Source organism: Serratia sp. NA_13 (genome assembly GCF_052691735.1).
Genome location: NZ_JBQZFV010000002.1, coordinates 284,343 through 342,013, shown reverse-complemented (window position 1 = coordinate 342,013; position 57,671 = coordinate 284,343). Strand labels below are relative to the sequence as shown.

The window sequence follows — 57,671 nt, the reverse complement described above, 5'->3', positions numbered from 1 at the left end:
CCTTTTTTGCGCCAGTTCGCTCAGCGAATGTACCTGCAAGCGATGATTGCCCGCATCATACTCCCCCAGGTAGCCGCCTTTTATCACCTGTACGGGGAGGAAATACGCATCCCTTGCCAACTGCTGCGCGTCCCAAACCCATAACATGCCGACCCAGTCATTTGTCTCGGCGCTAGCCACCGCCTGCTGCGCGTCGCCCCACTGAGAGATAACCTCTCTGGCGTCGTCAGGTATGGCGCCCCCCAACCAGATACGGTGCAGCCGTTTTTCACTCGCAGCCAGTGGGCGAGTAGGCACACAAAATAGTGAAGAACAGCAGGCGGCATCGAATAAATCCCCATGCGCTGCCAGCCACTCACGCAGTTGCGCGACCCCACGCTGATAGCTTTCCAGCCGTGCCGGTGAAGTCTGGCGCTGATATTTAACGAACTCAAACTTCAGGTCGCTGATCCGCGCTTCGTATTCTGCCCGGAACAGATCATCCTGCATAACCCCCAAATGTCCGTCGTTAAGCTTCATCGGCCAGCATCCTTATCGATGACAGCGGCACCGAAGAGCCATAACCCTGCGGATTTTTGCTCTGCCATGACCAGGCATCGCACACCATTTTTTCCAGACTGCGTTTGGCTTGCCAGCCCAGCTTTTCTGCCGCCAGTGACGGGTCGGACCAACACTCGGCAATGTCTCCCGCACGCCGGGGATTAAATTGGTAGGCGATTTTGAAGCCACAGGCGCGTTCAAACGCCCGAATAATCTCCAGCACCGAGTAGCCTTTACCGGTGCCCAGGTTATAGACGTTAAAACCTGGCTGCAGATTATCCAGCGCTTTTAAATGCCCTTCGGCCAAATCCATAACGTGAATGTAATCACGTACCCCAGTACCATCGCTGGTAGGGTAGTCGTTGCCATACACCGGCAACACCGCGAGTTTGCCAATAGCCACCTGCGCCAGATAAGCCAGAAGATTATTGGGAATGCCGGCGGGATCCTCACCAATCAAGCCGGACTCGTGCGCCCCGGCCGGATTAAAGTAACGCAGCGCGGTGATTGCCATCTGCGGTGCCGTGGAAGCGAACTCCGCCAGGATCTGCTCGACAATCAGCTTTGAGGTTCCGTAAGGATTGGTGGTCTGCCCAACACGGCAGCTTTCCGTCAGTGGGGTATATTCTGCCGGCCCATAGACGGTGGCTGAAGAGCTGAAAATAAATTGCTTAACACCGGCATGGCGCATTCTGTCCAGTACGATCAATGAGCCGGAAATATTATTTTGATAATACTTCAGTGGCTCTTCGGTAGATTCTCTCACCGACTTCAAACCCGCAAGATGAATAACCGCATGAACATCATGCTGGCGGAAAATATGATCCAGCAAATGATGTTGCTGGATATCTCCCTGATAAAAAATCACTTTTTTACCGGTTAATCGCTCCACCCGAAACAAAGACTCTGGCGAGCTGTTCGACAGGTTGTCCAGTACAACAACTTCCTCCCCCCTTTCCAACAGTGCCAATACCGTATGCGAACCGATATAACCGGCACCGCCCGTCACCAATATAGCCATCGTATATCCTTGTTTGTGTTTAAAAATAAACGACTCACTCAGAAACCACCTAAACTTCCCGGGTTTTAAAACCGACAGGTAAAGCAATACAAAGCAGTAATATGGCTAACAGATAAACGGAGGAATGCGGCCCGTACTCGGTCAGGATCCCTTGTAATATTCCGGCCAGGATCACACCGGTGGAAATACTGTTGGTGAATAAAGTGGTGGCCATGCCCGCCCGCTCCGGCATCAAATCCTGGAAATACAACATGCCGACGGTGGCGATAATGCCGATAAATATCGCGTTAAACAGCTGCCAGACCAGCAACCCGGCGGCCGAGGTAAACCACAGCATCCCGGCATAAAACAGTATGCCGGCCACCATCGCCCCCGCCATCATCAGGCGCTTGCCCACCCGGTTTACATAACGCCCTACCAGGATCATGATGGGGATTTCGATCGCGGCGGCGATGCCCATCATCCAACCGGTCAGACTTTGCGGCAAACCCAACTCGGCCGCGATATACAGCGGCACATCAATCAGATACATGGCGCTGCAGGTCCACATCAATACCGAGGCAAAAAATAACCGGCTAATGTCTTTATCGAAGACCGTTTTTTGCGGTATGGCGATTTCATTACCCACAGACGGGCGAGCCACCTCGGGTAATATCCACCAGGCCAGCAGCGTGACCAGCAGGAATATGCCGGCAGCAAACATAAACATCGCCGTGAAGCCATAATTCACCACCAGCATAAAAGCCAATGGCGGGCCAAAAACCCAGGCCAGAGAGAGTTGGGCGCGCATGATGGCGCTGAACAACGCCACGTTTTGCGATGACCTCTCTCCGTATTCCCGCGCCAGGGCGAATAATTGTGGTATCGCCGTATTGGCGATGGCGGTTAACAGCACACCTGCGGTAATTAACGTCAGGTAATTGCGATTAAAAGCAAATAACAGACAGTTTCCCGCCGCCAATAAATAACAGATTAAAATCAAATGGCGCCGGTCACGCTGGCGATCTGATTTTTTCGCCAGCAAAAAGCTGACAATGATGCCGACCCCGGCATTAACCGCATAAAAAAAACCGACCCATAATGAAGTCACCCGAACCTCGGTGGTGAGGAACAGGCTCAGGGTCGGTATTTGCAGTGCCCCGGCAATGCCAGAAAAAAAAGCAACGACCATAAAGGTCAGCCGTATCGAATTCATCGCTGATTACCGCCGGTCGCTGCTGTTAACCATCAATAACGGCCCGCCGGCGAACAGACGGGCCGTGGTTCAGGAGTTACACTTTCTCGGTGCGGCTATAACGCTTGCCGTCCGGGCTGACCGCACGGATCAGCACCTCACCGCTGACCGCTGGCTTGGCCCTGGCATCGTAACGCTGCCATTGCTTGCCGCCATCGGTGGAATACTCAATGCCCAGACCCGGCAACGAGATATTAGCCTCCAGCTTGCCACCGGCTACGCGGGCACCCGGCACCGGCAGCCGATAACTCACGCCACCCTTGTCCAGTTTTGCCAATTCACGCTGGCCAAGAATATTGGCAAAGCGCAACCAGTCGCGGTTCAGTTTTTTGCTGTCGATAAAGTGGGTTTCACCACCTTTATATTCACGCCCCGCCTTATAATTCTGCTCCCAACCCGCCCGGTGCCATGCGCGCTCGGCCACCGACAGTGAACGCGGGAAGATCATATATTCCATTTGATCGTCAGTGCGCTGAGTTTCGCTCCACATCTGGGCAGAAATACCGTAAGCGCCCGGCCATGGCTTGTCGCTCTTGGCGGTAAAGTGATTGCCATCGCGATCAACCGAGGTTTCGGCGTTCTGCGGCAGGTTGTTCGGGGCAAAGCTGAACATTTTCTGCTCGTCGCTGAAACGGGTACCCCAGTAATAACCACGCTCGTCCGGGTTCACCTCATAGGGGAAATCCATATAGAGGTAATCCGGGTTGGAAAGGATCACTTCATAGCCTTTGTTGGCCCAGTCGTTGGCGCTATCAAAACCGCCCCAATACAGCGTATCCCAGAAGTTCACCCCAACACGTGGAGTGGCGAAAGCCTTGGCGTTTTTCGCATCTTTCAGGCCGTCCTGCCAGGCCTGCATCCTGTCGATGCCCTGCGCCTTCACCAGTTGACTGACTTCCACGCCAAAGTAGCTTGGCAGATGTTCCATATCGGCGACTTTGCCGTCTTTGATCATCTTTTGGCACACCTGGGATTTCGCCCAAGGCTTGTCTTCTTTGCTCTGATCGATGATGCCTTTTCCTGCTTCCGGCTTGGTCTGGTCGGTATAGCCAGCCCCCAGGCGAATGTTTTTCGCTTCGTCGCCGCCAAAGTGCCAGGTGCGCAGCGGCTGCCCGGCCTCTTTGTGCATCTGGGCAATCTCACCCATCACCTTGTCAACAAAGCGCCTGGACGAATCCAGACAAGGGTTAAGGTAACTTTGACGATTGAAGTACTGCACCGAGGTGGTATTGGAAGTATCGGTCGGATCCACCAGGCGGAACTCATTGGCCTGCTGTTCTTTACCGGCGGCATGCAGCTTTTTATAGCGCGCCTCCATCGAAACCACGGCGGCACGGGCATGTGCCGGCATATCGATTTCCGGGATCACTTCAATCTGGCGCGCCTGGGCGTATTTAATGATCTCGATATAGTCCTGACGCGAGAAGAAGCCGCCATACACCTCTGGCCCCTGCCCGTACTGTGGCAGCAGGCAGGTAGTTTCGCTCAGGTCATGGCAACGCCGCCCCCCGACTTCAGTCAGTTCAGGCAAGCCTGGGATGGCAATGCGCCAGCCTTCGTCATCGCTCAGATGGAAGTGGAATTTATTGAGCTTATAAGCTGCCATCTGATCGAGCAGGCGCAGTACCGCATCTTTCTGATGGAAGTTGCGCGCCACGTCGAGGAATATGCCGCGGTACTGGAAACGTGGTGCATCCTTGGCGTCGAGGGTGGCGATTTTAGCGCTGCCGTCGGTCGGAACCAGCGACAGAATAGATTGCAGGCCATAGAACACCCCTGCCTGATCGAAGCCAATCACCCGCGCTTCCTTATTGCCAATTTTCAGCTCATAGGCTCCCGACACTGCCAGTTCACCTTTAAATTTACCCGGCTGAATATCGGTTTTGATCGGGTAGCCCGCCGCGTTATGGGTGATGCCCAACAGTGCAAAACGTTGGGTGGCTGCGTCCGCGGCCGGTTTGGCCAGCGCACTCAACTCCAGCGCCACACCGTTGCTCAGACTCACATCTTGTGGATGCACTTTCACTTGTAACGGCGTCGGCACGATCTGCCCGCGCAAAGAGGCGGCAGGCAAGGTTTTCAACTCGGCGTTTTTGGTAAAGCGGGAGGTCGGAGTCATCAGGATATTGTTGTCGCCCTCGATGCGCTTCCATTGATCGCCACTAAAGGGGGTCACAAACTGACTGAGATCTTCGGTATCGGTATTAAGCAGAATTTTTGGCTTGGCATCGCCCGAGGTGGCGTACCAACGTGGTACGAAGTCGGTTTTAAACAGTTGCCAATATTCGGCAATAATCGGGATCTCAACCGTTTTACCTGCCGGGAAGCCGGTAAATTTATCGGTAGGCTCCAGTTTGTACAGATCACCGGTCAGGTGGGTTATTTTAAATTGATCGTTGTCCACCCTCATGGTCTGACGGGCGCTGTGGAAATAAATCGCCCAGTCGTGGCCGTTGATCTCCTGATGATCGTTGGTCAGGCTGATCAATACCTTATTGCAGGCCGCCCAATCGGCTCCCAGTTTTCCGCAATCCAGGCCGCTGTCGGCAGCCCGGTTATCCACCATTTTCAAATTCAATTTTAACTGGCTCAGTTGATCCACCAGCGGCTGATTGGCCAGCGCATTCCCCACGCTGCCAAATAATCCAACGGTTGCCGTTAATGCGGCAAGCGTACTCAATTTGAATTTGTTCATTTTTAACATCATCCTTAATTATTGTTATCGCGGATCTCTTGCCAAATTTTGCCGCACTTGGCGTCATAAGCCTGGCCGTTACCACTGTGAACCGCCTGAATGCAGTTTTGATAATCCATCACCCGCACCGTTTCTTTTTCGGCAAACTGCTGGTGCTGCTTCTCTTTTTTCAGCACGTTCAATACCGCCTGGCACGACTGCAGTTTTTCCGGTGAGCCTTCAGCGGTATTAATGCAGGCGCTGTAGGCCTGTTTCAGTTTGGCGTCTTCCGGCGGTGCGGCCGGCGGCACACAGGCACTCAGCGTGACCACGGCGGCTAACATCAGCATGATTTTTTTCATCAAAACTTTCCCGTTAAGTGTCAAAAACGCTGTCCCCGGCGTTGCCGCCGGGGAACGCATCAGAAGATGGTGAATGGTGCGATAACCATGAATTTGACGTCTTTCTCATCCTGGAAGATGTTGCCGTAACCGCCACCCCAGCTTGGGATATTGGTGTGATTGTCATACTGGGTGTAGTGCAGTTTCAGCAAGGTGCCTTTGGCGCGACCTTCCTGAATGGTGTACAGCGCGTCCAGGCTCCAGGCGCTCTCTTTGAGACGCTGGCTCTGGTCATACATTGGGTTGGTGCTTGGCTTGGCATCCCAGGCATAAACATAAGAACCGCCCACTGCCATACCCGGCAGGTTCCAGTTGCTGAGATCGTACATCACCCCGGCGTAAACCGCTTTTTCGCCGTTGGCGTTGAAGTCGGAACGGTTATCCCACCAGACGTCGAGACGACCGTTAGAGGAGGCGTAGGTTGGGGTCATGCGTTGCAGGAAGTACCCCTGGTTACCCTCAGCCTTGACCATGGTACCTTCCAGACGCCAGTTGAACTGACCGGTGGTGTAGCCGAAGGTCAACGCCTGCAGCCAAGCCAGGCCGTCGTAAATGCTGTTCGGGTCGTTCTTGTCGCTGATACGGTCTTCGGTACCGTAGAATTGATAGCTGGTAGTCAGCGGGTTGCCCACCAGATCAAACTTGTAAGATGCCTTGGTGAAGTACTGGTTCACATAGCCCTGGGCCTGACCGAAGGCCGCTTCCAGTACCAAATCATTTTTGAAGTCATACTTGGCACCCAAAGAGTGCAGATAGGAGACGCCGGTTTTTTTGTCATTCTGGCGGAAGTCATCCATCTCGATATGCCATGGAGCCTTGTACTTATTGGTCCACATGTAGGAGAAGCTCAACGCACCGGCATCACCGTAGTCAAACTTGGCACCTGCCTCCGCCCCCTGATAGGTGCCAGGCATAAAGCTCCAGTGTGGCGCCAGCAGCGTTTGCCCGCTTGGTTGGATGTAACCGGCGCGAGCCCAGACGGGGCCATATTTGAATTTACCGGCGGCTTTGTACAGGCTGATGCCACCTTTATCGCCGGAATAGTCTTCATCATAGGTACGGTTTTTGGAGGAGAACGCGATTTCATTCGGGTGGCCGCTGGCGCTGGATTCGGCCAGCTCAATGGCGGTAAAGGCCCCCACATCCACACCGAACATGTCCCAGGCATAGCCCGAGGCGAAATCCAGACTCAGGTTGGCGGTCGAATGTGACAGGTTGGTGGTGTATTTGTTGTAATCGTCACTGGTCGGATTAAGATCTTTACGGTCACGTTCACGCTGCCAGTAATACACGCCGCCGGTCATCGTGGAATCATCGATAAATCCTGCGGCTTTCGCCTCAGGGGCCATGGCAAACCCTGTTCCCAACAGCGCACCCGCGACTGCGAGCGCCAGCGTTTTACGCTGAGCACCGTGCGTACCCATAATGAAATTCCTCTTTGACTTAACTTTAAAAGTTGCAGTCGCCCGTGTTCACCACTGCCCTGCACGACCGCTAATAAAAACCCAATCGGGTAAAAAATGTTGCTGACGGGTTAAAATCCCACAGCACTTATTGCTACAGACAGACTATTTTTCGCGACGCGAATTATCAAATGAATTATGAGAGAGATTTGTCAAAGTATGACAAAGAGCACATATCGATGAGATTATGTTACGTGGCTATGCAAAGAGGGTGTCGAATAAAAAATTCAATTAAATCAGAATAAATTCCAATACCAGGTCAATCAGAGACGATTAATGGTTTCAGCCCAAGCAAAAAAGTCAGCCAAAAGAAAAAACATGAGAGCGCTCTCTAAATGACATTAATTCGCATCACGAATATATAAGGTAATGTTATATGACTGCTGATTTTTATCAAGAAATTGCTGATACAACCACCAGATTAAAATTTAAAAATAGATTGGGGAATTAAAAGTAGTCGCGGGGAGAAAACGAGGCTGACAGGCATAAAAAAAGCGCAACCGAAGTTGCGCCTTATCACATTAGCTTTTGATCAGCACTCAGGCGCCAATTTTAGCCCAGGTATCGCGCAGGCCCACGGTGCGGTTAAACACCAGGTGCTCGGCCGAAGAGTCACGGCTGTCAGCGCAGAAATAACCTTCACGTTCGAACTGGAAGGCTTTTTCAGGCTGCGCGGCCGCCAGGCTCGGCTCAACAAAGCCGTGCTTGATAACCAGTGACTCCGGGTTAATGGTGGTGAGGAAGTCCTCTGCCGCCGCCGGGTTTGGCACGCTGAACAGACGGTCATACACGCGAATTTCCGCCGGCAACGCATGCTCGGCAGACACCCAGTGGATCACGCCTTTCACCTTGCGGCCATCGGCAGGATCCTTGCTCAAGGTCTCTGGATCGTAGCTGCAGAAAATAGTGGTGATTTCACCTTCAGCGTCTTTCTCAATGCGTTCCGCCTTGATCACGTAGGCATTGCGCAAGCGAACTTCTTTACCCAGCACCAGGCGTTTGTACTGCTTGTTGGCTTCTTCACGGAAATCAGCGCGATCAATATAAATATCACGGCTGAATGGCACTTCACGGCTGCCCATTTCCGGCTTGCTCGGGTGGTTAGGCATGCTTACCATTTCCACGCCGGTGGTCAGGTTTTCAATGACCACCTTCACCGGATCCAGCACCGCCATCGCACGCGGTGCGTTCTCGTTCAACTCTTCACGAATACAGGCCTCAAGCGCCATCATTTCGACGTTGTTATCCTGCTTGGTCACGCCGATACGCTGGCAGAATTCGCGGATTGACGCAGCGGTATAACCACGGCGACGCAGACCGGAAACGGTCGGCATACGCGGATCATCCCAGCCCTCAACGATTTTCTCGGTCACCAACAGGTTCAGCTTGCGCTTCGACATGATGGCGTACTCAAGATTCAGACGCGAGAACTCATACTGACGCGGATGACAAGGGATGGTGATGTTATCCAGCACCCAGTCATACAGACGGCGGTTGTCCTGGAACTCCAGCGTACACAGCGAATGGGTGATCCCTTCCAGCGCATCGGAAATGCAGTGGGTGAAATCGTACATCGGGTAGATGCACCATTTGTTGCCGGTCTGGTGATGTTCTGCAAATTTGATACGGTACAACACCGGATCGCGCATCACGATAAACGAGGAAGCCATGTCAATCTTGGCACGCAGGCAAGCGGTCCCTTCGGCGAATTCGCCGTTGCGCATTTTTTCAAACAGCGCCAGGTTCTCTTCCACGCTGCGGCCACGGTACGGGCTGTCTTTACCCGGTGCAGTCAGGCTACCGCGATATTCACGGATTTGCTCAGGCGACAGTTCGTCGACGTAAGCCAGGCCCTTGTTGATCAGCTCCACCGCATAGTTGTGCAGTTGATCGAAGTAATCAGAGGAGTAACGAACGTTGCCGCTCCACTCAAAGCCCAGCCACTCGACGTCATGTTTGATTGATTCAACGAACTCGATGTCTTCTTTCACCGGGTTGGTGTCATCAAAACGCAGGTTGCATTGGCCCTGGTAATCTCGAGCGATGCCGAAATTCAGGCAGATGGATTTCGCATGGCCGATATGCAGATAGCCATTTGGCTCCGGCGGAAAACGGGTATGGACTGACTTGTGTTTCCCGGACGCCAGATCTTCATCAACGATCTGACGGATAAAATTGGTTGGGCGGGCTTCAGCCTCACTCATTTCACTATTCCTCAATGCAAAGCGCTACTCATAACCGCCTATGTTCCAACAAGCCACGCCCGGAAACAACCGTTTGTTTCACGAAAAATGCGGAGCATCGCACCACAACAGGTCAAGGCCCCCTTACCGGACAACCGCTGCCCATAAAAAAGCGGGAAGAGATTGCTCTCTTCCCGCCAAAGGTAGGGTGCGTTCCGTCATGACTCGTTAAACACCCTGGGTACTACTCAGGTAAAACGGTTTATTTCTGGATCTCGAACAGTTTGGTCTGGCCGGCGACCACAGAACCGGTCGCCAGCGCCGTCAGACCGGCGTAATCGTCAGAGTTGCTGACCACTACCGGGCTTATCATCGAGCGGGCATTGGCGTTCAGGAACTCCAGATCCAATTCAAGGATTGGCTGGCCGGCTTTCACCTCAGCACCCTCTTCTACCAAGCGTTTGAAGCCCTGGCCTTCCAGTGCAACGGTGTCGATCCCCATGTGCACCACAATCTCCGCGCCCTTGTCGGTTTCCAGACAGAAAGCATGGTTGGTGTTGAAGATTTTCACGATGGTGCCATCTGCCGGCGCTACTACGGTTTTGTCGGTCGGGCGGATCGCCAGGCCGTCGCCTACCGCTTTGCTGGCAAAGGCTTCGTCAGGAACCTGATCCAGGGCCACGACTTCACCGGTCACCGGGGCCACCAGCGACTCGAAGGCCACCTTCGGCGCATTAGGCACTGCCTGCGATTTAACTGTAGTCACACCAGGAGCCGGCGCCATTTCTGCCGCAGGCACCGGGCCGGTAGCAATCACCGCACGCATGCCGTCAGCAATGGCTTCGGCTTTGGAACCCACGATAACCTGAACGGTTTGTTTGTTCAGTTTCACCACGCCTGATGCACCCAGGCGTTTACAGCTGGCATCCAGCACTTTGGAAGAATCTTTAACGGTCAGACGCAAACGGGTGATACAGGCATCAATGCCAGTCAGGTTGTCAGAACCCCCGATGGCACCAATATAGCTGCGAGACAGTGCACGCAGGCCTTCATCAGTATTGCTGTTGGCTTCCGGTGCGACGACATCGTCGGACGCATCTTCACGACCCGGGGTTTTCAGGTTGAATGCGCGGATAATGATAGAGAACAGGACGAAGTACACCGCGAAGGCGACCAGGCCCATCAGAACAAGCATCCAGACATTCTTGCTGGCAGCCGGCAAGTTGTACATCAACACATAGTCGATGGCACCTGCAGAGAAGGAGAACCCGGCGTGAATGCCCAGCAAGGTGGCTACAAACAGGCTGATACCGGTCAAAATGGCATGGACCAGATACAGCAGCGGAGCCAGGAACATGAACAGGAATTCAAGCGGCTCGGTCACACCGGTCAGGAATGCGGTCAGGGCAACGGACAGCAGCATACCGCCAACCATTGGGCGACGTTCTTTCGGCGCAGCGAAGTACATCGCTAATGCCGCACCCGGCAAACCGAACATCATGATCGGGAAGAAGCCGGACATGAACATCCCGGCAGTACCGTCACCCGCATAAAAGCGGTTGATGTCGCCGTGGAAGATGGTACCGGCAGCGTTGGTAAACTCACCAATCTGGAACCAGGCAATGGTGTTCAGAACCTGATGCAGACCGGTCGGGATCAGCAGACGGTTAACGAAGCCGAAAATACCGGAACCGATAGCGCCCATCGAAACAATCCATTCACCGCCTGCGTGGATCGCATTTTGTACCGGTGGCCAGATATAACCAAAGATGGCAGCAAGGATTAAACAGAAAAAGCCAGTAGCGATAGGGACAAAACGCTTACCGCCGAAGAAGGAGAGGAACTCGGGCAGCTTGATGCCGGACCAGCGGTTATAGACCGCACCGCCCACCAGGCCGGTAATGATACCCGCCAGCACACCCATATTGATCGCCGGGTTAATGGTGACCATCGCCTTGGTCAGGATGAAGTAACCCACCGCGCCCGCCAATGCGGCTGAACCGGCATTGTCTTTCGACCAGGTTGCCGCCACACCGATAGCAAAGATTAACGCCAGGTTATCGAAGATTGATCCACCGGCCTGCGCGATGAATGAAATATTCAATAAGTCAGGCTGACCGAAGCGTAGCAAAAGCGCCGCAACGGGCAGTACTGCGATTGGCAGTTGCAACGACCTGCCCAATCTTTGGAAAAAGCCGAGTATGTTCACCTTAATATTCCCCCTAATGCCCTTTTATGAGCTTTATCATATTTTACGCAAGCGCCATCACACACTGCGATTAACTCTGGACGAACGACAACACGTGGAGTGTAAAAAAATTATTTCGTATCGCAAATTAAAACCTCCTTTTTTGTGATTTAAATCACCAAAAAGCAGTCTTAAGCTGCCACATTGCTAGCCATCACACAAAACTTATTTTATCATTAAAAAAATCATTGAACCTGAAGCATCACGTGAGAATCATAAAGCTGGGTTAGGCTTAAGACTCTCGTTCAGGCTCGAATCAGTATAGCTTTAGTTTACTTACCCCAAGAGGTGTTAGATGAGACTTATCCCACTGAAAGATACTGCACAAGTCGGCAAATGGGCCGCCCGCCATATCGTCCAGCGCATCAACGCATTCAAGCCTACTGCGGAGCGTCCGTTTGTGCTCGGCCTGCCTACCGGCGGTACCCCGCTGGAAGCCTACAAACATCTGATTGCGATGCACAAAGCAGGTGAAGTAAGCTTTAAGCATGTGGTGACTTTCAACATGGACGAATACGTTGGCCTGCCGCAGGAACACCCGGAAAGCTATCATACCTTCATGTACCGTAATTTCTTTGATCACGTTGATATCCCAAGTGAAAATATCAACCTGCTGAATGGTAATGCACCGGACGTTGACGCCGAGTGCCGCCAGTACGAAGCGAAAATCAAATCCTACGGCAAAATCAACCTGTTCATGGGTGGCGTTGGCATCGACGGTCATATCGCGTTTAACGAACCGGCTTCATCGCTGGCATCCCGTACTCGCATCAAGACCCTGACCGAAGATACCCGCATCGCCAACTCCCGCTTCTTCGGCGGTGATGTCAGCCTTGTGCCTAAATTTGCCCTGACCGTGGGCGTGGGCACGCTGCTTGACGCAGAAGAAGTGATGATTCTGGTGACCGGCCATGCCAAGGCACAGGCGCTGGAAGCCGCAGTGGAAGGCAATATCAACCACATGTGGACCATCAGTTGCCTGCAGTTGCATGCCAAGGCCGTTGTGGTATGCGATGAGCCATCCACCATGGAACTGAAAGTCAAAACCGTTAAATATTTCCGCGAGTTAGAAGCGGAAAGCGTTAAGAGTCTTTAATTCTTGCAGGGGGCTACGATGTTCGCTTTAACCCACGGCCGTATTTATACCGGCCACGACGTACTTGACGACCACGCAGTTATTATCGCTGATGGGCTGATTGAACGAGTCTGCCCGCTGGCTGAACTGCCGGCCGGCATTGAAACGCGCGATCTGGGTGGCGCTATCCTGGCCCCCGGTTTGATCGACGTGCAGCTTAACGGCTGTGGCGGCGTGCAATTTAACGACTCGCTGGAGGCCATTTCGGAACAGACGCTGGAAATTATGCAGCGTGCCAACGAAAAATCCGGCTGTACCAGCTATCTGCCAACGCTGATCACCAGCAGCGACGAATTTATGAAGCACAGCATCGAAGTGATGCGCGCTTATCTGAAAAAACACCCTAATCAGGCGCTTGGCCTGCATCTGGAAGGGCCGTACCTTAGCCCGCTCAAAAAAGGCACCCATAACCCGGCGTTTATCCGCAAACCAACCAGCGAGATGATCGACTATCTGTGCGCCAATGCCGATGTGATCACCAAGGTCACGCTGGCGCCGGAAATGGTGGAGCCGCACTTTATCAAGCAATTGACCGAAGCAGGCATTGTGGTGTCCGCCGGTCACTCGAACGCCACTTACGATCAGGCCCGTATCGGTTTTGCCGCCGGTATCACCTTCGCCACTCACCTGTATAACGCCATGCCGTATATCACCGGACGTGAACCTGGGCTGATGGGGGCAATTTTCGACACGCCTGAGGTCTATACCGGCATTATCGCCGACGGCCATCACGTGGCCTGGGCGAGTATCCGTAACGCCAAGCGCATGAAAGGTGATAAATTGGTGCTGGTCACCGACGCCACCGCGCCGGCAGGTGCCGATATCGACCAATTTATTTTTGCCGGTAAAACAATATACTATCGTAATGGGCTGTGCGTGGACGAAAACGGTACCCTGAGCGGCTCAGCACTGACCATGATTGACGCGTTAAAGAACAGCGTTGAGCACGTCGGTATTGCATTGGACGAAGCACTGCGCATGGCGACGCTGTATCCGGCGCGTGCTATCGGCGTGGACCACCGTTTAGGCACTATCGAGCCCGGTAAAGTGGCGAACCTAACCGCCTTTACCCGTGATTTTAAAATCACCAAAACACTCGTTAACGGTAACGAGGTTTAACTAACATATGTACCCAAAATAATTCGAGTCGCAGGTAGGCGGCAACTGAACGAACCTCAATGAGCATACGCGGGTATGTGATTTGAGTGAGTAAAGGCGGCCAACAACCCTGTGACTTGAAGTATGAAGGGTAGACAGAGAGTAAAATTATTGATGAGTACTGGCGGACAGGCACAGATAGGGAACGTTGACTTAGTCAAGCAACTCAACGGCGCAGCGGTTTACCGCCTGATCGACCAACAGGGTCCGATTTCACGCATTCAAATAGCCGAACTGAGCCAGCTAGCGCCCGCCAGCGTCACTAAAATTACTCGCCAGCTGTTGGAGCGCGGGTTGATCAAAGAAGTCGATCAGCAAGCCTCCACCGGCGGCCGCCGCGCCATTTCCATTGTCTCCGAAACCCGGCATTTCCACACCGTGGCCGTGCGTCTCGGTCGTCACGACGCGACCATCACCCTGTACGACATGAGCGGTAAATCGCTCGGCGAAGAACACTACCCATTGCCGGAACGCACCCAGGAGACACTGGAAAACGCGCTGTTTATCGCCATTGCCCAGTTTATCGAAAACTACCAGCGCAAGCTGCGCGAGCTGATCGCCATCGCGGTGATCCTGCCTGGTCTGGTTGATCCGGCGCTGGGCGTAGTGCGTTACATGCCACACATCAGCGTCAACAACTGGGCGCTGGTCGATAATCTGCAGCAACGTTTTAACGTTACCAGCTTTGTTGGCCACGATATCCGCAGCCTGGCGTTGGCAGAGCATTACTTTGGTGCCACCCGCGACTGCGAAGACTCTATTCTGGTGCGCCTGCACCGTGGCACCGGCGCCGGCATTATCGTCAACGGCCAGATTTTCCTGGGCAACAACGGCAATGTCGGTGAGATAGGTCATATTCAGATCGACCCATTGGGCGAACGCTGCCACTGCGGTAACTTCGGCTGTCTGGAAACCGTCGCCGCCAACGCCGCTATTGAACACCGTGTACGCCACTTACTGACCCAGGGCTACCCCAGCAAAATGACCCTCGACGATTGCAACATCGCCGCCATCTGCAAGGCCGCCAACCGCGGTGACCTGCTAGCCAGCGAAGTGATCGAACACGTCGGCCGCTACCTCGGCAAAGCCGTAGCAATCGCCATTAACCTGTTTAATCCGCAGAAAGTGGTGATCGCCGGTGAAATTACCGAGGCGGAAAAAGTACTGCTGCCGGCGATCCAAAGCTGCATCAATACTCAGGTGCTGAAGGACTTCCGCAAAAATCTGCCGGTGGTCACCTCCGAACTCAATCATCGCTCGGCGATCGGCGCTTTCGCCCTGGCCAAGCGGGCGATGCTCAACGGCGTGCTATTGCAGCGATTGCTGGAAAGCTGATCCGCCGCTTCAGGCAGGTGTGCTATCTTCGCGTTTTACCTGCCGCCAATCATGAGAAACAGCAACAATGACAATCAAGAACGTTATATGTGATATCGACGGCGTGCTGCTGCATGACAACACGCCGGTTCCCGGTGCCGACCTTTTCCTGGCACGCATTCAGGAACAGGGTATGCCGCTGGTAGTGCTGACCAACTATCCGTCGCAGACCGCGCAGGATCTGGCGAACCGCTTCGCCGCCGCCGGACTGGAAGTGCCGGAAAGCGCGTTTTATACCTCAGCTATGGCCACCGCCGATTTCCTGCGCCGTCAGGAAGGCAAAAAAGCCTATGTGGTCGGTGAAGGCGCGCTGATTCATGAACTGTATAAAGCCGGCTTCACCATTACCGACATCAATCCGGATTTCGTGATCGTCGGCGAAACACGCTCCTACAACTGGGACATGATGCACAAGGCCGCCTACTTCGTGAATAACGGCGCGCGCTTTATTGCTACCAACCCGGATACCCACGGCCATGGTTTTGTGCCGGCCTGCGGTGCGCTGTGCGCCCCCATAGAGAAAATCACCGGCCGCAAACCGTTTTACGTTGGCAAGCCAAGCCCGTGGATCATCCGCGCCGCACTAAACAAGATGCAGGGGCATTCGGAAGAAACGGTGATCGTCGGTGACAACCTGCGCACCGATATCCTGGCGGGCTTCCAGGCCGGTCTGGAAACCGTATTGGTGCTGTCCGGCGTCTCTACGCTGAACGATGTCGAAACCATGCCGTTCCGCCCGAGCTATATCTTCCCGTCCGTCGCCGATATCAATATGTTCTAATCCCTGAGGTGGCCATTACGGCCACCTTAGGTTGCTGACAAAGCAGGAAAAAGCGTGGTTTTTCCTGCTTTGTGGTGAACAGCCGAAAATCAATAAATTGATTTTCCTGATTTTTATTTATCAGCCTCTACTCGCTCTGGGCAGGAATGAGGTTTGTCATCAGTCTGAAGTGGCCATTACGGCCACCTTTTAATTTAATCAGCTTGAATTAAATTTATTATTGCCCACAAAAGGTTTCACTCCAGCCTCGTTAAAAAAGCGCACTATATATTTACGCCCGCCAATCACTGATATTGACGTCGTGCGGAAATAATCTTACTTAAAATAACGAGGTTACCATGAGCACCAATAATATTCTCAATGCACAACTGGCAGATGACGCCGCTATCATGCCGGATATGACCAATAAAAAAATCATGATGGGTTTTTGGCACAACTGGGCTGCCGGTGCCAGTGACGGCTATCAGCAAGGTCAATTCGCCAATATGAATCTGACCGACATTCCTGCTGAATATAACGTGGTCGCCGTGGCCTTTATGAAAGGCGAAGGCATCCCAACCTTCAAGCCTTACAACCTGTCCGATGCCGAGTTCCGCCGTCAGGTTGGCGTGCTCAACAGCCAGGGCCGCGCAGTACTGATTTCACTGGGTGGCGCAGACGCGCATATCGAATTAAAAACCGGCGATGAAGACAAGCTGGCCAATGAGATTATCCGCCTGGTGGAAACTTACGGCTTCGATGGGTTGGATATCGATCTGGAACAGGCCGCCATTGGCGCAGCCAATAATAAAACCGTTTTACCGGCTGCATTGAAAAAAGTAAAAGCGCACTATGCGGCCGAAGGTAAAAAATTTATTGTCAGCATGGCGCCAGAATTTCCTTATTTACGCACCAACGGTACTTACCTGGATTATATTACCGCGCTCGAAGGCTATTACGACTTTATCGCACCGCAATATTATAATCAGGGCGGTGATGGTATCTGGGTTGATGAAGCCAATGGCGGCAAAGGGGCCTGGATCACCCAGAATAACGACGTCATGAAAGAAGATTTTCTGTATTACCTGACCGAAAGTCTGGTTACCGGCACCCGTGGCTATACAAAAATCCCAGCCGCCAAATTCGTTATCGGTCTGCCAACCAACAATGACGCTGCCGCCACCGGTTATGTGGTCGACAAAATGGCGGTTTATAACGCCTTCACCCGTCTTGATGCCAAAGGTTTGTCGATCAAGGGCCTGATGACCTGGTCGGTAAACTGGGACAACGGCCGGAGCAAGGCCGGCGTGGCTTATAACTGGGAATTCAAAACTCGCTATGCCGCGCTGATCCAGGGGGGGATCACGCCACCACCGGGAAAGCCTGATGCACCAACGGCGCTGAACGCCACCGCGATCGCCGCAACGTCGTTGACATTGAACTGGGCGGCTGCCAGCAGCGTCAATCCGGTGAGCCAATATACAGTTTACCGTAACGGTAGCGCTATCGGACAGACCGGCGGCCTGTCGCTGCAAGACAGTGGCCTCACTCCGGCAACGCAATACAGCTACTTCGTTACCGCCACCGATAACCAGGGCAGTACCTCACTGCCGAGCAGCGCGCTGGCAGTGAAAACCGCAGACGGCAGCACACCTCCGGATCCTGGCGCTGGCGAGTGGCAGAACAGCCACAGCTATAAGGTCGGCGATGTGGTGATCTATAAAGGCAAGAAATACACCTGTCTTCAGGCACACACCTCTAACACAGGCTGGACGCCGGATGCGGCCTTCACCCTGTGGCAGTTGACCGCCTGATAAGCAACAATGAGTTGCCGGAAAAACTGTCCGGCAACTCATCTATTTATTAAAAAATTGCACATTCGTTAATTTAAATATCAATTAATTGAATATCCGCTAATATTCGACCTATCCAAAACAACTATTTTTCGGCGTAGCGCTAAAACGCTTGCATCCCCTGCTGCTTTTGACGCATTTTCATAAACACAACGCAGCAAAACCGCGCCATCGCTGATGAGCCGACCACGCTGCCTATAACAACCAAAGCAACATCACAGTCTAAAAAAGTCGTTAGGAGAGTCGGTATATGTGTTCTATTTTCGGTGTGCTCGATCTGAAGTCCGATCCCGTTGAACTGCGTAAGAAAGCGCTTGAGCTGTCCCGTCTGATGCGCCATCGCGGCCCGGACTGGTCCGGCGTTTACGCCAGCGATAAAGCCATTCTGGTGCATGAGCGCCTGTCGATTGTCGACGTCAACAATGGCGCCCAACCGCTGTACAACGCTGCTCACACCCACGTTCTGGCGGTTAACGGTGAAATTTACAACCACCAGGCGCTGCGCCAACAACTTAGCGATCGCTATGAGTTCCAAACCGGTTCCGACTGCGAGGTGATCCTGGCGCTGTATCAGGAAAAAGGCACCGACTTCCTTGACGATCTACAGGGGATGTTCGCCTTTGCCCTGTACGACTCCGAGAAGGACGCTTACCTGATTGGCCGCGACCATTTGGGCATTATCCCGCTGTACATGGGGCATGATGAATTCGGCAACCTGTATGTGGCCTCTGAAATGAAAGCCCTGGTGCCGGTTTGCCGTACCATCAAAGAATTCCCGGCGGGCAGCTACCTGTGGAGCCAGGACGGTGAGATCCGCGAATACTACCAGCGTGACTGGTTCGATTACGATTCGGTTAAAGACAACGTCACCGACGCAAATGCCCTGCGAAACGCATTGGAAGATTCGGTGAAAAGCCACCTGATGTCTGACGTGCCGTACGGCGTGCTGCTGTCTGGCGGCCTGGACTCTTCGGTGATCTCCGCCATTACCAAAAAGTACGCCGCACGCCGTGTGGAAGATCAAGAGCGCAGCGAAGCCTGGTGGCCGCAGTTGCACTCCTTCGCCGTCGGCCTGGAAGGTTCACCGGATCTGCGCGCTGCGCAGGAAGTGGCTAACCACCTGGGCACCGTACACCACGAAATTCATTTCACCGTGCAGGAAGGCCTGGACGCCATTCGCGACGTGATTTATCACATCGAAACCTATGACGTCACCACCATTCGCGCCTCCACCCCGATGTACCTGATGTCACGCAAGATCAAGGCGATGGGCATCAAGATGGTGCTGTCTGGTGAAGGTGCGGACGAAGTGTTCGGCGGTTACCTGTACTTCCATAAGGCACCGGATGCTCGTGAGTTCCACGACGAAACCGTGCGCAAACTACTGGCCCTGCATATGTTTGACTGCGCGCGCGCCAACAAGGCGATGTCCGCCTGGGGTGTCGAAGCCCGCGTGCCCTTCCTGGATAAAAAATTCCTCGATGTGGCGATGCGCATCAACCCGAAAGACAAAATGTGCGGCCATGGCAAAATGGAAAAACATATCCTGCGTGAATGTTTTGAGTCCTATCTGCCGGCCAGCGTGGCCTGGCGCCAGAAAGAGCAGTTCTCCGACGGCGTTGGCTACAGCTGGATCGACACCTTGAAAGAAGTCGCTGCCAAGCAGATCAGCGATCAACAGCTCGAAACCGCACGTTTCCGTTTCCCGTACAACACGCCGAGCTCCAAGGAAGGCTACCTGTATCGCGAAATTTTCGAAGAGTTGTTCCCACTGCCAAGCGCAGCCGAATGTGTACCCGGTGGCCCGTCAGTGGCCTGCTCTTCAGCGAAAGCCATCGAATGGGATGAGTCGTTCAAAAAGATGGACGATCCTTCTGGTCGTGCAGTCGGCGTTCACCAGTCCGCCTACAAATAATCGCCGGGCGTTTAATTCTCTGGGCGGGCCTTCGGGCCCGCCTTTTTGTTGATGTTTTCAACCATTAATTGTCTGAATTGATGATTTTCTCGCCATTATGTTCATAACCCAGACAAACAACACATCCGGTCGCTTTTTCGGGAAAAAACTTGTTGACGCAAAACGGCCATATACGCATAATGCGCCCCGCAACGCCGATGAAGGTTGCGCGAAAAAAGATGGCTACGTAGCTCAGCTGGTTAGAGCACATCACTCATAATGATGGGGTCACAGGTTCAAATCCCGTCGTAGCCACCATCTTTTTTTTGCGGGAGTGGCGAAATTGGTAGACGCACTAGATTTAGGTTCTAGCGCCGCAAGGTGTGCGAGTTCAAGTCTCGCCTCCCGCACCATTTCTTATCATCGGGTTGCAAGGCATCAGATGGGGTATCGCCAAGCGGTAAGGCACTGGTTTTTGATACCAGCATTCCCTGGTTCGAATCCAGGTACCCCAGCCATTTTTTAAATGGTTTGATGCAGTAAGAAGAAGTTGAAAATTTGTTGATGGGGTATCGCCAAGCGGTAAGGCACTGGTTTTTGATACCAGCATTCCCTGGTTCGAATCCAGGTACCCCAGCCATCAACATCATTGACTTTTAAAGTAAAATATCAATAAATGGCTACGTAGCTCAGCTGGTTAGAGCACATCACTCATAATGATGGGGTCACAGGTTCAAATCCCGTCGTAGCCACCATATTTTACTGTTACACCATTGGGGTGTCGCCAAGCGGTAAGGCTCTGGTTTCTGATACCAGCATACCCAGGTTCGAATCCTGGCACCCCAGCCATATTTAGAAAAGCTCGCTTCGGCGGGCTTTTTGCTGTCTGGCGTTTGGGCGAAAAGAAGGCTGTTTATCAGGGCGCAGCATGAAGCGCCCCTACTAACATGGGGCCATTACAATCCCAGCGCGTACTTCAACGCATTTTCCTTTAGCTTGCCCGCTCGCTGGGCCGCCATCAACGCAAGATTACGTGCCACACTTAAGGGTGCCAAATTATTGCTAAAAGCGGTGTAAAACAGATCCATGCCGCTTTGCATCAGCAGATTATCGGTACGGCGACGGCGCTGATAGCGCATCAGCACCGCTTCACTGCTCCAGTCCTCGCCCTGTTCCCGCGCCTCACTCAAAACCGCCAGTAAGGCGTCTACATCGCGATACCCCAGGTTCACGCCCTGTCCGGCTAACGGATTAATGGTGTGCGCCGCATCACCGAGCAACGCCAGCCCCGGTAACACATAGCGCTGTGCGTGGCGACGCGCCAGCGGGAAAGATCCGGCGGCATGCACTTTCACCGCCCCCAAACGTGCGGGAAACGCCTCAGCGATTTCGCGCTCAAGCTGCGCTGGCGGCATCGCCTGCAACTGACGGATACGCTGCGGACTGTCGTACCACACCAGTGAAGCCCATTGATCATACAGCGGCAGAAAAGCGCGTGGGCCGGAAGGGAAAAACTGCTGCCAGGTTACATCCTGCTGCGGCGCACCGGTCTCGACGGTGATCAGCATGCAGGACTGACGGTACTGCCAGCCGCTGGTGCCGATGGTCGCCAGATTACGCACCTGTGAGTTGGCACCATCTGCACCTACCACCAAACGCGCCTGTAGCGTCTCAGAAGAGTCCAGTGTCAATTGCCAATAGTCATCGCCCCGTTGCAGCGAACGCAGCCTGGCGGGGCAATAGAGCGTCAGATTTTCGCACTGCTCGAGTTGCTGCCACAGCGCCAGTTGCAAAATGCGGTTTTCCACCATAAAGCCCAGCTCCGGCAGGCCCAGTGAAGCGGCGTCAAACGCCACCCGCGCCGACGCCCACTCCCAGGTTTCCAACCGGCGGTACGGTACGGTGCGCATCGCTTGCACCACCGGCCAGGCGCCGAGCTGTTTGAGCAACCCTACCGAGGTGCAGCCAATCGCGGAAATACGCAAGTCCGGCGGGCTTTGCGCATCGAACGCTTGCGGCGCCTGATGCTCCAGCAATGCCACCGACCAACCGGCCTGCGCCAGCCCCAGCGCGGCGGCCGCGCCAACCATGCCGCCACCTACCACCACCGCGTCATACCGTTTTTGAGAAGTGTTCATATTGGCTATATTTTCTTGGTTAATTATCGCCATCCCCACCGGTATGGCGTTTGGCATCAGTGTAACGGATTTTTAATTTGGCTTCAGGTCGTATACCCTTTTCCCCCGTGCTGGTCACAACGGCGTCAAATGTTTACAATAGCGCCCTGCATGTCGCGTATCGCAACTTTCGCTCCGCACTGAGTAATGGCAAGTCATGACCAAAAAACTACATATTAAAACCTGGGGCTGTCAGATGAATGAATATGATTCATCAAAAATGGCGGACTTACTGGGAAGCACGCACGGTTATCAATGGACCGACAACGCTGAAGAAGCGGACGTGCTGCTGCTCAATACCTGCTCGATCCGCGAGAAAGCGCAGGAAAAAGTTTTCGCCATGTTGGGCCGCTGGAAGCTGCTGAAAGAAAAGAACCCGGCGCTGATCATCGGCGTGGGGGGCTGCGTGGCCTCGCAGGAAGGTGAACACATCCGCAGCCGTGCGCCCTGCGTCGACGTAGTATTTGGGCCGCAAACCCTGCACCGCCTGCCGGAAATGCTCAATCACGTACAGGGCACCCGCAGCCCAATCGTCGATATCAGCTTCCCGGAGATCGAAAAGTTCGACCGTCTGCCGGAACCCCGTGCCGAAGGCCCAACCGCCTTTGTTTCCATCATGGAAGGCTGCAACAAATACTGTACCTTCTGCGTGGTGCCTTATACCCGCGGAGAAGAAGTCAGCCGTCCAAGCGACGACGTGTTATTTGAAGTCGCCCAACTGGCGGCGCAAGGCGTGCGTGAAGTCAACCTGCTCGGCCAGAACGTCAATGCCTACCGCGGGGCCACTTACGACGGCGGCATCTGCTCCTTTGCCGAACTGCTGCGCCTGGTAGCGGCCATCGACGGCATCGACCGCATCCGTTTCACCACCAGCCATCCGATTGAATTCACCGACGATATTATTGCGGTATACGAAGACACGCCGGAGCTGGTCAGCTTCCTGCATCTGCCGGTACAGAGCGGATCCGACCGCATACTGACCATGATGAAGCGCGCGCACACCGCACTGGAATACAAAGCGATCATTCGCAAACTGCGCAAGGCGCGGCCGGACATCCAGCTCAGCTCCGATTTTATTATCGGCTTCCCAGGGGAAACCCAGGCCGACTTCGAACAGACCATGAACCTGATTGCCGAGATTAACTTCGACACCAGCTTCAGCTTTATCTACTCGTCACGCCCAGGTACCCCGGCGGCTGATATGGTGGACGACGTCAGCGAAGACGAAAAGAAACAGCGCCTGTATATCCTGCAGGATCGCATCAACCAGCAGGTGCTGCAATTCAGCCGCCGGATGCTCGGCACCGTACAGCGCATTCTGGTGGAAGGCACCTCACGTAAAAGCGTGATGGAGCTGGCGGGCCGTACCGCCTGTAACCGCATGGTAAATTTTGAAGGCACGCCGGATATGATTGGCCAGTTCGTGGATGTGGAAATCACCGAAGTCCTGGCCAACTCACTGCGTGGCGCAGTGGTGCGTACCGAACAGCAGATGGAACTGCGCGTACATGAATCCCCGCAGTCGGTGATCGCCCGTACCCGCAAAGAGAATGCGCTGGGTGTCGGCATTTACCAGCCCTGACGCTGTTTCCGCCTGGCGCTAAACGTGGCGGCCGCGCTTCCTGCCGCCACGATAACGGTTATCCTTATTATTTCTCTGTCGGGCCACGCGCCCGGCAATTTTCTTTTTTTTATTTTTTGATTATTGAAGAGGCGACATAGCATGCAACTCCCACACTGCCCGAAGTGCAATTCCGAATACACTTATCAGGACAATAGCCTGTTTATCTGCCCTGAGTGCGCCCATGAGTGGAGCGACAGCGCCCCGGCGGAAGACAGCGATGCATTGATTGTCAAAGATGCCAACGGCAACCTGCTGGCCGACGGCGACGCAGTAACCGTGGTAAAAGATCTGAAGGTCAAAGGCAGCTCTTCGATGCTGAAAATTGGCACCAAGGTGAAGAACATTCGCCTGGTGGAAGGCGACCACAACATCGACTGCAAAATTGATGGCTTTGGCCAAATGAAACTGAAGTCCGAGTTCGTGAAAAAGAACTGATCCCAACGTCCATTCTCAAGTCATTACGCGGTTGTTTTGGCCGCGTTTTTCCTCCGCCTGCCCTTGAAATTCAGCGCCGACGCACAGATAGATCATGGGTAAACTTGCGCCCATGCGCCGCACCATGAATAATTCAGGGTAGAGAACCTCAGGGTTTGCCCTGAATGCGCGTACCGAAAATCAACCAGGCCCGATATGAGCCTTGAGGAATAGTTTGAACGTCGCAACACAAGAAATTTTGTTAGAGCCGGCAGACAATCAGCGATTGCTCAGCCTGTGCGGCCCGTTTGATGACAATATCAAACAACTCGAACGCCGGTTGGGCATTGAAATCAACCGCCGTGACAACCGTTTCAAGCTGGTTGGCAAAAACCTGTGCGTGGTTGCCGCCGCCGATATCCTGCGCCACCTGTATGTGGACACCTCGCCGATCCGCGGCGTGATCCCGGATATCGATCCGGAACAGATCCATCTGGCGATCAAAGAAAGCCGGGTGTTGGAACAGGTTGCCGACAGCGTGCCGGATTACGGCAAAGCAGTCACCATCAAAACCAAACGCGGCATGGTGAAACCCCGCACGCCGAACCAGGCACAGTACATCGCCAATATTCTCGACCATGACATTACCTTCGGTATTGGCCCGGCCGGTACCGGTAAAACCTATCTGGCGGTTGCCGCTGCGGTAGACGCGCTGGAACGCCAGGAAATTCGTCGCATTATGCTGACCCGCCCTGCGGTCGAGGCAGGTGAGAAACTGGGCTTCCTGCCGGGGGATCTGAGCCAAAAGGTCGATCCTTACCTGCGTCCACTGTACGACGCCCTGTTCGAAATGCTGGGCTTTGAGCGCGTGGAGAAACTGATTGAACGTAACGTGATAGAAGTGGCGCCACTGGCCTACATGCGCGGCCGCACCTTGAACGATGCGTTTATCATTCTTGATGAGAGCCAGAACACCACCATCGAACAGATGAAGATGTTCCTGACGCGCATCGGCTTCAATTCAAAGGCAGTGATTACCGGTGACGTGACGCAGATAGACCTGCCGCGCAACCAAAAATCCGGCCTGCGCCATGCCGTGGAAGTACTGTCGGACGTCGAAGAACTGAGCTTCAACTTCTTCCATAGTGAAGACGTGGTGCGCCATCCGGTGGTAGCCCGTGTGGTCATCGCCTATGAAGCCTGGGAAGCCGCCGAACAAAAGCGCAAAGACGCTATTGCCGAACAACGTAAACGCGAGGCGACCCTCGCCTCCGAGCAGGAGACACCATGAGTCAGGTGATTTTGGATCTGCAACTGGCCTGTGCAGACAACAGTGGCCTGCCGGACGAAGCCACCTTCCAGCGCTGGCTGGAAGGCGTGCTGCCGCAGTTTCAGATCGATTCCGAGGTCACCATTCGCCTGGTGGATGAAGCCGAAAGCAATGAACTGAACCTGACCTATCGTGGCATGGACAAACCGACCAACGTGTTGTCATTCCCGTTCGAAGCTCCCCCGGGTATCGAGCTGCCGCTGCTGGGCGATCTGATCATCTGCCGTCAGGTGGTTGAACGGGAAGCGGTTGAGCAAGACAAGGTGCTGGAGGCCCACTGGGCGCATATGGTTGTCCATGGCAGCCTTCATCTGCTAGGGTATGACCACATCGAAGACGATGAAGCCGAAGAAATGGAGTCTTTGGAAACCGAAATCATGCACGGACTGGGTTACCCGGACCCGTACCTGGCGGAAAAAGACCCCCTCTGACGTCAGCTGATTTCCCCACAGCCCCTGTATGGGGCTGTCGCTGACTCCCCTAACTCTGACATGAGTGATATTAACTAAAACGCCATGAGCGACGACCATTCACAAAGCAATGACAGCCCCAGTCCCAAGAAGGGGTTCTTTACTCTTATCCTTAACCAGCTGTTCCACGGCGAACCTAAAAACCGTGGCGATCTGGTAGAGCTGATCCGTGATTCCGAGCAAAACGACCTGATCGATCCCGATACCCGAGACATGCTGGAAGGCGTGATGGATATCGCCGAACAGCGTGTGCGCGACATCATGATCCCGCGCTCCCAGATGGTGACGCTCAAGCGTAACCAAACGCTGGAAGAGTGCCTGGACGTGATTATCGAATCCGCCCACTCGCGCTTCCCGGTGATCAGCGAAGATAAAGATCACATCGAAGGCATTCTGATGGCCAAGGATCTGCTGCCGTTTATGCGCGCAGAGTCCGAGGAATTCAGCATCGACAAGGTGCTGCGCACCGCAGTGGTGGTGCCGGAAAGCAAGCGGGTCGACCGGATGCTGAAGGAGTTCCGCTCCCAGCGTTATCACATGGCGATTGTCATTGACGAATTCGGCGGCGTGTCTGGCCTGGTGACTATCGAAGACATTCTGGAACTGATTGTCGGCGAAATTGAAGATGAGTATGACGACGAGGACGACCTGGACATCCGCCAGCTCAGCCGTCATATGTATACCGTGCGCGCACTGGCGCCGATTGAAGACTTCAACGAAGCCTTCGGCACCCACTTCAGCGACGACGAGGTCGACACCATCGGTGGCCTGGTCATGCAAGCCTTCGGCCACCTGCCTGCACGTGGAGAAACCATTGAAATCGAAGGTTACCTATTTAAAGTTGCGATGGCCGACAGTCGACGTATCATCCAGGTTCATGTAAAAATTCCGGACGATTCTCCGCAACCGAAACTGGAAGAATAAATCGAACATGGCTAAAGCCTCTTATCTTGATCGCCAGTGGGTTCGCGCCCTGCTGGCGTTGTTGACGGGTGCCAGCGGCACGCTGGCATTTTCCCCTTACGACATCTGGCCAGCGGCCATTGTCTCCCTGTTTGGCCTACTGGCCGTTACCTTGAACCGTACCACCAAACAATCTGCCCTGCTCGGCTTCTGCTGGGGCTTTGGCCTGTTTGGTACCGGCATCAACTGGGTTTACGTCAGTATCGCCGACTTCGGTGGCATGCCGTTCTCCGTCAATATCTTCCTGGTCGTGCTGCTGGCGGCTTATCTATCGCTATATACCGGGCTGTTCTCCGGCTTGCTGGCACGCCTTTGGCCGACCACCAGTTGGTATCGCCTGGCGATTGCCGCGCCGGTGCTATGGCAAGTCACTGAGTTTCTGCGCGGTTGGGTGCTGACCGGTTTCCCCTGGCTGCAATTCGGCTACAGCCAGCTCAATGGTCCACTGAAAGGCGTGGCGCCGCTGCTGGGGGTGGATACCATCACCTTTATGCTGATGGCGATGGCCGGGCTGCTGGTGTATGCCATCAATCAACGCCGCATCACGCCAGCGGTGGTGGCAATTGCGCTGCTACTGCTGCCGTGGCCACTGCGCCAACTGCACTGGTATACCCCGCAGCCGGACAAGGCGGTCAACGTCGCTATGGTGCAGGGTAATATCGCTCAGTCGATGAAGTGGGATCCGAAAGCGCTGGTCAGTACGCTGCAAACCTATCTGGATGAAACCCGTCCTTATATGGGCAAAGCGCCGATCATCATTTGGCCGGAGTCCGCCATCCCGGATTATGAAGCCAACCAGAACGGCTTCCTGACCATGATGGACGACCTGATGCGCGCCAAAAATAGCAGCCTGATCACCGGCATTGTTGACGTCCGTGCCACCCCGCAGGGCCAGCAAATCTTCAACAGCGCCATCGTGTTGGGTGAAGAGACGCCGTACGTTTATCCGGCCAAAGACCGCTACAACAAGCACCATCTGGTGCCGTTCGGCGAGTTTGTGCCGCTTGAGACCCTGCTGCGCCCACTGGCACCCTTCTTCGATCTGCCGATGTCCTCTTTCAGCCGTGGCGATTACGTCCAACCACAGCTCAGCGTGAAAGGCTATAACCTGACGGCGGCGATCTGTTATGAAATTGTCCTCGGCCAGCAGGTGCGCGATAACTTCCGCCCGGACACCAACTTCCTGCTGACCATCTCCAACGATGCCTGGTTCGGTCATTCCATCGGACCGTGGCAGCACTTCCAGATGGCGCGCATGCGTGCACTCGAGTTGGGCAGGCCCCTGTTGCGCAGCACCAATAACGGCGTCACCGCCGCGGTAGACGCCAACGGTGAGGTAATCGCAGAGATCCCTCAGTTCACCCGCAAGGTACTTGAGGTGAAAGTCACACCAACCACCGGCATTACGCCTTATGCCCGCTTTGGCGCCACGCCATTGTGGATAATCACCTTGCTGTTCGGTGGTCTGGCGCTGCTCCTAGGCCTGCGTCGCAAATAATTCCCCGGGGCGCTGCCATCGGCGCGCCCCGTTGTTTTTCCCCTTCTGTCAAAAATCATTGCCAAATCAACGCTTCTGGCACACTCCTTGCTTTACTTACTCCGTGATTTAGAGCCGATTTACTTTTGCTGACGTTCCGTCGTATTTGTGCACAACTCGAGAGCATCACTGGCACCATAAGGGTGCGCTGGAGTTTTGTTGCAATAATTTGGTGCGCGTGGCGTCTCAAAAAAGAAACATTTTAGTTTCAATCTGTTTACAATCGGCTATTTTCTAACGGTTATCTGTTCTAGGACTATCTTTATACTTGAGCAATAAATCTCCATTTAGAATCTGATGCTCTTTGAATTTGAGCCACCACAACAGCAAAGGAGTTGGACCATGCAAATGCGTAAATTGGCGTTATCGTTACTGCTGATCGGTACGGCGGCTAACGTAGCCCATGCGGAAGAACTGACCGGTACGCTGAAGAAAATCAAAGACAACGGCGTGATCGTTGTCGGCCACCGCGAATCGTCAGTGCCGTTCTCCTACTACGACAACCAGCAGAAAGTGGTGGGTTACTCCCAGGATTACTCCAACCAAATCGTTGAAGCAGTTAAGAAAAAACTGAACGCTCCGGATCTGCAGGTCAAAATGCTGCCGATCACCTCACAGAACCGTATTCCACTGCTGCAAAACGGCACCTTTGACTTCGAGTGCGGCTCGACCACCAACAACCTTGAACGCCAGAAACAGGCGGCCTTCTCCGACACCATCTTCGTGGTCGGTACCCGCCTGCTGGTGAAAAAAGGCTCTGACGTTAAAGATTTCAAAGATCTGGCCGGCAAACCGGTCGTAGTCACCTCCGGCACCACTTCGGAAGTGCTGCTCAATAAACTCAATGACAGCGGCAAAATGAACATGCGCATCATCAGCGCCAAAGACCACGGTGATTCATTCCGCACCCTGGAAAGCGGCCGCGCAGTGGCCTTTATGATGGATGACGCCCTGCTGGCCGGTGAACGTGCGAAAGCCAAGAAGCCGGACCAATGGGAAATCCTCGGCACGCCGCAGTCGAAAGAAGCCTACGGTTGTATGCTGCGTAAAGAAGATCCTGAGTTCAAAAAACTGGTCGATGACACCATCGCTCAGGCCCAGACTTCAGGTGAAGCGGCAAAATGGTTTGATAAGTGGTTCAAACAGCCCATCCCACCAAAGAACCTCAACATGAACTTCGAACTGTCAGACGACATGAAGCAGCTGTTCAAAGAGCCTAACGACAAAGCACTGAACTAATAGAACAAGAGTCAGGACAACCTGGCTCTGTTGATGGCTGGGACAGACAGGAATGTGGGAGGCCGTTCCCCTCCCGCATTTTCCCCTTAACGCACCACCGATGCCGCACAGATAAGTCAGCCCGACTGGCCGCGGTACTTTCGGCGTGAATAGTCATCAATCTTTAGGCGCTTTGCGCCCGCTTAACGGAGTTTGTTATGTCAATAGATTGGAACTGGGGTATCTTCCTGCAGCAGGCCCCGTTTGGGAATACCACTTACCTCGGCTGGATTTGGTCCGGCTTTCAGGTCACGGTAGCCCTCTCCGTCTGTGCATGGATTATCGCTTTCTTTGTCGGTTCGCTATTCGGTATTTTGCGTACCGTACCCAACCGCTTTCTTTCCACCCTCGGTACCTGTTACGTCGAACTGTTTCGTAACGTGCCGCTGATCGTGCAATTCTTTACCTGGTATCTGGTGATCCCGGAACTGCTGCCTGCCAATATCGGCATGTGGTTCAAAACCGAACTCGATCCTAACGTGCAGTTCTTCGTTTCCTCGATGCTGTGCCTGGGGCTGTTTACCGCCGCTCGCGTATGTGAGCAGGTACGTGCGGCCATTCAGTCACTGCCACGTGGGCAGAGATCCGCCGGACTGGCGATGGGCCTGACGCTGCCGCAAACCTATCGCTACGTGCTGTTGCCGAACGCCTACCGGGTGATTGTGCCGCCGATGACCTCGGAAATGCTTAACCTGGTTAAAAACTCCGCCATCGCTTCCACCATCGGGCTGGTCGACATGGCTGCACAGGCTGGCAAACTGCTGGATTACTCGGCGCACGCCTATGAATCCTTTACCGCGATTACGCTGGCCTACATCGCCATCAACGCCGTGATCATGCTGTTTATGCGACTGGTAGAGCGAAAAGTGCAGTTGCCCGGCAATTTGGGGAGTAAATAATGTACGAATTTGACTGGGCATCGATTGTCCCAAGCTTCCCTTATCTGCTGCAGGGCATGTTGATCACGCTGAAGATCACCGTGACCGCTGTCGTCTTCGGTATTCTCTGGGGCACCATTCTGGCCGTCATGCGTCTGTCGCCATTCAAGCCCGTGAGCTGGTTTGCCGCGCTGTACGTCAACCTGTTCCGTTCGGTACCGCTGGTCATGGTACTGCTGTGGTTCTATCTGGTGGTTCCAAGCTTATTGCAAAAGGTTCTGGGGCTGTCGCCGAAAACCGATATTCGCCTGATTTCGGCTATGGTAGCCTTTTCCCTGTTTGAAGCGGCCTATTACTCGGAAATCATCCGCGCCGGTATTATCAGCATCTCGCGCGGTCAGTCTTCCGCTGCGCTGGCGTTGGGCATGAGCCACTGGCAGTCAATGAAACTGGTTATTTTGCCGCAGGCGTTCCGCGCCATGGTGCCACTGCTGCTGACTCAGGGCATCGTACTGTTCCAGGATACTTCTCTGGTCTACGTACTGAGCCTGGCTGACTTCTTCCGTACCGCCTCAACCATCGGCGAGCGCGACGGCACCCAGGTTGAAATGATCCTGTTCGCCGGCTTTGTCTACTTTGTTATCAGTCTCGCCGCCTCGGCGCTGGTAAGCTATTTGAAGAAAAGGACTGTTTGATGATATCCCTGAAAAATGTTTCTAAGTGGTACGGTCACTTTCAGGTTCTGACCGATTGCACCACCGAAGTCAAAAAAGGTGAGGTGGTGGTAGTCTGCGGTCCTTCAGGCTCGGGCAAATCTACCCTGATCAAAACCGTCAACGGCCTGGAGCCGATCCAGCAGGGCGATATCCTGGTGAACGGTACCCCGGTCAACAACAAGAAAACCAATCTGGCACAGCTGCGTTCCAAGGTCGGCATGGTGTTCCAGCACTTTGAGCTGTTCCCGCACCTGTCGATCATCGACAATCTGACGCTGGCGCAGGTAAAAGTGCTCAAGCGCGATAAAGCCGCCTCCCGCGAGAAAGGTCTGAAGTTGCTGGAGCGCGTCGGCCTGACCGCTCATGCCAACAAGTTCCCCGGGCAGCTTTCCGGTGGCCAACAGCAGCGTGTAGCTATCGCTCGTGCGCTGTGTATGGATCCTATCGCCATGTTGTTCGATGAACCTACCTCGGCGCTCGATCCGGAAATGATTAACGAAGTGCTCGACGTTATGGTCGAACTGGCAAACGAAGGCATGACCATGATGGTGGTTACCCACGAAATGGGCTTTGCCCGCAAGGTCGCCAACCGGGTGATCTTTATGGACGAAGGCAAAATTGTCGAAGACCGCAACAAAGACGATTTCTTCAACAATCCGGAATCTGATCGCGCCAAGGATTTCCTGGCCAAGATCCTGCACTAAACACTCAGTCCATGCGCCCCGCCAGGGGCGCATCTTCTCTACCGGCACTAAAAGCGCTTGTTTCTCCCCCTTTTTGGTCCGATGCTCACGGGATAACAAACAGAGGAGAAAGAACATGCCCCGCCCTATTATCATCGATTGCGATCCCGGCCTCGACGACGCCATTGCCCTTGCCATGGCACTGAGTTCACCGGAACTTGAAGTGAAAGCCATTACGACCTCTGCCGGTAACCAGACGCCGGAGAAAACCCTGCATAATGCGCTCGGACTGCTGACGCTGATGAAGCGCGAAGATATTCCGGTTGCCGCCGGTGCTGCGGGCCCACTAATGCGTGAGCTGGTGATTGCCGACTATGTGCATGGCAAAACCGGCATGGGCAATACCCATCTGCCAACGCCCACCCTCAAGCCGATGAAACAAAGTGCCGTCGAACTGCTCGCCAGCCTGCTGCGCAGCAGCGCGGACCCCATCACTCTGGTGGTTACCGGCCCGATGACCAATATCGCCCTGCTGCTGGCTCAACACCCTGAGCTGAAAGGCAACATCGAGCGTATCGTCTTTATGGGCGGCGGTATGAACGCCGGTAACACCACCCCGGTGGCGGAGTTTAATATTTTCGTCGACCCGGAAGCCGCCGAGATGGTGCTCAAATCTGGCGTGCCACTAACCATGGCAGGTTTGAACGTCACCCATCAGGCACTGGTGCTGCAGCAGGATATCGAACGAATCCGCCAGATTGAAAACCCGGTCGCACAAGCGGTAGCTGAAATGCTCGACTTCTACCTGCCGCTGTATCTCAGCCACCCGCGCGGGTTGCCCGGTGCCGCGATGCACGACCCCTGTACCATCGCCTGGCTGCTGGCGCCACAGCTGTTTGGCAGTATCGAACGCTGGGTCGGTGTAGAAACCAAAGGAGAGTACACCCAGGGGATGACAGTGGTGGATATCTTCGGGCAAAACGGCAAAGCGGCCAACGTGGAAGTGCTGACCGATATCGATCGTGAGGGGTTTATCAATCTGCTGGCCGAACGTATCGCGCGTTATTAGCAGCCGAGGCTCGGACACAGCCAACATTCAGTTTTTTTGATTTAACTCAGCGAATTTTTACGCTATCACTGGTCCAGGCTTGCCTCTAAGATGCTTTACACGCACAGCAAACGCTGAAAACCTTAGAGCAAGCCTGGAGATACCCGCATGAGTCGTATACTGGTCCTGAAATCAAGTATCCTGGGCGATTACTCCCAGTCTGGAAAATTAGTCGATTTTTTTGTTCAACAGTGGCGTGAAGCACACCCAAGCGATAGCTTTACCTTCCGCGACCTGGCCAACCCGACCCTGCCGGAGCTCGATGGTGAAGTATTTGGCGGCTTTAGCGCCGGCGATAAACCCTTAACGCCACATCAGCAAAAGACGCTGGCGCTGTCCGATGAGCTGATTGCCGAGTTGAAATCGCACGACACCATTATCATCAGCGCCCCGATGTACAACTTCACTATCCCGACCCAGTTGAAAATCTATTTCGACCTGGTCGCGCGTGCCGGCCAAACCTTCCGTTATACCTCCGAGGGTTCCGAAGGCCTGGTCACCGGTAAAAAAGCGATTGTGATCTCCAGCCGCGGCGGTATCCATGCTGATACACCAACCGACCTGATCACGCCTTACCTGAAGCTGTTCTTAGGGTTTATCGGTATTACTGACGTGGAGTTCGTGTTGGCGGAAGGTTTTGCTTACGGGCCGGAAGCGGCAGAAAAAGCAACGCAGGACAGCCGTATCGCGGTTGCGCAGAAAGTGCCTGCGACAGTATACACCGCCCTCGCAAGCCAGCCTGAACTGGCCATGGCACCTGCCGGCGGCGGTTTCCTTAGTAACCTGATGAAAAAGCTGTTCGGTTAATGACGACCTCCCTGCCCCGGCCCTTTCCACTCGGGAAAAGGCCAGGGTGCGGGAAACCTCAAGGTTCGAAAGGCCGACGCTGAAACTGGTCATGGCCGCATTTCGGGCATAGCGGCAACACTTCCGGCGTGTAAAACGCCAAATGATGGTGACACTGCTCGCACACCAAATTCCCCAAGCCGACCACCTCACCGCTGTGGTAAACGCCATGGTGGCTGACGTCCTTGAAAACTTCGCGCCATTCCAACTGGGTTTTGTCGGTAATGTCCGCCAGCTCCTGCCACAGGCTCTCTTTAATCACCCGCATAAAAACGCTGTCGGTAAATTCTTCCCGGCTTTCCTGGTAACTGCGCGCAAACTCCTCCAGATCTCGCCGTACCGCCTGGGTCACCTGCTCCACTTCATCGCGCGTCAGCTCACCCGCTTCGTTCAGCCGTTTTTCAGCGCTCGCCACCAGTGAATCAATATCACGTTCGCCATTTTTCAGGCGTTCGGTCAGAGATGCCACCAATTCGCGGTAGTACTGAGCAACCTTGTTCATAATCTCTCCTCGATGAACTTACGTGACAGGGCTTACCTCTTCAAAGTAGCTCTTATCATTTTAGCGGTAAATTGCTGATGTCACTTGGCAACGCACGGGATCCTCAAGATGTGAGTCATATCATGGCGGAGATTTTTTAAATACGCCGAGTCGGGCGCTTGGTGTTGTTGCCAAGAGGTCTTATCAGCTATGCTATGCGGATCTATAAGTACTCAACAGAATGCTACAGAAATCCCCCCGATAGGTTTCGAGTCACGGCTAGGTGGCCAGTACGTGAAACCCAAGAGCTTACAAAGGTAAGTGACTGGGTTGAGTGTACGCAGCCAACAACGCTGTGGCTTGAAAGATAAAGGGGGAGCTGTTTTACACCTACAGGACCACCAGCCGCCATGCAAGAGCAATACCGTCCAGAAGACATAGAATCGAACGTACAGCTTCACTGGCAAGAGAAGCAGACTTTCAAGGTTACCGAAGACGCAAGCAAGGAAAAGTATTACTGCCTATCCATGCTGCCATACCCATCAGGCCGTCTGCACATGGGGCACGTTCGTAACTACACTATCGGCGACGTGATCTCGCGCTATCAGCGCATGCTAGGCAAAAACGTACTGCAGCCGATCGGCTGGGATGCGTTCGGCCTGCCGGCGGAAGGTGCCGCGGTTAAAAACAACACCGCGCCGGCCCCGTGGACCTACGACAACATCGAATACATGAAGAACCAGCTAAAACTGCTGGGCTTCGGCTACGACTGGGATCGCGAGATCGCCACCTGCGATCCGGATTACTACCGTTGGGAACAGTGGTTCTTCACCAAGCTGTACGAAAAAGGCCTGGTCTACAAAAAGACCTCTGCGGTCAACTGGTGCCCACACGATCTGACCGTGCTGGCCAACGAACAGGTTATCGACGGCTGCTGCTGGCGCTGTGACACCAAGGTTGAGCGTAAAGAGATCCCACAGTGGTTTATCAAAATCACCGACTACGCCGACCAACTGCTTAACGATCTCGATACGCTGGAAAGCTGGCCAGAGCAGGTGAAAACCATGCAGCGTAACTGGATTGGCCGTTCCGAAGGGGTGGATATCACCTTTGACGTGGCGGGCAACGACGAAAAACTGACCGTTTACACCACCCGTCCAGACACCTTTATGGGTGCGACCTACGTTGCCGTTGCGGCTGGCCATCCATTGGCCCAGCTTGGCGCGGTGAACAACCCGGCGTTGGCTGAATTTATCGAAGAATGCCGCAACACCAAAGTGGCCGAAGCCGAAATGGCGACGATGGAGAAGAAAGGCATGCCGACTGGCCTGTTCGCCATCCATCCGCTGTCCGGCGAGCAAGTGCCGGTTTGGGTCGCCAACTTCGTGCTGATGGAATACGGCACCGGCGCGGTAATGGCCGTTCCGGCTCACGACCAACGTGACTGGGAGTTCGCCACCAAATACGGTTTGCCGATTAAACCGGTAGTGCTGGCGCAGGGCGGCAGCCAACCGGATGTCCAGGCAGAAGCGATGACCGAGAAAGGCACGCTGTTCAACTCCGGCGAGTTTGACGGTCTGGACCACCAGGACGGTTTCAACGCCATTGCCGACAAACTGGTCGCCAAAGGCGTCGGCCAGCGCAAGGTTAACTACCGTCTGCGCGACTGGGGTGTTTCCCGTCAACGTTACTGGGGCGCACCAATCCCGATGGTCACCCTGGAAGACGGCACCGTAATGCCGACCCCGGAAGACCAACTGCCGGTGATCCTGCCGGAAGACGTAGTGATGGACGGCATCACCAGCCCGATCAAGGCCGATCCCGAGTGGGCGAAAACCACCGTTAACGGTCAGCCGGCGCTGCGTGAAACCGACACCTTCGACACCTTTATGGAGTCTTCCTGGTACTACGCGCGCTACACCTGCCCGCAGTACGACCAGGGCATGCTGGATCCGGCTGCCGCCAACTACTGGCTGCCGGTGGATCAGTATGTCGGTGGTATCGAACACGCCATCATGCACCTGATGTACTTCCGTTTCTTCCACAAGCTGCTGCGCGACGCGGGCCTGGTCGATTCCGACGAGCCGGCAAAACGCCTGCTGTGTCAGGGTATGGTGTTGGCAGACGCCTTCTACTACAGCGGTAACAGCGGCGAACGCGTCTGGGTTTCCCCGGTCGACGCCACCGTTGAGCGCGATGACAAAGGCCGCATTATTAAAGCCACCGATCCACAAGGTCGTGAACTGGTCTATGCTGGCATGAGCAAAATGTCGAAGTCGAAGAACAACGGCATCGACCCACAGGTAATGGTTGAGAAATACGGTGCGGATACCGTGCGTCTGTTCATGATGTTCGCCTCACCGGCAGAAATGACGCTGGAATGGCAAGAGTCCGGCGTGGAAGGGGCGAACCGCTTCCTGAAACGCGTCTGGAAACTGGCCTACGAACACTTGGAAAAAGGTGCCGTACAGCCGCTGAACGTAGCAACGCTGACGGAAGACCAGAAAGCGCTGCGTCGCGATCTGCACAAAACCATCGCCAAAGTGACCGATGATATCGGCCGTCGTCAGACCTTCAACACCGCCATTGCCGCCGTGATGGAGCTGATGAACAAGCTGGCCCGTGCTCCGCAGGAAAGCGAGCAGGATCGCGCTCTGCTGCAGGAAGCCCTGCTGGCAGTGGTTCGCATGCTGTATCCGTTCACCCCGCACGTGTGCTTCTCACTGTGGCAGGCGTTGGGCGGTGAAGGCGATGTGGACACCGCAGCCTGGCCGCAAGCCGACGAGCAGGCGATGGTCGAAGACTCCAAGCTGGTGGTAGTACAGGTCAACGGCAAGGTTCGCGCTAAAATTACTGTGGCAGCTGATGCAACCGAAGAACAGGTGCGTGCGTGCGCCGCTGAGGAACATCTGGTCGCTAAATATCTGGACGGGGTTACGGTTCGTAAAGTGATCTATGTTCCGGGCAAATTGCTTAACCTGGTTGTGGGTTAACACAAGGAGGAATTGTGCGACAACGTATTCTGACGCTGTTGCTGGGGTTGGCGGTGCTGGTCACCACCGGCTGCGGTTTTCACCTGCGTGGCACCACGCAGGTACCCCCGGAAATGAAAACGCTGATTCTGGACAGCTCAGACCCTTATGGTCCGCTGACCCGTTCGGTGCGTGAGCAATTACGTCTGAGCGACGTGACCATTGTCAAAGATGCAAAACGTAAGGATCTTCCTTCCCTGCGCATCATTGGCGCCACTGAAAGCCAGGATACCGCCTCTATCTTCCAGGACGGTAAAACCGCTGAGTACCAAATGGTGCTGACGGTCCAGGCACAGGTGCTGATCCCAGGTCACGATCTGTATCCGCTGAGCGTAAAAGTATTCCGTTCGTTCTTCGATAACCCGCTAACCGCACTGGCAAAAGATTCCGAACAGGAAATCATTCGCCAGGAAATGCGTGAGCAGGCTGCCCAGCAACTGGTGCGTAAACTGCTGACGGTGCACGCGGCGGAAGAAGAAACGCAGCAGAAAGCCGCTGCGGCCGGTGAAAAAGCGGCCAGTCGCGTAGATCAATGATCCGTATTTACCCTGAACAACTTGCCGCGCAGCTCCGAGAGGGGCTGCGCGCTTGTTATTTATTGAGTGGCAATGAACCGCTGCTGTTGCAGGAAAGCCAGGATCTGATCCGCCAAACGGCACAGCAGCACCAGTTCACCGAGCACTACAGCATCTCGCTTGATGCCCATACCGACTGGGACGCCATTTTCAGCATCTGTCAGGCGATGAGCCTGTTCGCCAGCCGTCAGACGCTGTTGCTGATCTTCCCTGAAAACGGGCCGACCGCCCCGATAGGCGAACAGCTGATTAAGCTGGCCGCTCTGCTGCATGACGATATTTTGCTGATGCTGCGTGGGCCACGTCTCACCAAAGCGCAGGAAAACAGCGCCTGGTTCAAGGCACTCAGCCCGCATGGCGCTTACGTCAGTTGCCAGACACCGGAACAGGCACAGTTACCCCGTTGGGTAGCCCAGCGCGCCAAAACCATGAAGCTGGAACTGGACGACGCGGCCAATCAGTTGCTGTGTTACTGCTATGAAGGCAATCTGCTGGCGCTATCGCAGGCGCTGGAACGACTGTCGTTGTTGCATCCGGATGGCAAGCTCACGCTGCCGCGTGTCGAGCTGGCGGTCAATGACGCCGCGCACTTCACGCCATTCCATTGGCTGGACGCCCTGCTGGCGGGTAAAAGCAAACGGGCCTGGCATATCCTGCAACAGATGCAGCAGGAAGATGTCGAGCCGGTGATCCTGCTGCGCACCTTACAGCGCGAATTGCTGCAATTGCTGAACCTGCAACGGCGCATGGCGTCAGTGCCGCTGCGTACGCTGTTCGACCAGTACAAGGTCTGGCAAAACCGCCGTAACCTGGTCACCCAGGCATTACAGCGGTTATCCAGTGCCCAGTTGCGGCAAGCGGTTCATCTGCTGACGCAGATTGAAATCACCCTTAAGCAGGATTACGGCCAGTCGGTCTGGTCGGAACTGGAAACCCTGTCAATGCTGCTGTGCGGCAAACCTCTGGCCACGAGTTTTTCCGATGCCCACTAATTCGCAAGACACCACGGTCCTGCACGCTCTGTTTGGCGGCACCTTTGACCCAATCCATTACGGCCATCTGCGCCCGGTGGAAGCACTGGCGGCAGAGGTAGGCCTGAATCGGGTTACCCTGTTGCCGAACCATGTGCCGCCACACCGCCCTCAGCCCGAGGCTAACGCTCAGCAACGGCTGAAGATGGTTGAACTGGCGATCGCCGGCAACCCGCTGTTTGCGGTTGACGATCGCGAACTGCACCGCACAACGCCCTCCTATACCATAGAGACGCTGGAAGCCATTCGTAAAGAACGTGGCGCTGCATTGCCGCTGGCGTTTATCATTGGCCAAGACTCGCTGCTGACGCTGCACAAGTGGCACCGCTGGCAGTCTCTACTCGATACCTGCCACCTGCTGGTCTTGGCCCGTCCGGGCTACAATGACCGAATGGACACGCAGGAACTGCAGCAGTGGCTGGAACAGCATCAGGTGACCGATGCCGCGCTGCTCAGCCAGCAGCCACAGGGCTATATCTACCTGGCCGATACGCCACAGCTTGAAATTTCAGCGACGGAAATCCGCCAGCGTCGCCATCAGGGCCTCAACTGCGACGACCTGTTGCCGCGTTCAGTACAGCGCTATATCGAGTTACAGGGTTTATATCGCTAGCGAGAGCCGCATGATATACTGCGCCGCTATTTTTCAGGTATTCGCTGAAAACCCCGGAAACCTTAGCTGGCCGGGCAGTCGCCAGAAGGCGCACGGTGGCATCCTGCCGACTTATCATTGATTCAGGCCGCAAAACGGGCAGTTGCCCGCCGCAGTCGAATGAACAGAACACTCCCGAGGGGGAACCTTTGCAAGGTAAAGCGCTCCAAGATTTCGTCATCGATAAAATTGATGACCTGAAAGGCCAAGACATTATCGCTCTGGATGTACAGGGTAAATCAAGCATCACCGATTGCATGATCATCTGCACCGGTACCTCTACCCGCCACGTGATGTCGATCGCCAACCACGTGGTGCAAGAATCCCGTTCTGCGGGCATGGAACTCTATGGCATGAAAGGCCAGGAAGCTTCCGACTGGATAGTGGTTGATTTGGGCGAAGTGATCGTCCACGTGATGCAAGAAGAAAGCCGTCGTTTGTACGAACTGGAAAAACTCTGGAGCTAAGCGGTGAAACTGCAACTGGTCGCTGTCGGCACTAAAATGCCAGACTGGGTGCAGACCGGCTTTATGGATTATCTGCACCGTTTTCCGAAAGACATGCCGTTTGAGCTGATCGAAATCCCGGCGGGCAAGCGCGGCAAGAATGCTGATATCAAACGCATTCTGGAAAAGGAAGGCGAGCAGATGCTGGCGGCGGTAGGCAAAGGCAATCGTATTGTCACGCTGGATATCCCCGGTACGCCGTGGGAAACGCCACAGCTGGCGCAGCAACTCGAACGCTGGAAGCAGGATGGCCGCAACGTCAGCCTGCTGATTGGCGGCCCGGAAGGGTTGGCCCCGGCGTGCAAGGCCGCAGCCGAACAAAGTTGGTCGCTCTCACCGTTGACATTGCCGCATCCTTTAGTGCGCGTCCTGGTGGCTGAAAGCCTCTATCGCGCCTGGAGTATTACAACAAATCATCCTTACCACCGGGAATAACCGGTGGTAACCGGGACAGAGTGAAATAAAGCAGCGGGATGAAAATAGAACGTAACCCTTTTCGCGACTATACGGCTGAATCCGCCCTGTTTGTACGCCGCGCCCTGGTGGCGTTCCTGGTCATCCTGGTGCTGACCGGCACCCTCATCGCCAATCTGTATAACCTGCAAATCGTCCGCTTTGAGGATTACCGTACCCGTTCTAACGAAAACCGCATCAAACTGGTGCCGATCGCGCCCAGTCGCGGCATTATCTACGATCGCAACGGCACCCCGCTGGCGCTCAATCGCACCATTTATCAACTGGAGCTGATGCCCGAAAAGGTCGATGACCTGAAGGCCACGCTACAGGCACTGCGTCCGGTGGTCGATCTGACCGATGACGACATCACCAACTTCGAGAAAGAGCGCAAACGCTCACGCCGCTTCGTATCCATTCCGGTGAAAACCGCCCTGAACGAAGTCCAGGTGGCGCGTTTTGCGGTTAACCAGTTCCGCTTCCCCGGCGTCGAGGTCAAAGGCTACCAGCGTCGCTACTATCCTTATGGCTCCGCTCTGACTCATGTGATCGGCTACGTATCAAAAATCAACGATCGCGATGTTGAACGTCTGGATAAAGACGGCAAGCTGGCCAACTACGCCGCCACTCACGACATCGGCAAGCTGGGTATCGAACGCTATTACGAAGAGACCCTGCATGGCAAAACCGGCTACGAAGAGGTTGAAGTCAACAACCGTGGCCGGGTGATCCGCCAACTGCATGAACAGCCCCCTTCCGCCGGTCAGGACGTTTACCTGACGCTGGATCTCAACCTGCAACGCTATATCGAGCAGTTGCTGGTTGGCAGCCGCGCGGCCGTGGTAGTGAGCGATCCGCGCACCGGCGGCATTCTGGCGATGGTCTCTAACCCCAGCTATGATCCGAACTTGTTCGTTGATGGCATCTCCAACAAAGACTATCAGGGGCTGCTCAACGATCCGAACCGGCCGCTGATTAACCGCGCCACGCAGGGGCTATATCCACCGGCGTCTACGGTGAAACCGTTCATTGCCGTCTCGGCGCTCAGTGCCGGGGTGATCACCAAAAACACCAGCCTGTTCGATCCCGGCTGGTGGCAGTTGCCCGGCTCGGAAAAACGCTTCCGCGACTGGAAAAAATGGGGCCACGGCCGCCTGAACGTCACCAAGGCGCTGGAAGAGTCAGCGGATACCTTCTTCTATCAGGTAGCCTACGACATGGGTATCGATCGCCTGTCGACCTGGCTGACCAAGTTCGGTTACGGCGATTATACCGGCATCGATCTGTCCGAAGAACGTTCCGGCCTGATGCCGACCCGCGACTGGAAATTCAAGCGCTATAAAAAACCCTGGTATCAGGGTGACACCATTCCGGTAGGTATCGGCCAGGGCTACTGGACGGCAACGCCGATCCAGATGGCCAAGGCACTGACCACGCTGATTAACGATGGCAACGTCAAGACGCCACACCTGCTGCAGAGCACCCGCATCAATGGTGCGCTGGTGCCCTTCACCCAGGAAGAGAGCACGCAGATCGGCGATATTCATTCAGGCTTCTGGGAAATTGCCAAAGACGGCATGTATGGTGTAGCCAACCGTCCGAACGGGACGGCGCGTAAGTACTTCTCGGATGCACCTTACAAAGCCGCGGCGAAATCGGGTACCGCACAGGTATTCGGCTACGAAACCTACAACGCCCATAAACTGGCGGAACACCTGCGTGACCATAAGTTGATGACCGCCTTTGCGCCGTACGACAATCCAACGGTATCGGTCGCCATCATTCTGGAAAACGGCGGCTCCGGTCCGGCGGTCGGGACGATCACCCGACAGATCCTCGACCATATTTTGCTGGGCGACAACAATACGCAATTACCATCTGAAGCCCCACTGCCACCAGGCGTAGAGGGTGATTAAGGTAGAACATGACTGAAAGCCAACAAAAGGGCTCGATCTGGACCAAAATCCATATCGACCCCACATTCCTGCTATTAATTCTGGCCCTGCTGGTCTACAGCGCGTTCGTAATGTGGAGCGCCAGCGGTCAGGATATGGGCATGATGGAGCGCAAGATCGGCCAGATTGTCATGGGGCTGATAGTAATGGCCGTCATGGCGCAAATCCCGCCGCGGGTCTATGAAAGCTGGGCGCCGTATTTATATATTTTCTGCGTGATCCTGCTGATACTGGTAGACGCTTTCGGTCAGATCAGTAAAGGCGCGCAACGCTGGCTGGATCTTGGCTTTGTGCGTTTCCAGCCGTCCGAGATCGCTAAAATCGCCGTGCCGCTGATGGTGGCACGCTTTATGAACCGTGACGTCTGTCCGCCTTCGCTAAAGAATACCGCGATTGCGCTGGTGCTGATTTTCCTGCCGACCCTGCTGGTCGCCGCGCAGCCCGATTTGGGGACTTCGATTCTGATTGCCGCCTCCGGCCTGTTCGTGCTGTTCCTGTCCGGCATGAGCTGGAAGCTGATCGCCGTAGCCGCCGTGCTGCTGGCTGCCTTTATCCCGGTACTGTGGTTCTTCCTGATGCACGGCTATCAGCGCGACCGCGTGATGATGCTGCTGGATCCGGAAACCGACCCACTCGGTGCCGGTTACCATATTATTCAGTCGAAAATCGCCATCGGCTCAGGCGGCCTGTCCGGCAAAGGCTGGCTGCACGGTACCCAGTCACAGTTGGAATTCCTGCCGGAACGCCATACGGACTTTATCTTCGCGGTTCTGGCCGAAGAGCTGGGGCTGATTGGGGTTCTGGTGCTGCTGGCGCTGTACCTGCTGGTTATCATTCGTGGATTGATGATCGCCGCCAAGGCACAAACCACTTTTGGCCGGGTGATGGTCGGCGGTCTGATGCTGATTTTGTTCGTTTATGTGTTTGTTAACATTGGTATGGTCAGTGGCATTTTGCCGGTAGTTGGCGTACCTTTGCCTCTGGTCAGTTACGGGGGTTCGGCGCTGATTGTGCTTATGGCTGGGTTCGGCATTATCATGTCGATCCACACACATCGAAAAATGATGTCCAAGAGTTTATAAGGGGTGAGTAATGCGTAAGGAATGGCTTTGGGTCGGCGTTGTCGCGGTATTACTTTCCGCCTGTACCGCCCCGACCACGGAACAGCAAGCGCCACCGCAGCAGCCGTATAACGGCCCGGTGGTGGAGATCGGTGGCGTTGAGCCTCAATATGAACCCTATAACCCTAATAACATGCAGGATTATAAGGTTAATGGCAACACTTACCGCATCGTCAAGGATCCGCAGAACTTCTCGCAGACCGGTTTGGCCAGCTCCTACGGTGAAGAAGCTCGGGGCAATACCACCGCGCTGGGGGAACAGTTCGATCCTAATGGCTTAACCGCCGCACACCCAACGCTGCCGATCCCAAGCTACGTACGCGTGACCAACCTGGCCAATGGCCGTCAACTGGTGGTGCGGGTTAACGATCGCGGGCCTTACACCCAGGGCCGCATTATCGATTTGTCGAAAGCCGTCGCCGACCGCCTGAACCTGTCCAACAACACCAAGGTCAAGGTTGATTTCATCAACGTGGCTCCGGACGGCACGCTGAGCGGCCCAGGCACCATCGGTACTACCGTTGCCAAACAAAGCTATGCCCTGCCCGCACGCCCAGAGCTCGGCTCCAGCGGCATGGGAACCCCAATGCAACAGGATGTCCCGGTCCCCAACGGCGCCGCAGTACGTCCGATTGACAACAGCAGCCTGAACACCGGCGACAACGCCCCGGTAACTACCACCGGCAATAGCCGCAGCGGTTTCCTGGGTGCGCCAAGCGCCGTACCGGTCGGCGTACTGGAAGGCTCAGAACCTGAACCTGCCGTCAGTGCTGCAGCCATTGCCGCCCCGGTTGCGACCACCGCCGCCGTTGCCGCCAATGCTTCTGCTGGTGGTAGCTACGTGGTGCAGGTCGGCGCACTGAGCAGTGCCGAACGTGCGCAGAGCTGGCAACAAAGCCTGAGCCAAAAGTTTGGCGTACCGGGCAAAGTGGCCGCCAGCGGCAGCATCTATCGCGTACAGCTAGGCCCGTTTAACAGTCGCCAGCAAGCCGCCGAACTGCAGCAACGTCTGGCCAGCGAAGCGCAGCAACAATCTTTTGTCACTGCCGCACCCTAAAACAGCTCTCCGGCAGGCGAACGCGACTGATTAGCGTTTCTTTAGCTGAAACATTTTCTTTCAGCTAAAGCCTGTAAAGCGCGCTTAGTCAGAGCATTGGCTAATGCCTGCCGGGATCTCATCTGTTATAGTGTGGCTCGTTTTTAATTTTACCCTCATGGATGTTGTAGTCTCGATCATGAAACAAGTAACTTCTTTCCGCTTAATCAAGAGCATAGCGCTCGGCACAGTTATCGCAATGAGTGCAACCTCCGTTGCGCATGCCGATGACGTTAATATCAAGACCATGATCCCAGGGGTACCGCAAATCGATGCGGAATCCTACGTCCTGATTGATTACAACTCCGGTAAAGTTTTGGCGGAAATGAACGCCGATGCCCGCCGCGATCCAGCCAGTCTGACCAAAATGATGACCAGCTACGTCATCGGCCAGGCGCTGAAAGCAGGTAAAATCGGCCAGGAAGACATGGTTACCGTGGGGCAAGACGCCTGGGCTACCGGCAATCCGGTATTCAAGGGTTCTTCGCTGATGTTCCTTAAGCCGGGCGACCGCGTACCGGTCTCCAAGCTGACCCGCGGCATCAACCTGCAGTCAGGTAACGACGCCTGCGTGGCGATGGCCGACTACGTAGCTGGCAGCCAGGACGCGTTCGTTAACCTGATGAACACCTACGTCAGCAAGCTGGGTCTGCAAAACACCCACTTCCAGACGGTACACGGCCTGGATGCACAGGGTCAGTACAGTTCAGCGCGCGACATGGCGTTGATCGGCCAGGCGCTGATCCGCGACGTACCGGACGAATACGCGATTTATAAAGAAAAAGAGTTCACCTTTAACAATATCCGCCAGATGAACCGTAATGGTCTGCTGTGGGATACCAGCCTGAACGTGGACGGTATCAAGACCGGTCATACCAATGCGGCAGGTTACAACCTGGTCGCTTCTGCGACCGAAGGCCAGATGCGTCTGATCTCTGCAGTATTGGGCGGTCGTACTTATAAAGGCCGTGAGACCGAAAGCAAGAAACTGCTGACCTGGGGCTTCCGCTTCTTCGAAACCGTTGCCCCACTGAAAGTGGGCAAAGAGTTTGCGTCTGAACCCGTCTGGTTCGGCGATGCGGATCGCGTTGAGTTGGGCGTAGACAAAGACGTTTACCTGACCATCCCACGCGGCCGGATGAAAGATCTCAAAGCCAGCTATGTGCTGAACACGCCGGAAATTCATGCACCACTGGCGAAAAACCAGGTTGTCGGCAGCATCAACTTCCAGCTCGATGGCAAAACCATCGATCAGCGCCCACTGGTGGTGATGAACGAAGTGAAAGAAGGCGGTTTCTTCAGCCGTATCGTGGATTACATCAAACTGATGTTCCACCACTGGTTCGGTTAACAGTTGAAATGGGCGAAATCGCCCCCATATACTGATTAACATTAACTCCCGCTCCGGCGGGAGTTATAATTTATAGAATCGCTATACCGATAGCCGCACTCTGGAGCGCACATGAAAACTAAACTGAACGAACTGCTCGAATTCCCTTGCTCATTTACCTACAAAGTAATGGGCCTGGCACAACCCGAGCTGGTGGACCAGGTGGTTGAAGTGGTGCAGCGCCATGCTCCCGGGGATTACAACCCACAGGTTAAACCTAGCAGCAAAGGCAATTACCACTCCGTGTCCATCACCATCACCGCCACCCATATCGATCAGGTGGAAACCTTATATGATGAGTTGGGCAACATTGAAATTGTCCGCATGGTGCTGTAATTCCAGCACAACCCCCTGCATTTCAGCCCGGGACAGAGCATCCTCTGCCCGGGTTGAGCATTTTTGGTCAGCGAAATGCTGGTCGCCGGCCAGAGCGCCCGGTATAATGGCATTACCACTTCTGTAACCTGACGATGACTCTTTTGCAACCAGACAAGATCATTTTGCGTCAGCTGGGGTTACAGCCCTACGAGCCTGTATCCCAAGCCATGCATAACTTCACCGATCGCCGAACCGAAACCACGCCCGATGAGCTGTGGCTGGTTCAGCATCAGCCCGTGTTTACCCAGGGCCAAGCCGGTAAAGCGGAGCATCTGTTAATGCCGGGTGACATTCCGGTTGTCCAGAGCGATCGCGGCGGCCAGGTAACCTATCATGGGCCGGGGCAGCAGGTGATGTACGTGATGGTCGATCTGAAGCGCAACAAGGTTGGCGTGCGCCAACTGGTCACGGCTATCGAAGATACCGTTATTAATACCCTCGCCCACTTTCACATTGAATCGCGTGCCCGTCCGGATGCGCCCGGTGTTTACGTGGGGGAGCAAAAAATCTGTTCGTTGGGTTTGCGGATCCGTAAAGGCAGTTCATTCCACGGCCTGGCCCTGAATGTGGCCATGGATCTCAGCCCCTTCCAGCGTATCAACCCTTGCGGTTACGCCGGTATGCAGATGGCGCAGGTCAGCGCGCTGGTGCCCGGCGTTGGCATTGAAGACGTACACCCAGTCCTGGTACAGGAATTTGTTCATTTACTCGGCTACCCGAAGGTCGAGCTTCGTAACTGGAACCTGCACGATTATGAGTAAACCAATTCAGATGGAACGCGGCGTCAAATACCGCGATGCAGACAAAATGGCGTTGATCCCGGTAAAAACGGTGGTCACTGAACGGCAGGAGCTGTTACGTAAACCAGAGTGGATGAAAATCAAACTTCCTGCCGACTCTACGCGCATTCAGGGCATTAAAGCCGCAATGCGTAAAAACGGTCTGCATTCGGTGTGCGAAGAAGCTTCCTGTCCTAACCTGTCTGAGTGCTTCAACCACGGCACCGCCACCTTTATGATCCTCGGCGCCATCTGTACCCGCCGCTGCCCATTCTGCGACGTGGCCCACGGCCGCCCGGTGGCACCAGACGCCAACGAGCCGGAAAAACTGGCTCAGACCATTGCCGATATGGGCCTGCGTTATGTGGTGATCACCTCGGTTGACCGCGATGACTTGCGTGATGGGGGTGCCCAGCACTTTGCCGACTGCATCGCCGCTATCCGCGCTAAAAACCCGACCATCAAGATTGAAACGCTGGTACCGGACTTCCGCGGCCGTATGGATCGTGCGCTGGAAATCCTGACCGAAACGCCACCGGATGTGTTTAACCACAACCTGGAAAACGTACCGCGTGTCTATCGTCAGGTTCGTCCGGGCGCTAACTACGAGTGGTCATTGAAGCTGCTGGAGCGGTTTAAAGAAGCGCATCCGCACATCCCAACCAAGTCTGGCCTGATGGTCGGTTTGGGGGAAACCAATGCGGAAATCATTGAAGTGATGCGCGATCTGCGTCGCCATGGCGTCACCATGCTGACTCTGGGCCAGTACCTGCAGCCAAGCCGCCATCACCTGCCGGTTCAGCGCTACGTCAGCCCGGCCGAGTTCGATGAGATGAAAGAAGAAGCGATGGCAATGGGCTTCACCCATGCCGCCTGCGGTCCGTTTGTCCGTTCGTCCTACCATGCCGATTTGCAGGCAAAAGGGATGGAAGTGAAGTAAATTCAGTAATTATTTGTTACTTTTCCAATGACGTAAACGGCAAAAAACGGATGTCCATGTGGCATCCGTTTTTTATTGCCCGGCAGAAAGCGGAATTAAGCGTCTTTCTTTTCGACGCTCTGCGGGTTCAACTGGTTTTCAGCCGTATTTGCCGCTGGCGGAGTCGTATCATCGCCCACCGCCTTTTTGAAGCCCTTCAGCGCAGCGCCCAAGTCCGCGCCTAAAGTACGCAGTTTGCTGGTACCGAACAGCAAGATGATCAACACCGCAATCACCAGAAGTTTGGTAATACTGATCCCTTCCATACTCACCTTCTTATTCATATAGCGCTACGAACGCAGCGAGAAAAAACCTTGCCTGAGGATATTTAGCTACTTTCCCAGATTCAAAACAACAGCAACATGTAACAGAGTAAGATCCCACGCCAACATGCAACTTTAAATCGACTGGGCATGCTTCAGACTATTCTGGGTTTTTAACCCGCGTGGTACGCTGTCCTCCTGCCCATCATGGAGTTGCCGGATGTATACGCCATCAGTCATTGATACCAGACGTTCCGGCCTTAGCTTCGCCAGGCGCACTTACCTGCCACGCATCGTCGGGGTCGGCTTTATCTGCGTGTTCTCGGCGCTTTATACGCAGCAGACCTCCCCCTGGGTCTGGAATCTGCTGATTTTCCACGGTTTTATCTGGCCACACCTGACTTACCAATGGGCACGCCGCTGCAAACTTATCTGTGCCTGCCCATGGGCTATCTCTACCCTATCCTATTGGGGTTAGTAAGCTACCGCACCGCCAAACGGCTGGCGGAGAAAAAACAGGAGTTGCTGCGCATCAGCATGCATGACGGCCTGATGGGGCTGTACAACCGTCGCCATTGGGAACATTTGCTGCATCACCAATTTGACAGCTGCCGTCGCTATCAGCACGGCGCCACCCTGAGCCTGATGGATATCGATCGTTTTAAAACCATTAACGACAGCTTTGGCCATGCGCTGGGTGACGAGGCGCTGTACCGGGCGAAGAATAAGGGCCGCAACCGTCTGGAGCTGGCCGTCCCCGACTACTGAGAGCGAGGGAACAATTTCACTTTCCCGTCACTTTTGACACTACAAACCAGGCATCATCGGGTGTAAGATCCCGCCTGCGCGGCAAACAGCGGCGCCGAACGACGGAGATGACATTCCTCCTTAACCGCCTTCACGGGCTGATGATGTCTACGTAATCTCTCGGAGAGGTGCGTAGCATTGCGCCTGAACCTTTCTGAGCTTGTCCCCCATTTAATGAAAGGCAGTTTCGACCATGTTGAGTTCTTTACTGGCAGTTTTTATTGGCGGCGGTATGGGTAGCGTTCTGCGCTGGGCCATAAGCATGAAGATGAATCCGCTTAACGCGCACATCCCTCTGGGGACGCTGGCGGTCAATCTGCTGGGCGGCTTCATTATCGGTTTGGCTATCGCCATCTTCACCCGTCTGACGCATCTGGATCCCACCTGGAAGTTGCTGATCACCACCGGTTTTTGCGGCGGATTAACCACCTTTTCCACTTTCTCTCTGGAGGTGGTGTATTTGCTGCAGGATGGCCGTTTCGCCTGGGCGCTGGCCAATATGCTGCTTAATCTGGCTGGCTCACTGGCGATGACCCTACTGGCATTTATGCTGGTAGTGTGGATTAACGGGCAATAATTTAATTTCGGCTTCTTAATGTTTCCTTAATCTGCCCCAAGCATAATCTCATCCAGTACCCCACTGGATGAGAACTCAGATGTTTAGCCTGCCAAAATCGCCCGCTGAAGTGACCGCCACCCTGCTGTGCCTGCTGATTGTGGGTGTCTTCGTCAAGGTTTATCTGTTCGCCTGAAGTTAACTCCTGCAATCCCCTCCTTTACAGTTACGCTTTTGCCTATTGTCATTGTTGCATTACACTTGAGAATGAACGTTCGCACCCAGAAGGCGAACCGCATTTCACTTGGCAAAGGATCGGGACATGATATCCACCAGCGACAGCAGGCAGGCCAAAGCACAGGCCCGCCGCGATCAGATTGTCGACGCCGCAAAACTCTGTTTTCGTCAGCACGGTTTTCATGCCGCCAGCATGGCGCAAATCGCGCAGGGTTCCCAGCTTAGCGTCGGCCAGATCTACCGCTACTTCGACAATAAAGATGCGATCATCGAAGAGATCGTTAACCGTATCATCGCCAGTAAAATGCGGCGACTGGAAGATCTTGGCGATCATATCAACCTGATCGCCGGTACTTTGGTGGCGCGCACCCTGTTTCAACAGCCGGGTGAAAGCGAAACCGATCATATGCTGATGCTGGAAGTCACCGCTGAGGCTACCCGTAACCCGATAGTGGCAAAAATGCTCAGCGATGCCGAAACGCGGTTGTTCCACCATGTTTGCCAAAACCTGCAGCGGATCTACCCACACTTCAGTGAGCAGGAGATCGCCGCCCGAGTGGAATTTATCGCCGTATTAAGCGAAGGCACCGGTTACCGTATACTGACCACACAAAAAGCCGATGTCAGCCTGCTGAACGGCCTATACCAACAAGCTATCTCTCACCTGTTCAGGAAACCCTAATCCCTATGACCAGACAACTTGCCAGACAACGTCTGGTGTACGCGCTCGTGCTTGGCCTGCTAGCCTCACTGGGGCCGCTGTGCATCGACCTCTACCTGCCCGCCCTGCCGGAAATGGCAGGCGATCTGAATACCTCAACCGCTACGGCACAGCTCAGCCTGACCGCCGGCCTGCTCGGTTTGGGCGTCGGCCAGCTGATTTTTGGCCCCTACAGCGACAAACTCGGCCGTATGCGCCCGTTGTTAGTGTCGCTGACGCTGCTGCTGGCCGCCTCGCTGTGGTGCGCCCTGGCCCCCAATATCGATCAGTTGCTGATTGCCCGTCTGTTGCAAGGGCTGGCCGGTGCCGGCGGTGCCGTCATTTCTCGCGCTATCGCCCGGGACCTTTATTCCGGACACGAACTGACGCATTTCTTCGCCCTGCTGATGTTGGTCAACGGCCTGGCACCGATCGTTGCGCCGGTATTGGGTGGCGCCATGCTGCAGTTTATGGACTGGCGCGGGATTTTTGGCGTACTGGCGGCCATTGCCGTGCTGCTGTTCACGCTCGCCAGCCTGAAGTTGGATGAGTCATTACCTGCCGAACTCCGCAGCCCGGGCGGTATTTTTGCCATGTTGCGGTCACTGGGCGGATTGCTGATCCAGCGTCAATTTATGGGCCTGTGCCTGACGCAAGGTTTTGTGATGGCCGGGATGTTCGCCTATATCGGCGCCTCGCCTTTCGTGCTGCAGCAGATTTATGGCCTCAGCCCGCAGATGTTCAGCCTGTGCTTCGCCATCAACGGCGTCGGGCTGATTATTTCCGCGCAAATCGCCAGCCGCCTGAGCATACATTTTGGTGAAAGGAAGGTATTGAAAGGAGGGCTGACCCTGGCGGCGATTTCTTCGCTGCTGTTACTGTTGGCAGCCAGCCTGCACGCGCCGCTGGCACTGTTGATGGTACCGCTGTTCTTCTCGGTGGCAGTGATCGGTATTGTCGGCCCTACCGCATCGTCATTGGCGATGCAAAGCCAGGGCGACAAGGCGGGCAGTGCCTCTGCGCTGATTGGCGTGAGCATGTTCACACTCGGTGCCTGCAGCGTGCCCTTGACGGGGCTGGGCGGCACTTCCAGCGTATCAATGGCACTGACCATTGTCGGCTGTTACGCCGTCGCCATCACGCTGTTTAAACTGCTGGTACGCAAAGCGCAGGCATAAAACGACGAAAAAAAGCAATAAAAAACCCGCTCAGTGAGCGGGTTTTAAGAATTTCGGCTGTAGCATTAGATAGCGATAACGTTAGCAGCAGATGGGCCTTTGGCACCGTTCGTGATTTCAAATTCTACACGCTGGCCTTCAGCAAGAGTTTTGAAACCATTGCTAGCGATGGCAGAGAAGTGAACGAAAACGTCCTTGCTACCATCTTCCGGAGTAATGAAGCCGAAGCCTTTGGATTCATTAAACCACTTAACGCTACCTTTAATCTTAGACATCAAACTTACCTTTAACGTGAATGAAAGACACTAAACATGTGTCCAATACAGTACAGCAATTAGACGGGATTTTGTCCACACCCTGGATCACATAAAATCGATAAAGAGTGAAAAAGTCCGTGTCCTTCGGTGTAAATCGCTTGCCCCCTTTGCCATTGTCTCCGCAGGTAGTCCAATCCTCTTCAAACTACGTCGAACAGCGGTCGAACGCCTGTTTCACCCGCCGTCAGCCTGCCTTGCCGGCGTGATGCAGACACAATCGCTATGTAATATAACCAGACAGTCTTTTTGCTTCCGGTCACCCTGCACTAGGGTTAAGGCTTATTAACCACTGTGAGCCAAGACTATGACCAGCCAACTGGCCGAAAAAATCGTCGCCTACCGCCGTGAACTGCATCAGAACCCTGAGCTGTCCAACCACGAATTTGCCACTACCGCCCGCCTGACCCGTTGGCTGGAAGAGGCCGGTATCCGTATTCTTCCGCTGGAGCTGAAGACCGGCGTGGTGGCTGAAATCGGCAGTGGCAAGGGGCCGATCATTGCGCTGCGCGGGGATATTGACGCCCTGCCGATTGAGGAAATTTCCGGTGTGCCGTTCAGTTCGCAAAACAGCGGCGTTATGCACGCCTGCGGACATGATTTCCACACCTCGGTGATGCTGGGCGCGGCGCATTTGTTGAAAGCACGCGAAGCCACCCTGCCCGGCACGGTACGCATTTTCTTCCAACCGGCGGAGGAAACCTTCAACGGTGCCCAGCACCTGATCGACGCCGGGGCACTGGATAACGTGGCGGCGGTATTCGGTCTGCACAACGCGCCGGAGCTGCCGACCGGTACCTTTGCCACCCGCGCCGGGGCGTTTTACGCCAATGTCGATCGCTTCCAGATCCTGATCACCGGCAAGGGAGCGCACGCCGCCAAACCGGAGCAAGGGGTGGACACCATCGTCACGGCCAGCCAGATTGTCAACGCGCTGCAAACCCTGCCCAGCCGCAGCTTCAGTTCGCTGGAGTCGTTGGTCGTGAGCATCACGCGTATTGAGGGCGGTAACACCTGGAATGTTCTGCCTCAGACCGTAGAACTGGAAGGGACTGTACGGACCCATAGCGATAAAGTTCGCCGCCAGGTGCCGGATAAAATTCGCCAGGTGATTAACGGCGTCGCCGCATCCCTTGGCGCGCAAGCGGAACTACGCTGGCAGGCCGGCCCACCGGCGGTAGTCAATGACGCACGCTGGGCAGCCTTCAGTAAAGCCGTCGCCGCCGAAGCCGGCTACCGGGTGGAAGAGGCTGAACTGCAGATGGGCGGGGAAGACTTTGCGCTTTATCTGCACCACGTCCCGGGCGTGTTTGTCAGTATTGGCTCGGCCAGTGAATTTGGTCTGCATCACCCGCGCTTCAACCCGGATGAACAGGCAATTTTCCCAGCCTCGCAATATTTCGAACTGTTGGCTGAACGCACGCTGCAGCAATTAGTCACCACGCCGCAAAAAGCCACCAGCAAGGCATAAAACTCCCCCGGTTATTATTCGCGGCGCGGTGTATTCTGCGCTGCGAGTTATTATTTCCCCCTCGGTTATATTTGCCAGTTTCAACATTAGAATATGCTGTTTTGTTGTTTTACATCCTGTTGGTGCTCATCAATAGTGGGGCTCTAAATATAGCGCCACACAGGCACTTAACAGGGTGAAAGCAATGAGCAACAGTGCGAAAGAACAACGACAATTGCGCCTTGGCGCCATTTTGCATGGCGCATCGGGAAATATGTCTGCCTGGCGACATCCGGACGCCACTGCCGATGCCAGTATTAACCTCGATTTCAATATTGCCACGGCAAAAAAAGCCGAACAGGGTAAATTGGATTTCGTGTTTGTGGCCGACGGCTTATATATCAATGAGAAATCAATTCCCCATTTTCTCAATCGTTTTGAACCTTTAACCCTGCTCGCCGCACTGTCCGCCGCCACCGATAAAATCGGGCTGGTGGGCACCTTATCCACCTCCTACAGCGATCCCTTTACCGTTGCGCGCCAGTTCGCCAGCCTGGATCACCTCAGCAAAGGCCGGGCCGGCTGGAACGTGGTGACCTCGCCTCTGGAAGGGTCGGCAAAGAACTTCTCGCGCGCCGAGCATCCTGAACACAGCCTACGCTACCGCATTGCCAGCGAATACCTCGACGTCACCAAAGGATTATGGGACTCGTGGGAAGGTGACGCTTTTGTGCGCAACAAGAACAGCGGTGAATTCTTCAGCGCTGGTAAACTGCATACACTGAATCACCAGGGCGAGTTCTTCTCGGTACAGGGGCCGTTGAATATCGGCCGCACGCCACAAGGACGGCCGATTCTGTTCCAGGCCGGTGCCTCGGAAGACGGTAAGCAACTGGCAGCCAAACACGCCGACGCCATTTTCACCCACCATGAAAGTCAGCAACAGGCACAGGCGTTTTATCAGGACGTTAAAAAACAGCTGGTGGAACAAGGCCGTGAACCGGATGACCTGCGGATCTTTCAGGGCGTCAGCGTGATTGTCGGTGACGACAATGAAGATGTGGAGCGCCAGTATTGGGAAACCGCCCGCCTGGTCAGTATCGAAAATGCCCTCAACTACCTTGGCCGCTATTTCGAGCACTATGATTTCGCCCGCCACCCGCTCGATGATCCCTTCCCGGACGTCGGTGATCTGGGACAAAACAGCTTCCGCAGCACCACCGACGCCATCAAGCTCAATGCCCGCGAACGCAATCTGACGCTACGGGAAGTCGCGCTGGAAGCCGCATCGCCTCGCCCGATATTTGGCGGTACGCCGGAAGCGGTGGCGGACGGCCTGCAAAGCTGGTTCGACACCCAAGCAGCCGACGGTTTCATCATCAGCGGCGGCACGCCAAATTCATTCGGCCACTTTGTCGATCGCGTGGTGCCGATCCTGCAGCAGCGCGGCCTGTTCCGCAGCGATTACAACGGTGACACGCTGCGTGACCATCTGGGCCTTAAGTTGCCTGCCAATCAATTCACTCAATAACAATAATAATTTCTCAGGGATATCCGCTATGCAAACAACCTTTAGCGTCCTGCCCACCCAACGTAACGATCCGGGCGATTAGGAGCATACAGATGGCAAACGACGTTTTTATCCAAACGCTGCCCTGCGATCCGCTGGTCCAGCCGGTGATCGCCGGGCTATTCGGTGAATATCGCCAACGCTACGGCGACTATTTTGGTGATCAGGAACAGGAAGCACTGGATTTGTACGCCCCGCCGCAAGGCGCCTTTATCGTGCTGTTACGCGCTGGAGAGCCGATCGCCATGGGGGCCTTCAAACGCTACGATCCGCAAACTGCCGAGCTGAAACGCATCTGGACAAGAACAGATCTGCGCCGCCAGGGCCTGGCACAACGGGTATTGCAGCAACTGGAAACGCTGGCGCAGCAACAGGGTTACCGCCAGCTCTACCTGACCACCGGCTTTCGCCAGCCGGAGGCGGTGGGCTTGTATTTGAGCAACGGCTACCAGCCGCAGTTCGATACCAGCGTCGATACTGAAGTCTACAGCCGCCCCCCTTACGATGGCCGGCTGCCGTTTCGCAAAAGCCTGATAACAGCAGACGCGCTCTGTTGCGCGCCGGAAAGGAAGATTGCCTAGGGGATGTTTCCCCTTCCCCACCCTTTTATCTGTTTCAGGAGAGTTGTGATGTCCAAACAAGAAGTCTTAAAAGTGGTTCCCGCACGTTACCCGCTGCGGCTGGCAGGTGCGTTGTTCTCGGTGTTTATTCTGGCGGCGATCCTCCAGTCTGTGGCGACCAACGAACGCTGGGAATGGGGGGTATTCGCCGAATGGTTCTTTGCCCCGGCGGTATTATCAGGGCTGGGGCAAACCCTGCTGCTGACGCTACTCGGCACGCTGTTCAGTATCATCTTCGGGACGCTGCTGGCCCTGGCACGGTTATCGCGCTCCTACCTGTTGGCTTTGCTGGCATGGGGTTACATCTGGCTGTTCCGCTCGCTGCCGCTGATCCTGGTGCTGATCGTTCTGTATAACTTCTCTTATCTGTACGACTCCATCTCACTGGGCATCCCCTTTACCTCACTGGTGTTCGCCAGCTATCCGACCATCGATATCCTCAGCCAGTTCTCGGTTGCGGTGCTGGGGCTGACGCTGGTGCAGTCGGCCTATACCGCAGAAATCATCCGCGGCGGCATTATCGGTGTCGAGTATGGCCAGCATGAAGCGGCGGCGGCACTGGGGCTGCCGGGCTATCGCCGCACTTTCCGCATTATTTTGCCCCAGGCGCTGCGCTCAATCATTCCGACCGGCTTCAATGAAATTATCAGCCTGGCGAAGGGCACTTCAATTGTCTACGTGCTGGCGCTGTCGGAGCTGTTTTATACCATTCAGGTGATCTATAACCGCACCCAGCAGGTGATACCACTGCTAATGGTCGCCACTGTCTGGTACCTGTTCATCACCACCGCGCTGTCGATCATTCAGTATTACATCGAGCGCTATTTCGCCCGTGGCGCAGTGCGCGAACTGCCGCCAACGCCCTGGCAGAAACTGGTCGGTTGGTTAAAACGTTAGGAGGAACCCATGTCCGAAGCCATTGATTACTATGCCCTGCGCGGAGCGGCGGTTCACCGCATCGTTCCGGTACCGGCGCGCGGCCTGATTGAAATCAGCAACGTGAGCAAATTTTTCGGTAAGCACAAGGCGCTGAACGACGTCAGCCTGACACTGCAACCGGGCACCGTCACGGTGATCCTCGGCCCTTCAGGTTCCGGCAAATCTACCCTGTTGCGGGCCATCAACCACCTGGAGCGTGTCGATGAAGGCTTTATCCGCATCGACGGCGACTATGTCGGCTACCGGCGCAAAGGTGACAAGCTGTATGAGCTAAAAGAGAACGCTATCCTCAAGCAGCGCATCAACGTCGGTTACGTGTTCCAGAACTTCAACCTGTTCCCTCACCTGACGGTACTGGATAACATCATTGAAGCCCCGATAGTGCATAAAATTTACTCGCGGCCCGAGGCCAAAGAGGTGGCTTATCAGCTGCTGGATACCGTCGGCCTGCGCCACAAGGCTGATGCCTACCCTCGCCATCTGTCCGGCGGGCAACAGCAGCGCATCGCCATTGCCCGCGCTTTGGCACTGAACCCGAAGGTGATTTTGTTTGATGAACCGACCTCGGCGCTCGATCCAGAACTGGTCGGTGAAGTCTTGGACGTCATCAAGGGCTTGGCAGATCTTGGCGTAACGCTGGTGGTGGT

51 protein-coding genes, 6 tRNA genes, 1 pseudogene and 1 riboswitch (2 of these 59 cut by a window edge) are annotated in these 57,671 nt (G+C 54.8%); of the genes and pseudogenes, 46 read left to right on the top strand and 12 right to left on the bottom strand.

The window, feature by feature from the left end; all coding sequences use genetic code 11:
- The 8 genes from ACUTSU_RS05165 to nagE form a co-directional block, all read right to left on the bottom strand.
- Positions 1-519, bottom strand: the start of a protein-coding gene (locus tag ACUTSU_RS05165) for a glycosyltransferase (protein ID WP_445653838.1). It extends 1,443 nt beyond the left edge of the window; the window shows 519 of its 1,962 coding nt (coding positions 1-519); the start codon lies at positions 517-519; the stop codon falls past the left edge of the window.
- On the bottom strand, positions 509-1,561 hold the full coding sequence (gene galE, locus ACUTSU_RS05160) for a UDP-glucose 4-epimerase GalE (RefSeq protein ID WP_261090236.1): 1,053 nt from the start codon (positions 1,559-1,561) through the stop codon (positions 509-511). The genes ACUTSU_RS05165 and galE overlap by 11 nt, the downstream gene beginning before the upstream one ends.
- Positions 1,562-1,610: 49 nt before the next feature.
- Complete coding sequence (locus ACUTSU_RS05155) at positions 1,611-2,756, bottom strand: MFS transporter (RefSeq protein ID WP_445649813.1); 1,146 nt, start codon at positions 2,754-2,756, stop codon at positions 1,611-1,613.
- Positions 2,757-2,832: 76 nt separating this feature from the next.
- Positions 2,833-5,490, bottom strand: a complete 2,658-nt coding sequence (locus tag ACUTSU_RS05150) for a beta-N-acetylhexosaminidase (protein WP_445649812.1) — start codon at positions 5,488-5,490, stop codon at positions 2,833-2,835.
- A gap of 14 nt (positions 5,491-5,504) precedes the next feature.
- The gene (gene chiQ / locus ACUTSU_RS05145) at positions 5,505-5,831 is read right to left on the bottom strand and encodes a ChiQ/YbfN family lipoprotein (protein ID WP_445649811.1); all 327 of its coding nucleotides are present in this window, start codon (positions 5,829-5,831) and stop codon (positions 5,505-5,507) included.
- A gap of 59 nt (positions 5,832-5,890) precedes the next feature.
- Positions 5,891-7,294, bottom strand: coding sequence for a chitoporin ChiP (gene chiP / locus ACUTSU_RS05140; protein ID WP_445649810.1), 1,404 nt, complete (start codon positions 7,292-7,294; stop codon positions 5,891-5,893).
- 578 nt (positions 7,295-7,872) lie between these two features.
- Entirely contained in the window at positions 7,873-9,537 is a 1,665-nt protein-coding gene (gene glnS / locus ACUTSU_RS05135) for a glutamine--tRNA ligase (protein ID WP_445649809.1), read from the bottom strand.
- Between the two features lie 241 nt (positions 9,538-9,778).
- Entirely contained in the window at positions 9,779-11,725 is a 1,947-nt protein-coding gene (gene nagE, locus ACUTSU_RS05130; RefSeq protein ID WP_445649808.1) for a PTS N-acetyl glucosamine transporter subunit IIABC, read from the bottom strand.
- A gap of 334 nt (positions 11,726-12,059) precedes the next feature.
- On the opposite strand from nagE, the gene nagB reads away from it, so the two are divergent.
- The 12 genes from nagB (at position 12,060) to ACUTSU_RS05070 (ending at position 20,787) form a co-directional block, all read left to right on the top strand.
- A complete protein-coding gene (gene nagB, locus ACUTSU_RS05125) occupies positions 12,060-12,860 on the top strand; it encodes a glucosamine-6-phosphate deaminase (protein WP_012005664.1) in 801 nt (266 codons plus the stop codon).
- A gap of 18 nt (positions 12,861-12,878) precedes the next feature.
- Complete coding sequence (nagA, locus tag ACUTSU_RS05120; protein ID WP_445649807.1) at positions 12,879-14,018, top strand: N-acetylglucosamine-6-phosphate deacetylase; 1,140 nt, start codon at positions 12,879-12,881, stop codon at positions 14,016-14,018.
- 153 nt (positions 14,019-14,171) lie between these two features.
- Positions 14,172-15,392 carry a DNA-binding transcriptional regulator NagC gene (gene nagC / locus ACUTSU_RS05115; RefSeq protein WP_445649806.1) on the top strand — a complete coding sequence of 407 codons (1,221 nt, stop codon included), beginning with the start codon at positions 14,172-14,174 and terminating at the stop codon, positions 15,390-15,392.
- Positions 15,393-15,459: 67 nt separating this feature from the next.
- Positions 15,460-16,212, top strand: coding sequence for an HAD-IIA family hydrolase (locus ACUTSU_RS05110; protein ID WP_445653837.1), 753 nt, complete (start codon positions 15,460-15,462; stop codon positions 16,210-16,212).
- Positions 16,213-16,550: 338 nt separating this feature from the next.
- Positions 16,551-18,005: a carbohydrate-binding protein gene (locus ACUTSU_RS05105; RefSeq protein WP_445653836.1), complete on the top strand. Its 1,455-nt coding sequence runs from the start codon at positions 16,551-16,553 to the stop codon at positions 18,003-18,005.
- 289 nt (positions 18,006-18,294) lie between these two features.
- Positions 18,295-19,959 carry an asparagine synthase B gene (gene asnB / locus ACUTSU_RS05100; protein ID WP_445649804.1) on the top strand — a complete coding sequence of 555 codons (1,665 nt, stop codon included), beginning with the start codon at positions 18,295-18,297 and terminating at the stop codon, positions 19,957-19,959.
- Between the two features lie 220 nt (positions 19,960-20,179).
- Positions 20,180-20,256 (top strand) — tRNA-Met (locus ACUTSU_RS05095).
- A gap of 10 nt (positions 20,257-20,266) precedes the next feature.
- Positions 20,267-20,351, top strand: a tRNA-Leu gene (locus ACUTSU_RS05090).
- 30 nt (positions 20,352-20,381) lie between these two features.
- Positions 20,382-20,456, top strand: a tRNA-Gln gene (locus tag ACUTSU_RS05085).
- A 47-nt stretch (positions 20,457-20,503) separates the two neighbouring features.
- Positions 20,504-20,578, top strand: a tRNA-Gln gene (locus tag ACUTSU_RS05080).
- A 38-nt stretch (positions 20,579-20,616) separates the two neighbouring features.
- Positions 20,617-20,693 (top strand) — tRNA-Met (locus tag ACUTSU_RS05075).
- Positions 20,694-20,712: 19 nt separating this feature from the next.
- Positions 20,713-20,787, top strand: a tRNA-Gln gene (locus ACUTSU_RS05070).
- Between the two features lie 107 nt (positions 20,788-20,894).
- Here ACUTSU_RS05070 and ubiF read toward each other — a convergent pair.
- Positions 20,895-22,076: a 3-demethoxyubiquinol 3-hydroxylase gene (ubiF, locus tag ACUTSU_RS05065; protein ID WP_445653835.1), complete on the bottom strand. Its 1,182-nt coding sequence runs from the start codon at positions 22,074-22,076 to the stop codon at positions 20,895-20,897.
- Between the two features lie 196 nt (positions 22,077-22,272).
- On the opposite strand from ubiF, the gene miaB reads away from it, so the two are divergent.
- The 12 genes from miaB (at position 22,273) to ACUTSU_RS05005 (ending at position 33,923) form a co-directional block, all read left to right on the top strand.
- On the top strand, positions 22,273-23,697 hold the full coding sequence (miaB, locus tag ACUTSU_RS05060; protein WP_445653834.1) for a tRNA (N6-isopentenyl adenosine(37)-C2)-methylthiotransferase MiaB: 1,425 nt from the start codon (positions 22,273-22,275) through the stop codon (positions 23,695-23,697).
- 141 nt (positions 23,698-23,838) lie between these two features.
- Positions 23,839-24,174, top strand: coding sequence for a zinc ribbon domain-containing protein YjdM (locus ACUTSU_RS05055; protein ID WP_261095554.1), 336 nt, complete (start codon positions 23,839-23,841; stop codon positions 24,172-24,174).
- A gap of 214 nt (positions 24,175-24,388) precedes the next feature.
- Positions 24,389-25,444, top strand: coding sequence for a PhoH family protein (locus ACUTSU_RS05050; RefSeq protein WP_012005655.1), 1,056 nt, complete (start codon positions 24,389-24,391; stop codon positions 25,442-25,444).
- Positions 25,441-25,914 carry an rRNA maturation RNase YbeY gene (gene ybeY / locus ACUTSU_RS05045; protein WP_445649801.1) on the top strand — a complete coding sequence of 158 codons (474 nt, stop codon included), beginning with the start codon at positions 25,441-25,443 and terminating at the stop codon, positions 25,912-25,914. Before ACUTSU_RS05050 ends, ybeY begins: the two co-directional genes overlap by 4 nt.
- Positions 25,915-25,998: 84 nt before the next feature.
- Positions 25,999-26,877, top strand: coding sequence for a CNNM family magnesium/cobalt transport protein CorC (gene corC / locus ACUTSU_RS05040; protein ID WP_012005653.1), 879 nt, complete (start codon positions 25,999-26,001; stop codon positions 26,875-26,877).
- Positions 26,878-26,884: 7 nt separating this feature from the next.
- On the top strand, positions 26,885-28,414 hold the full coding sequence (gene lnt, locus ACUTSU_RS05035; RefSeq protein WP_445653833.1) for an apolipoprotein N-acyltransferase: 1,530 nt from the start codon (positions 26,885-26,887) through the stop codon (positions 28,412-28,414).
- Positions 28,415-28,795: 381 nt separating this feature from the next.
- The gene (locus ACUTSU_RS05030) at positions 28,796-29,692 is read left to right on the top strand and encodes an amino acid ABC transporter substrate-binding protein (RefSeq protein WP_017891918.1); all 897 of its coding nucleotides are present in this window, start codon (positions 28,796-28,798) and stop codon (positions 29,690-29,692) included.
- A gap of 197 nt (positions 29,693-29,889) precedes the next feature.
- Complete coding sequence (locus ACUTSU_RS05025) at positions 29,890-30,630, top strand: amino acid ABC transporter permease (protein ID WP_445649799.1); 741 nt, start codon at positions 29,890-29,892, stop codon at positions 30,628-30,630.
- Entirely contained in the window at positions 30,630-31,304 is a 675-nt protein-coding gene (gene gltK, locus ACUTSU_RS05020; protein ID WP_445649798.1) for a glutamate/aspartate ABC transporter permease GltK, read from the top strand. Before ACUTSU_RS05025 ends, gltK begins: the two co-directional genes overlap by 1 nt.
- Positions 31,304-32,029, top strand: coding sequence for an amino acid ABC transporter ATP-binding protein (locus tag ACUTSU_RS05015; protein WP_445653832.1), 726 nt, complete (start codon positions 31,304-31,306; stop codon positions 32,027-32,029). Before gltK ends, ACUTSU_RS05015 begins: the two co-directional genes overlap by 1 nt.
- Positions 32,030-32,144: 115 nt before the next feature.
- Positions 32,145-33,077, top strand: coding sequence for a pyrimidine-specific ribonucleoside hydrolase RihA (rihA, locus tag ACUTSU_RS05010; RefSeq protein WP_445649796.1), 933 nt, complete (start codon positions 32,145-32,147; stop codon positions 33,075-33,077).
- A gap of 147 nt (positions 33,078-33,224) precedes the next feature.
- Positions 33,225-33,923, top strand: coding sequence for an FMN-dependent NADH-azoreductase (locus tag ACUTSU_RS05005; RefSeq protein ID WP_445649795.1), 699 nt, complete (start codon positions 33,225-33,227; stop codon positions 33,921-33,923).
- Between the two features lie 58 nt (positions 33,924-33,981).
- Here the strand turns inward: ACUTSU_RS05005 and ACUTSU_RS05000 are convergent, their stop codons facing one another.
- Complete coding sequence (locus tag ACUTSU_RS05000) at positions 33,982-34,464, bottom strand: zinc ribbon-containing protein (protein WP_445653831.1); 483 nt, start codon at positions 34,462-34,464, stop codon at positions 33,982-33,984.
- A 389-nt stretch (positions 34,465-34,853) separates the two neighbouring features.
- On the opposite strand from ACUTSU_RS05000, the gene leuS reads away from it, so the two are divergent.
- The 13 genes from leuS (at position 34,854) to lipA (ending at position 48,351) form a co-directional block, all read left to right on the top strand.
- Positions 34,854-37,436: a leucine--tRNA ligase gene (gene leuS / locus ACUTSU_RS04995; protein ID WP_445649793.1), complete on the top strand. Its 2,583-nt coding sequence runs from the start codon at positions 34,854-34,856 to the stop codon at positions 37,434-37,436.
- A 14-nt stretch (positions 37,437-37,450) separates the two neighbouring features.
- On the top strand, positions 37,451-38,011 hold the full coding sequence (gene lptE, locus ACUTSU_RS04990; protein ID WP_445649792.1) for an LPS assembly lipoprotein LptE: 561 nt from the start codon (positions 37,451-37,453) through the stop codon (positions 38,009-38,011).
- On the top strand, positions 38,008-39,042 hold the full coding sequence (gene holA, locus ACUTSU_RS04985) for a DNA polymerase III subunit delta (RefSeq protein WP_445649791.1): 1,035 nt from the start codon (positions 38,008-38,010) through the stop codon (positions 39,040-39,042). The genes lptE and holA overlap by 4 nt, the downstream gene beginning before the upstream one ends.
- Positions 39,032-39,694, top strand: a complete 663-nt coding sequence (nadD, locus tag ACUTSU_RS04980; protein WP_445649790.1) for a nicotinate-nucleotide adenylyltransferase — start codon at positions 39,032-39,034, stop codon at positions 39,692-39,694. The genes holA and nadD overlap by 11 nt, the downstream gene beginning before the upstream one ends.
- Positions 39,695-39,882: 188 nt before the next feature.
- Positions 39,883-40,200 carry a ribosome silencing factor gene (gene rsfS, locus ACUTSU_RS04975; RefSeq protein WP_012005640.1) on the top strand — a complete coding sequence of 106 codons (318 nt, stop codon included), beginning with the start codon at positions 39,883-39,885 and terminating at the stop codon, positions 40,198-40,200.
- A 3-nt stretch (positions 40,201-40,203) separates the two neighbouring features.
- Positions 40,204-40,674: a 23S rRNA (pseudouridine(1915)-N(3))-methyltransferase RlmH gene (rlmH, locus tag ACUTSU_RS04970; protein WP_445649789.1), complete on the top strand. Its 471-nt coding sequence runs from the start codon at positions 40,204-40,206 to the stop codon at positions 40,672-40,674.
- A gap of 38 nt (positions 40,675-40,712) precedes the next feature.
- Positions 40,713-42,608 (top strand): peptidoglycan DD-transpeptidase MrdA, encoded by a 1,896-nt coding sequence (mrdA, locus tag ACUTSU_RS04965; protein ID WP_445649788.1) that lies wholly within the window; start codon positions 40,713-40,715, stop codon positions 42,606-42,608.
- Positions 42,609-42,616: 8 nt separating this feature from the next.
- Positions 42,617-43,729 carry a peptidoglycan glycosyltransferase MrdB gene (gene mrdB / locus ACUTSU_RS04960; RefSeq protein ID WP_153857718.1) on the top strand — a complete coding sequence of 371 codons (1,113 nt, stop codon included), beginning with the start codon at positions 42,617-42,619 and terminating at the stop codon, positions 43,727-43,729.
- A gap of 10 nt (positions 43,730-43,739) precedes the next feature.
- Positions 43,740-44,825 carry an endolytic peptidoglycan transglycosylase RlpA gene (gene rlpA / locus ACUTSU_RS04955; protein ID WP_445649787.1) on the top strand — a complete coding sequence of 362 codons (1,086 nt, stop codon included), beginning with the start codon at positions 43,740-43,742 and terminating at the stop codon, positions 44,823-44,825.
- Between the two features lie 178 nt (positions 44,826-45,003).
- Positions 45,004-46,215, top strand: coding sequence for a D-alanyl-D-alanine carboxypeptidase DacA (gene dacA, locus ACUTSU_RS04950; protein ID WP_445649786.1), 1,212 nt, complete (start codon positions 45,004-45,006; stop codon positions 46,213-46,215).
- A 111-nt stretch (positions 46,216-46,326) separates the two neighbouring features.
- On the top strand, positions 46,327-46,590 hold the full coding sequence (gene ybeD / locus ACUTSU_RS04945; protein WP_009636895.1) for a DUF493 family protein YbeD: 264 nt from the start codon (positions 46,327-46,329) through the stop codon (positions 46,588-46,590).
- 134 nt (positions 46,591-46,724) lie between these two features.
- On the top strand, positions 46,725-47,393 hold the full coding sequence (gene lipB / locus ACUTSU_RS04940; RefSeq protein ID WP_085115566.1) for a lipoyl(octanoyl) transferase LipB: 669 nt from the start codon (positions 46,725-46,727) through the stop codon (positions 47,391-47,393).
- Positions 47,386-48,351 carry a lipoyl synthase gene (gene lipA, locus ACUTSU_RS04935; RefSeq protein WP_445649785.1) on the top strand — a complete coding sequence of 322 codons (966 nt, stop codon included), beginning with the start codon at positions 47,386-47,388 and terminating at the stop codon, positions 48,349-48,351. The genes lipB and lipA overlap by 8 nt, the downstream gene beginning before the upstream one ends.
- A 95-nt stretch (positions 48,352-48,446) precedes the next feature.
- On the opposite strand, the gene tatA is transcribed toward lipA, so the two are convergent.
- The gene (gene tatA / locus ACUTSU_RS04930; RefSeq protein ID WP_445653830.1) at positions 48,447-48,656 is read right to left on the bottom strand and encodes a Sec-independent protein translocase subunit TatA; all 210 of its coding nucleotides are present in this window, start codon (positions 48,654-48,656) and stop codon (positions 48,447-48,449) included.
- A gap of 217 nt (positions 48,657-48,873) precedes the next feature.
- Between tatA and ACUTSU_RS04925 the strand changes: the two are divergent.
- The 4 genes and pseudogenes from ACUTSU_RS04925 to ACUTSU_RS04910 all read left to right on the top strand — a co-directional run.
- A pseudogene (locus tag ACUTSU_RS04925) lies at positions 48,874-49,364 on the top strand (diguanylate cyclase); the annotation flags it as partial.
- A gap of 151 nt (positions 49,365-49,515) precedes the next feature.
- A riboswitch (Fluoride riboswitch) is annotated at positions 49,516-49,578 on the top strand.
- 75 nt (positions 49,579-49,653) lie between these two features.
- Positions 49,654-50,037: a fluoride efflux transporter CrcB gene (gene crcB, locus ACUTSU_RS04920; protein WP_135315492.1), complete on the top strand. Its 384-nt coding sequence runs from the start codon at positions 49,654-49,656 to the stop codon at positions 50,035-50,037.
- 301 nt (positions 50,038-50,338) lie between these two features.
- On the top strand, positions 50,339-50,935 hold the full coding sequence (locus tag ACUTSU_RS04915) for a TetR/AcrR family transcriptional regulator (RefSeq protein WP_445649783.1): 597 nt from the start codon (positions 50,339-50,341) through the stop codon (positions 50,933-50,935).
- Positions 50,936-50,940: 5 nt separating this feature from the next.
- On the top strand, positions 50,941-52,131 hold the full coding sequence (locus ACUTSU_RS04910) for a multidrug effflux MFS transporter (protein ID WP_445649782.1): 1,191 nt from the start codon (positions 50,941-50,943) through the stop codon (positions 52,129-52,131).
- 65 nt (positions 52,132-52,196) lie between these two features.
- Here the strand turns inward: ACUTSU_RS04910 and cspE are convergent, their stop codons facing one another.
- Positions 52,197-52,406, bottom strand: a complete 210-nt coding sequence (cspE, locus tag ACUTSU_RS04905; protein ID WP_002210315.1) for a transcription antiterminator/RNA stability regulator CspE — start codon at positions 52,404-52,406, stop codon at positions 52,197-52,199.
- A gap of 346 nt (positions 52,407-52,752) precedes the next feature.
- Here cspE and ACUTSU_RS04900 point away from each other — a divergent pair, with 346 nt between their 5' ends.
- The 5 genes from ACUTSU_RS04900 to ACUTSU_RS04880 form a co-directional block, all read left to right on the top strand.
- Positions 52,753-53,916 carry a M20 peptidase aminoacylase family protein gene (locus tag ACUTSU_RS04900; RefSeq protein WP_445649781.1) on the top strand — a complete coding sequence of 388 codons (1,164 nt, stop codon included), beginning with the start codon at positions 52,753-52,755 and terminating at the stop codon, positions 53,914-53,916.
- Positions 53,917-54,100: 184 nt separating this feature from the next.
- On the top strand, positions 54,101-55,426 hold the full coding sequence (locus tag ACUTSU_RS04895; protein ID WP_445653829.1) for an LLM class flavin-dependent oxidoreductase: 1,326 nt from the start codon (positions 54,101-54,103) through the stop codon (positions 55,424-55,426).
- Between the two features lie 92 nt (positions 55,427-55,518).
- Positions 55,519-56,046, top strand: coding sequence for a GNAT family N-acetyltransferase (locus ACUTSU_RS04890; RefSeq protein ID WP_445649779.1), 528 nt, complete (start codon positions 55,519-55,521; stop codon positions 56,044-56,046).
- Between the two features lie 48 nt (positions 56,047-56,094).
- Positions 56,095-56,982, top strand: a complete 888-nt coding sequence (locus tag ACUTSU_RS04885; RefSeq protein ID WP_445649778.1) for an amino acid ABC transporter permease — start codon at positions 56,095-56,097, stop codon at positions 56,980-56,982.
- Between the two features lie 9 nt (positions 56,983-56,991).
- A protein-coding gene (locus ACUTSU_RS04880; protein WP_445649777.1) for an amino acid ABC transporter ATP-binding protein crosses the window boundary here: on the top strand, positions 56,992-57,671 show its 5' portion. The gene runs 148 nt beyond the window's last position; only the first 680 of its 828 coding nucleotides appear in the window; its start codon is at positions 56,992-56,994; its stop codon lies off the right edge, out of view.

Bases quoted from the DNA above. Each gene is read 5' to 3' on its own strand.
- galE (WP_261090236.1), bottom strand. From the start codon at position 1,561: ATGGCTATATTGGTGACGGGCGGTGCCGGTTATATCGGTTCGCATACG.
- ACUTSU_RS05155 (WP_445649813.1), bottom strand. From the start codon at position 2,756: ATGAATTCGATACGGCTGACCTTTATGGTCGTTGCTTTTTTTTCTGGC.
- ACUTSU_RS05150 (WP_445649812.1), bottom strand. From the start codon at position 5,490: ATGAACAAATTCAAATTGAGTACGCTTGCCGCATTAACGGCAACCGTT.
- chiQ (WP_445649811.1), bottom strand. From the start codon at position 5,831: ATGAAAAAAATCATGCTGATGTTAGCCGCCGTGGTCACGCTGAGTGCC.
- chiP (WP_445649810.1), bottom strand. From the start codon at position 7,294: ATGGGTACGCACGGTGCTCAGCGTAAAACGCTGGCGCTCGCAGTCGCG.
- glnS (WP_445649809.1), bottom strand. From the start codon at position 9,537: ATGAGTGAGGCTGAAGCCCGCCCAACCAATTTTATCCGTCAGATCGTT.
- nagB (WP_012005664.1), top strand. From the start codon at position 12,060: ATGAGACTTATCCCACTGAAAGATACTGCACAAGTCGGCAAATGGGCC.
- nagA (WP_445649807.1), top strand. From the start codon at position 12,879: ATGTTCGCTTTAACCCACGGCCGTATTTATACCGGCCACGACGTACTT.
- nagC (WP_445649806.1), top strand. From the start codon at position 14,172: ATGAGTACTGGCGGACAGGCACAGATAGGGAACGTTGACTTAGTCAAG.
- ACUTSU_RS05110 (WP_445653837.1), top strand. From the start codon at position 15,460: ATGACAATCAAGAACGTTATATGTGATATCGACGGCGTGCTGCTGCAT.
- ACUTSU_RS05105 (WP_445653836.1), top strand. From the start codon at position 16,551: ATGAGCACCAATAATATTCTCAATGCACAACTGGCAGATGACGCCGCT.
- asnB (WP_445649804.1), top strand. From the start codon at position 18,295: ATGTGTTCTATTTTCGGTGTGCTCGATCTGAAGTCCGATCCCGTTGAA.
- ubiF (WP_445653835.1), bottom strand. From the start codon at position 22,076: ATGAACACTTCTCAAAAACGGTATGACGCGGTGGTGGTAGGTGGCGGC.
- miaB (WP_445653834.1), top strand. From the start codon at position 22,273: ATGACCAAAAAACTACATATTAAAACCTGGGGCTGTCAGATGAATGAA.
- ACUTSU_RS05055 (WP_261095554.1), top strand. From the start codon at position 23,839: ATGCAACTCCCACACTGCCCGAAGTGCAATTCCGAATACACTTATCAG.
- ybeY (WP_445649801.1), top strand. From the start codon at position 25,441: ATGAGTCAGGTGATTTTGGATCTGCAACTGGCCTGTGCAGACAACAGT.
- corC (WP_012005653.1), top strand. From the start codon at position 25,999: ATGAGCGACGACCATTCACAAAGCAATGACAGCCCCAGTCCCAAGAAG.
- lnt (WP_445653833.1), top strand. From the start codon at position 26,885: ATGGCTAAAGCCTCTTATCTTGATCGCCAGTGGGTTCGCGCCCTGCTG.
- ACUTSU_RS05030 (WP_017891918.1), top strand. From the start codon at position 28,796: ATGCAAATGCGTAAATTGGCGTTATCGTTACTGCTGATCGGTACGGCG.
- ACUTSU_RS05025 (WP_445649799.1), top strand. From the start codon at position 29,890: ATGTCAATAGATTGGAACTGGGGTATCTTCCTGCAGCAGGCCCCGTTT.
- gltK (WP_445649798.1), top strand. From the start codon at position 30,630: ATGTACGAATTTGACTGGGCATCGATTGTCCCAAGCTTCCCTTATCTG.
- ACUTSU_RS05015 (WP_445653832.1), top strand. From the start codon at position 31,304: ATGATATCCCTGAAAAATGTTTCTAAGTGGTACGGTCACTTTCAGGTT.
- rihA (WP_445649796.1), top strand. From the start codon at position 32,145: ATGCCCCGCCCTATTATCATCGATTGCGATCCCGGCCTCGACGACGCC.
- ACUTSU_RS05005 (WP_445649795.1), top strand. From the start codon at position 33,225: ATGAGTCGTATACTGGTCCTGAAATCAAGTATCCTGGGCGATTACTCC.
- ACUTSU_RS05000 (WP_445653831.1), bottom strand. From the start codon at position 34,464: ATGAACAAGGTTGCTCAGTACTACCGCGAATTGGTGGCATCTCTGACC.
- leuS (WP_445649793.1), top strand. From the start codon at position 34,854: ATGCAAGAGCAATACCGTCCAGAAGACATAGAATCGAACGTACAGCTT.
- holA (WP_445649791.1), top strand. From the start codon at position 38,008: ATGATCCGTATTTACCCTGAACAACTTGCCGCGCAGCTCCGAGAGGGG.
- nadD (WP_445649790.1), top strand. From the start codon at position 39,032: ATGCCCACTAATTCGCAAGACACCACGGTCCTGCACGCTCTGTTTGGC.
- mrdA (WP_445649788.1), top strand. From the start codon at position 40,713: ATGAAAATAGAACGTAACCCTTTTCGCGACTATACGGCTGAATCCGCC.
- mrdB (WP_153857718.1), top strand. From the start codon at position 42,617: ATGACTGAAAGCCAACAAAAGGGCTCGATCTGGACCAAAATCCATATC.
- rlpA (WP_445649787.1), top strand. From the start codon at position 43,740: ATGCGTAAGGAATGGCTTTGGGTCGGCGTTGTCGCGGTATTACTTTCC.
- dacA (WP_445649786.1), top strand. From the start codon at position 45,004: ATGAAACAAGTAACTTCTTTCCGCTTAATCAAGAGCATAGCGCTCGGC.
- ybeD (WP_009636895.1), top strand. From the start codon at position 46,327: ATGAAAACTAAACTGAACGAACTGCTCGAATTCCCTTGCTCATTTACC.
- lipB (WP_085115566.1), top strand. From the start codon at position 46,725: ATGACTCTTTTGCAACCAGACAAGATCATTTTGCGTCAGCTGGGGTTA.
- lipA (WP_445649785.1), top strand. From the start codon at position 47,386: ATGAGTAAACCAATTCAGATGGAACGCGGCGTCAAATACCGCGATGCA.
- tatA (WP_445653830.1), bottom strand. From the start codon at position 48,656: ATGGAAGGGATCAGTATTACCAAACTTCTGGTGATTGCGGTGTTGATC.
- crcB (WP_135315492.1), top strand. From the start codon at position 49,654: ATGTTGAGTTCTTTACTGGCAGTTTTTATTGGCGGCGGTATGGGTAGC.
- ACUTSU_RS04915 (WP_445649783.1), top strand. From the start codon at position 50,339: ATGATATCCACCAGCGACAGCAGGCAGGCCAAAGCACAGGCCCGCCGC.
- ACUTSU_RS04910 (WP_445649782.1), top strand. From the start codon at position 50,941: ATGACCAGACAACTTGCCAGACAACGTCTGGTGTACGCGCTCGTGCTT.
- cspE (WP_002210315.1), bottom strand. From the start codon at position 52,406: ATGTCTAAGATTAAAGGTAGCGTTAAGTGGTTTAATGAATCCAAAGGC.
- ACUTSU_RS04900 (WP_445649781.1), top strand. From the start codon at position 52,753: ATGACCAGCCAACTGGCCGAAAAAATCGTCGCCTACCGCCGTGAACTG.
- ACUTSU_RS04895 (WP_445653829.1), top strand. From the start codon at position 54,101: ATGAGCAACAGTGCGAAAGAACAACGACAATTGCGCCTTGGCGCCATT.
- ACUTSU_RS04890 (WP_445649779.1), top strand. From the start codon at position 55,519: ATGGCAAACGACGTTTTTATCCAAACGCTGCCCTGCGATCCGCTGGTC.
- ACUTSU_RS04885 (WP_445649778.1), top strand. From the start codon at position 56,095: ATGTCCAAACAAGAAGTCTTAAAAGTGGTTCCCGCACGTTACCCGCTG.